Here is a 56,463-nt window from a genome sequence, read left to right as displayed (position 1 = left end):
GGGCGTCACCCTGGCCCGCCTCGGACCAGTCGATGATGCCGGTGACCTCGTCGCCGTCGACGAAGACGTGCGCGATCTGCAGGTCGCCGTGGGTGAACGCCGGAGTCCACGGCCGGAGCGCGGCCTCGGCGACCTGGCGGTTGCGGGTGACCAGGTCGGCGGGCAGGAGGCCGTTGGTCACGAGCGACTCGCACTCGTCGTCGAGTTCCGCCGCCAGCGTGTCGATGCTCCGCCCGGCGCGGCCGGGCCGGGGCGGCAGGGGCGCTTCGTGCAGCTTCCTGACGGCGGCGCCCGCCGCGGCCCACGCCGCCGGTGACCCGGTCGACGGCCCGCCGAGGCGCCCGAGCGTCGTACCTCGGAGTGCGGCGAGCGCGAGCACGGGCGGCTTGCGCCACAGGACCTCCGGGGTCGGGACCGGCGCGAGGGACATCGCCTCGACCTCGACGTCGATCCGCGCCTGATCGGCGTCCACCTTCAGGAACACGTCGCCGACGCGCAGGGTCGCACGCTCGGAATGGGCGACGACCACTTCGACCTCATCCATGGGCAGCCAGTATCCCGGGGATGATCGCCGCCGTCGCCGGGTTTGCCGCGTGCGAATTGCACGACTGACCACGTCCCGCCACCGGCGGCCCCACGCACGACACCGACCCGGTCCCACCACCTTCGTTCTTCGTCGGAGTTCAAGAGTTCAAGAGTCACCGGGCGTCAGGGACGGCTGCACCAAGACCGGTCAACGGTCAGCCCAGAAACCCGCTCACCAACTGGCCGCCACCAGGAAGTAACGCCGCCGTGCCGGATGGACCCGGCATCGCGGAAGCGGTCGAACGGCAGACTACCGCGATGCGGGAGCTGTCCCGCGTCGCGTTCCCCGAGACCGGCGTCATGGTGTCGGACGATCCGCCGACCTCGTTCGACGCCACCCCTGCCGGACGACGCCGCCAGTCCGGGGTGTCCCGTGAGGCCGCGTAGCGCCGAGGGCTCCGTGAATGCCCGCGCCTGGCTCGGGGGCGTCGGCCCGGTCGCGGCGCGCGCCGGTCGAGATCCCTCGCGGCCGACGGATGCCACCACTCTGGAGTAACGGATCGTGACCGATCGCCGAGTATCCGGTTGAGCGGGCATGAACCTCCTCCCCAAGCCGTACCGGCCGGTGGCCGCCGCTGTGCTGCTGGCGGCGCTCGCCGTCCCCGCCGCCTCGTCCGCGATGGCGGAAGCACCCCGTCAGGCTCCGACGGCACGGGCCGCTGACATCATCGATCCGCCCCTGCCCGTGGAAGCGTTCCCGGGACAGGTGAAGGAAGCCTGTGGGATCTGGAAGGAACTCGACTGGCCGCAGGCCACCCGCCCCAAGGACTACCCGGTCGTCAACACGCACCTGGTGATCAGGGGCAGCAACGTCTACGGCAACCGCTCCGGCGACCTGCCCCGGGAAGGCAGCTACCGCGAGTACGACGTCAACCCCCGCACCCCCGGCACCCACCGCGACGCGGAACGCCTCGTCCGCGACCCCGACACCCACACCGTCTGGTACACCGGCGACCACTACAACAACTTCCAGGAGATCGCCTCCGGCTGCCCCTGACCCCCGGCACCGCGAGCCGGGCCCCGCTTCGGACCCGGCCCCGCCGGTCACGAGGACGCGCTGCTGTCGGTGTTCAGCGGGACGCGCAGCCGGTATCGCTCGGCCTCCGAGAGCTCGCCGTCGTCGTGGTGCTCCCACAGGAAGCTGTTCGACTCCAGCCGGGCGAGCCGTACCCACCCGTACTCCGGGCCCAGTTCCCGCAGCGGACCGGCGGTAGCGGGCAGGTGCTTGAGCGGCTCGGCCGACCGGGCGGAGCCGTCGTCGATCTTCATGTCGTCGGCTCCGCCCGAGGGGGAGACATCAGCGATGTGGTCCACCAGCCCCCCCGGCCGGTACGCGCTACATCCGGCCTTCCACAGAGCCGAGGCGGTCGAGCCGCCTGGTGGTCCGCTCATGGCGACGGGGGCAGGGGCGTATTCGGGGAGACGGCGGGGGCGGGGGGCCTTTACGATCACTGGCGGGACGGGGTTCGTAGCGCAGTGGTCGTCGCGCCTTCACGGCATGGAGGAAGACGCCGGTTCGAATCCGGTCGGCCCCGTCCCGCTCCACCACCCGGCGGCCCCGCGTCAGGCCCACGACGATGCTCCGCTCCGCTCCGTGGCAAAACCGGCCACCGCCGCCCCGGACTCCTTTCCCGGACTGAAGGGTGGAGCCCCCGTGAGAGGGTGGGCGCCATGGGCGGGGTGTCTGACGAAGAGTTCTCCTGTGCTTTCCTGGCCGCGCTGCGCGTTGGTGATCTCTGCGAGGGGACCGTGGCGGCGGTGACCCGACAGGGTCTGGCGGTGACCCTGGACGGATTCGCCGCCCGCCCGCTGGGGTTCGTGGGGCCGCTGGACCTCTCCTGGGTCAGGTTCGCCCGCGCGACGGCACGGGTGGGGGAGCGGATCACCGCGCGGGTGATCGGCGTCGACCCGGACCACGGGCGCGTGTGGCTGGCCACGACCGCCACGGAGAACCCCGGACTCTGGGCGTTCCTCGACTCCCTCCGCACCGGGGACCTCCTCTCGGGACGGATCGCGTCGATCGAACGGTTCGGCGTCTTCGTGGCGCTGGACGAAGGCCCGAGCCACCCGGTCTTCCCCGGCGTCGGGTTCATCACCCTGCCCGAGCTGTCCTGGCGGCACTTCGAGGACGCGACGGACGTCGTCCGGGTGGGGGAGCGCGTCACCTGCGCGTTCCTCTCCTTCGACACGACGAACGGAGAGGCCAGACTGTCGCTGCGAGCCACCCGGCCCGACCCGTTCCAGACCTTCGCCGACAAGGCCACGGTGGGCGACGTGCTACGGGGCCGGGTCGTCAGGCTGGTCCCGTTCGGTGTCTTCGTCCACGTGGGCGACGGTACGGAGGGGCTGATCCCGCATCAGCACGGCACCGGGACATCCGGAGGGGCGCCTGGGCCGCCCGCGCGGGTCGGCGACGAGATCGCGGTCGTCGTCACCGAGATCGACCGCGAGCGGCGCAGACTGCTCCTCTCCCGACGACCCGCGTCCCCGGCCCCCGACTGACCCGGGACCGGCCCCCGACCGACCTGGACCGTCCCGTCGGCCCGGTCCCTCGGCGGTGCTCGGCGGTGCGGCGGGCCGCCCGCAGCGGCCGGTCACGCTCCGGCCGTCAGCGGACTCCGGCGTGGTGAGCGGGGGAGCGGAGCCGCCGCGTCCCCGCTCACCACGCCGGTCCGCGAACTCCGCGACAAACGTGTTCGCGCCACTGCATCCTGGCTCCCGACAGAGCGACCGATGGAGGGGACACCGAGATGTGGTCAAGGGTCTCGACAGCGGAACTCCCCGAGCGGGAACGTTTCGACTGGTTCGCCGATCTGATCGCGCGGGAGGTGATGCCCACCGCGCTCAGCAGCGAACGGACGGAGCACTTCGAGGCCGAGGCGTCCGTAATGGATCTCCAGGGCGTCCGTGTCGCACGGTTCGCCTTCTCGCCCCTGCGGTCGCGGCGCACTCCCGCGCTGATCCGGCGCGGCGACCCCGAGCAGTACCAGGTGGGGCTGATCCGGCGCGGTACCACCGTCCTGTCCCAGCACCGCAACGACTGCGCGGTCGGAGTGGGCGACCTCGTGTTCTGGGACACCTCGCGGCCCTCCGACGCGGCCATGCCCGTGGAGTCGGGACCGGTCCAGCTGACCATGCTCCAACTGCCCCGTGACGCGGTGCCGTTGCCGTCCCAGCGGATCGACCGGATGCTCGCCAGCAGGATTCCCGGAACACACGGGGTCGGGGCCGTACTGGCCGCCTTCCTGGATTCCCTCGACCGGCACGCCGACGAGTGCGCGCCCATGGACCTGGCGCGGCTCGGTTCCGTCGTCGTCGACCTCGTGGCCGCCTGCCTCGCCCAGGGCTCCGGAGCGGAGGAGGACCTCCCCGCCGAGGTCCGCGCCCGTGCCCTCTTCCAGCGGGTTCGCGCGTTCGTCGAGGCCCACTTGGACGATCCCGCCCTCACCCCGGCGGCCGTCGCCGCCGGACACCACATCTCCGTACGGACGCTCCACCTGCTCTTCCAGGCCCACGGCGGCGGAGAGACCGTCCGGGGCCATCTGCGCCGTCGGCGCCTGGAGCGCTGCCGCGACGACCTGGCCCGCCCCGAACTCCTCGCCCTGCCCGTGCAGTCCGTCGCCGCACGCTGGGGTTTCAGCGGTCCGGCGGTCTTCAGCCGTGCCTTCCGTGAGGCGTACGGACTCAGCCCCACCGAGTTCCGCGCGCTGAACACCGGTCGGGACGGCCGGGTTCCGTCCCCGGCCCGGCCCGCACGGGATGTCCCATAAGTAGGGCTACGGGCCGCTATGGTCTGCTGACCATGAGGACGAACGCCTTAGCTCTGACCGCCGCGTCGGCCGCGGCCGTACTGCTCGCGCTGCCCGCCCCGGTCCGCGCGGCCTCCCTCCCGGCCCGCGCCGCCACCCCCGCGACGTGCAAGGACGGCCGCAGCGACGCGCGGGGCCGCTCGTCGGTGGACGGCACCGAGATCGCCTGGGACGACGAGACCCGGTTCGACGACGCGCTGAGAACCGCCCACCGGCTCTGGTCGGCGGGTTCGCTCACCCGGGTGAAGATCCGGCCGGACGACGCCACGACATGGGCCGACCTCGTGTGGCGGGACGCCGACAGCACATCGGGCGAGTGGAAGGACGTCTACGGACGGTGGGCCGGGCGGAGCGGCACGGACACGATCGAACTCAACGCCGCCTATCTGGGGGAGGGGAGACCATTGGGCAGGACGGAACACCGGCGGAGGGTCGCCGCGCACGAGATGGGCCATGCCCTCGGCTTCTGCCACAAACCGCTGTCCTACCGGTCCCTGATGTGGTCGGACTACGACGACCTCGCGGCGGACCGGATCGACGCACCGACTTCGCGGGACATCGGCAACTACCACGCGCTCTGGGGCAGGTCACGATGAACAGGACCGTGGGAATGCTCGTCGGCGGACTGACGGCCGCCGTGGTCACGGTGGGCAGTTGGATCGGCCTCCAGGAGTACACCGAGCCCCGGACCCGCCCCGAGGCGCTGCGCGGGTACGACGCGACGGACCCGGCGAGCACGGCTCCGCAGGCGGAGAACGTCTTCACCGGCACCGTGCGGGCGTTCGAGGAACTGCGGGAGATCGAGGGGTGGGAGCAGGGCGTCTACCGGGTCGAGGTCGTCTCGGCGTTGCGCGGGAGCCTGCGGGGCACGGTACGGGTGACGTACGCCCCGGAGGACGCGGGGCCGGAGTGGCTGGAGGCGGGCGGGACGTACGTGTTCGCGACCCACGCGTGGACGGACGTGGCCGGGGACGGGCACGCGCAGCTCTTCAAGGGGGAGATGCGGCCGGTGGACGCCGGGCAACTGGCGGCCTGGGAGGAGGCGGTGGCCCTGCCGCTGGTGGCCGACCGGGAGCCGTCCGGACGGTCGGGCCCCTGCGCGGGCGGGGGCTGCTGAGGGGGAGGGCCGTCCGTCCGACGGACGGTCAGGAGCCGTCTCTCAGGCCGCGGTCACGAATTCCGGGGCGCGCCCGGCGGGGGCCCCTTCGACCGCTTCGGCCCACAGCCCCAGCAGACGCCGGTACTCGGCCGTGCGGCGCTCGCTGCGCGGCTCGTCCATCAGCTCCCTGATCCGGGTGTTGACCCAGGATGCCGCGGGCGCGTGACGGGGGAGACCGACGATGGTGTGCATGGGAACACCGTACGGGTGGGGTCCGACAATCGCCCCGGGATTTCCGGCGCACCGGCCGGGTGCACCGGCCGGGTGCACCGGCCGGGCGCTCCGGGGACGCGCCGCAGGGGCGCTCCTCGGGCGGCCGGTCGGGGTCCTGGGCCGGATGCCGGTGCTGAAGGGAGCGGCTCCAGCGGCCGAGGACCGCTGCCCGGAAGCGCGTTCGGGCGCCGTCGACGGGTGACCGTCGCCACCGGGGCCTGGGCCCGGCCGGGGCGAAGTCATGCCGGAGGGGGGACCCGTTCACCCCGGCGGTGGAGGGCGGACGGGCGCTGCGTCGTCGAGCGGTGCCGTTCGGGCCCGAGCGGGCGGGGCCGAACAGGCCAGGGGCGGGAGCCCGGTGGAGCGCGTACGGGCCGCGGCCGGTCCGCGAGCCCGACGCGACCCCCGGAGCCCCGGCCGGGAACACCCGGAACACCGAGGTCCACCGGACGACCGGCCGGTCGTCCGGTTCCGGGTTCCCGTCCCGGTAGGTGATCCGGCGGGACCGCTCCTCGGCGCAGACCCTGTCCCCGAGGCGGCGCAGCCCTTGTCCCCGAGGCGAGGGGAGCGCTCTCCGAGGGGTTCCGGCAGCGACTTGGCGAATATCGGCGTACGGACCCTCCGCGTGGCCTCCTGGAGGCGGCCCGTGGCCGAGGGCGACCGCATGATCCTTCCGGTTGCCCGGCCGGGGCTACGGCCGCTCCCGTTTCGCGCGGTGGTCGCTCGTCCTTGACCTGAAGCGCGCTTGAGTTCCTAGCGTGTCGTCCCGTTGATCGTCCGACGACGGAAGAAGGCGTCCATGATTCTCGTGACCGGAGCCACCGGCACCACCGGAAGCGCGCTGCTGAAGGAGCTGCACGCGCGGGGTGCCGGGCCGCTGCGGGGGCTGACCAGGCAGGCGGCGCGGGCGGTGTTCCCCGGAGGGGTCGAGGTCGTGGAGGGCGACCTCGGGAGCCCCGCGTCACTGGACCGGGCGCTCGCCGGTGTGCGTTCGCTGTTCCTCCTGTCGGGTCTCGCGCCCGCCGCCGGCGCCCTCGAAGCCGCCCGCCGAGCGGGTGTCGGACATGTGGTGCTGGTGTCCTCCATCACCGTCCAGACGCATCCTCACCTGGGTCCCGCCGCCGGGAACCTGGCGGTCGAGGAACTGCTCAAGGACACCGGCATGGCCTGGACGGTGCTGCGGCCGACCCAGTTCGCCTCGAACACCCTGATGTGGGCGTCGGCCGTCCGTGGGCGCGGGACCGTCGAAGCCCCGTACGCGGAGGTCGCGCTGCCCACGATCCATCCGGCCGACATCGCGTCGGTGGCCAGGGTGGCACTGACCGAGCCCGGCCACCACGGCCGTGTCCACGCCTTGACGGGACCGGAGCGGGTGAGCCCCCGACAGCAGGTCGCGGCCCTCGCGGAGGCGCTCGGCCGGGAGATCCCGTTCGCCGAGATCAGCCGCGAGCGGGCCCGCGCGCGGATGGTCGCGGTCTTCGGGCCCGAAGCCGCGGACGCGGTGCTCGACCTCACGGGCGGGGACGTCAACGACGAGCTGCTGGCCGTGCGCGACACGGTCACCCGGGTCACCGGAGCCCCCGCCCGGACGTTCCGTCAGTGGGCCGAGGAGAACGCCCCCGCGTTCCGCTGACCGCCCAGGCCATGGGGCGCCCCCGTACCGGCGTACGACGGCCCGGTCCGGGTGGCCTTCGGATGGGCGGGGCGTCACCCGAGACGCCCCCGCCGGTCCTCACGCGGTACGGGACCGGCGGCCGGAACCGGCCCGGCGGGGGAGCGGTGCGGCCCGGCCGGTGTCCGAGCGGCACGGCCACCGACCGGCCGCCCGGGGCGGGCTCAGTCCGTGCCGGTCTTGGGCCGGGGAACGACGTCGAGCCCTGCCGGACCGTTGATGATCATCGAGGGGAGACGGGCCGGCCGCCGGTCGGGATCGGCGAGGGAGAGCGCGGGCAACCGGGTGAAGAGCGTGGTCAGGGCCACGTCCGCCTCCAGACGCGCGAGATGCGCCCCGATGCAGAAGTGGGGCCCGAAGCCGAACGCGAGGTGCGCCTTGTCCGTACGGGTGGGATCGAAGGCGTCGGGGTCGTCCGGGTGGACCTCCGGGTCCCGACCGGCCGCGGCGAAACCGATGATGATCGCCTCGCCCTTCTCGATCACGACGCCTTCGCCGAGGTCGATGTCCTCGATCGCGTACCGCAGCGGAAGGTGCATGACCGGGCCCTCGAACCGCAGCGTCTCCTCGACCACCTCGTCCCAGCCAATCGTGCCCTCGCGGACGCGGGCGAGGTGCTCGGGGTGGGTCAGCAGGGCCTGGACGGCACTGGTGATCAGATTGACGGCGGTCTCGTAGCCCGCGCTGATCATCGCGAACAACGTGCCGACCAGCACGGAGTCGGACAGCGGCTCCTGACCCGGCGCGTCGGACAGCAGGAGGTCCGTGGTCAGGTCGGACGCCGGGTGGGCCCGCTTGTAGGCGATGAACTCCGAGACGCGCTCGATGAGTTCGTTCCCCGCGGCCAGCGCGTCCTTCGGGTCGAGGGTGGAGTCGAGCGTGGCGTCCATCACCCGGCCCATCCCCGGCCGCAGATGGGCGGGCACCCCGACCAGATCGCAGATGACCGTCATCGTGAGCGGCAGCGAAAGGGCCTGCCGCAGATCCACGCTCTCGCCCGGCGGCAGCGCGGCGAGCGCCGCCACCAGACGGTCCGCGGTCGCCTGCACCTGAGGACGCATCCGGTCGACCCGCCGGGGCGAGAACGTCGGCGCGATCCGGCTCCGGGACTTGCGGTGGTCCGCCCCGTACAGGTTGAAGAAGCTGTCCTGGAAGGTGAGGGGGGCCAGGGCCCACCCCTCGGGAGCGTCGGCGGCGCCCGGCCAGTGCCTGCGGAAGTCCCGCGACACGCGCGGATCGGTGGTCAGGGCCTGGATGACGCCGCGCCGCGTCACGGACCACGCGAACACGCCCCCCGGAAGCTCGACGCGCACGGCGGGGCCCCGCGCGCGCAGCACGGCTGCCTCCGCGTACAGCGCGCTGCCGGTGGGATCGAGCATCGGGCAACGCGGCCCGGGAACGGATGGAGACGGCATGGCGGTGCTCCCCTCACTGGAGAAACCACGAAGGGCTTCCCGCCGAGGCGACCGGCCTCGTTCTGTCGGGGAAGCCACGCACTGCCACGAATTGTGCGCTCCGACGGGCGCCGTGGGAAGACCGCCCGGCGGACTCGGCCGCCGTCGAAGCCCTCCCGGCCCTGCCGAGGAGCGCCGCGTACGTGTGGGGGAGGGGGCGGGCGTGAGGCGGGGCGCGCGTGGGTCGGGCGCGCCCCCTCGCGCCACCGGGCGCCGTTGGCGCGGGACCGCTCGCGGGCAGGATCGCGGGGCACCCGACAGAAGGGCCGACCATGGCGAGTGACTTCCAGCGCGTCAAGCTGTCCCGCATGTTCCACGCCTTCGACGCCGACGGGAACGGCTATCTGGACCAGCGCGACTTCCGGGCCCTCGCGGAACGCTGGAAGGCGCTGCCGCGCGTACGGCCGGGATCGGAACTGGCCGACCGCGTGGAGCGGGTCATGCTCGGCTGGTGGGACCATCTGGCGGCCCATGTGGACACGGACGGGGACGGCAGGGTCGACTTCGACGAGATCCTCGCCATGGTGGACCTGCTGCCCGCGCTGCGCGAAGTCGTCGCCGTCACCGCCGAGACCGTTTTCGACGCCGTCGACGAGAACGGCGACGGCCGCATCTCCCCGGCCGAACACCAGAGCCTGGTCGACACCTGGCACGGTGAGAGCGTGGACACCGCCGGAGTCTTCGACCGGCTGGACCAGGACGGCGACGGCTATCTCGGCCGCGCGGAGTTCACCGGCCTGTGGACCCAGTTCTGGATCAGCGACGACCCGGCCGAACCGGGCAATCACCTGTGCGGCCCGGTACCGGCGGGCGCCTGACGGCCCCGCCGGTCGGGCCGGGCGGCGGGGCTGCTCCCGCTCGCCGTCCCGCCCCGCCGGGGGCGGCGGCCGGAGCCTGCCGCCGCCCCCGGCGGGGGAGCGGTGGTGCGTCAGGACGCCGGGACGGTGTCCTCGAAGGTGCGGCCCGCCGTGCGGTACGAGAGGACCCGCTCGTTGACCTGGGCCGGGGTCAGGACCTGGTCCTGGACGTGCAGGACGTAGTCCACGGCCTGCTCGTAGCTGCGGGCGGTGGTGGTGTCGGGCTGGCCGGCGAGGCTGGTGAGCCACTGGTTGAAGGCGATCAGCATTCCGCGTTCGGGCAGGTAGGCCGCGCCGTGGGTGGCGAAGAGGCGGCCGTCGACGTAGTAGCGGATGTCGGTGTCGTCGATGGTGAGGACGAGATCGTGCCAGCCCGCGTAACCCGTCCGGTCGGCGGTGTGGGTGTTCACCGGCGGCTGGACCCCGGTGGAGTCGTACGTGTCCCAGGAGGTGGTGAAGAGGGTGTTCCCGGTCTCGCCCCAGCCGCCGTTGGGCAGGTACTCGAAGTCGTACTCGGCGTAGTCGTCCGCCATGGGGGCCTTGAGGTCGTTGATGGCGAAGAAGGTCTGGATGACGTGGTCGCCGTCGGGGCCCTGCACGGGCGCGTCGCTGAACTTGACCCGGGCCGCGTAGGTGCCCTTGCGGAACTTCATCGTCGTGGTGGAGATCTCCGCCTGACGGGTGGTCGCGGCGGTGCCCGTCGTCTCGGTGCGCAGCTTCAGCACCGAGGCGCCGCCGTCGGTGCCGAAGGTGACGTTCCCCGGCGCCCACGTGGCGCCCGGGACACCCGGGCCGCCGCCCCAACTGCGCACCATCCAGCCGTTGGCGCCGAGCCGGGGGTCGTCGTGAGCGGTGTAGACGAAGTCGTCGAAGAGGGCCCGGGTGGGCGGCGGGTCCACGACCGGGCCGCCGGGGGCGGTGCCCCAGACGAGGCCGCCCGCGTGGTGGGCGGTGACCTTGGTCCAGTCCGCGTACGAGGTGCGGTCCGGGCCGAAGGAGTGGTCGTCGCTCTGCCGGAGCTGGCTCCAGTCGGCGCGGTGGAAGCGGAGTTGCAGGTCACCACTGGTCGCGCCGGGCGCGAGGGACCCGGCGGCGGCGGTGAAGCCGATCTCCAGATAGCGGTCGGCGGTGGGCGTGCCGGGGACGAGCGTCCCGAAGGTCCCGGTGACGTTGGCGCAGCCGCGTACGGCCCAGTCGCAGGCGAAGCGGTACGCGGCGCCCGGCGCGTCGGCGCTGAAGTAGTAGCGGAGTTTCACGTCGGCGAGCCGGACCGGGGCGGAGCCGGTGTTGCGGACGGTCAGCCAGGGCGCGGTCTGACCGGCGGTGGCACCGGTGACGCCGGTGCGGTACTGCACGGTGAGCACCGGGGCGGCGCTGTCGGCGGCGGCGTTCGCGGCGGCGGGGAGGGCCGCGAGACCGAGCGCGGCGAGCCCGGTGGCGAGGATTCCGGCGGCGGCGGTGCGCAGCCGCTGGTGGGGGGTTCTTCGCATGGTGCTGTCTCTCCTGAACGGTAGTCCTGTGCGGTGAACGGTGGTACGGGAGCGAGCAGACAACCGATAGGTATAGACCTATGGGTTACGCAGAACCTACTCAAACAGTCGAGGTTTTGACAGATGATGAGATCAACTTGATTGAAATTGCTTCGGGTTGGGGTGGGGGGACGCGCTTCCGGGGCTGTCGACCTCCGCGGGGCACCACTTCCCCGCGGTCCGGCGGAAGACGGGAACGCCGAGGCCCGGCGGGAAGCGGTCCCGCCGGGCCTCGGCGTGTGCGTGTGCGCGGGGCTCAGGGATGGAGCCGGGCCTGCCAGTCCCTCGGAACGCGGTCGGCGGGTCCGGGCGCCGACTGGTCGGCCGGGTGGTCGCCGGGAGCCGCCAGCGCCGGTCCGGAGTCGTACAGGTCGTTCGTGGCGTAGTTCCAGAACCAGGCCTCGCCCGGCTCGAAGGTCTGTACGAGCGGATGTCCGGTGGACTTCCAGTGTCCGGTGGCGTGCTGCCCCGGCGACGAGTCGCAGCAGCCGATGTGGCCGCACTGGGCGCAGCGCCGCAGATGGAACCACCAGCCGCCCCGTTCGTCGCACTCGACGCAGCCGGTGCCGCTCGGCGGGACGCTCGGGTCGATTCCCTCGATCTCGGTCATACGGGCTCCTCGGCCGTGGGGGTGCCGCTGTCGGTGTCGGGCTCCGGTGCGGTCAGCGGCAGCAGCACCTGGAAACGGGTGTCGCCCGGGACGGACTCGACCTGGAGGCTCCCGTGGTGCTTGTCGACGACGATCCGCCAGGAGATGTCGAGACCCAGACCGGTGCCCTCCCCGACCGGCTTGGTCGTGAAGAAGGGGTCGAAGACACGGCCCCGGATCTCCTCCGGGACACCGGGTCCGGTGTCCCGGAACTCCACCAGCAGCCGGTCGCCCTCCCGGGCCGTACGGACCGTCAGGGTCCCGTCCCCGCCGCCGCTGCCGATCGCCGCCACCGCGTTGTCGATGAGGTTCGTCCACACCTGGTTCAGCTCCGCCGGATAGGCGGGCACCTCCGGCAGCGAACGGTCGTACTCCTTGACCACGCGCACGCGTGGACCGATCTTCGCGGACAGCATCAGCAGCGTGCTGTCGAGGAGTTCATGGACGTCGACGTCACGGTGCGGAGCGCGGTCGAGCTGCGCGTACTGCTTCGCCGCGTCCACCAGATGGGAGATGCGGCCGGTGGAGTCGTCGATCTCGTCCATCAGCAGCTCGGTCTCGACCGTGTAGTTCAGCCAGCCGACGGCCCCCGGCAGGATGTCCTCGTCGACCGTCGCCGCGACCTGCTCCAGCCACTCGGTGTCCAGCCCGGCCTGCACGAAGACCGGCGCGATCCGCCAGCCCTCCCGGATGCCGTGGTCGTCGAGCCAGTCGGCCAGCTCGTCCTCCCGGTCGGCGGCCTCCAGCGGCGTCAGCGCCGACGCCTTGGCGACCCGCTCGGCGGTCCGCTCCTGGATCTCGATGAGCCCGGCGAGGGCCTCGCGCGAGTAGGGGCCCTGGGCGATGACCGCCAGCTTGTGCCGCATCTTGCCGACCCGCTCGCGCAGGGCGGCCGTGGCTCGTACGGCAGCCGCGGCCGGATTGTTCAGCTCATGGGTGAGTCCGGCGGCCAGCGAACCGAGCGCGAGCAGACGTTCGCGCTGGCCCACGGCCCGCTGGGTGTTCTTGGAGCCGAAGAACAGCCCCTCCAGGAGGTGCGCCGCCATCGGGAACCACTCCCGCATGACGGCCGCGAACGACTCGGCGGGCAGGACGAAGAACCGCGTCGGCTCCGTCACCCGCATCGAATTGGTGTACGTCTGCGGCACCTGGTCGCCCAGATACGCCTGCATCGCCCCCGCGTACACGCCCCGCTGCGAGGTGCGGCCGACCTCCACGTCGTCGCCGCCGACCCGCCGGGACAGTACGACGGTCCCCTCGATCATCACGTAGAAGCACGTGGCCGGATCGCCCTCGGCGTACACCGGACCCGGCTCGGACCGCTCCACCCGCCCCTCCGCGCACAACCGGTCGAGCTGTTCCGGGGAGAGCTTCTCGAACAGGAACAGCGAGCCGATCTCACAGGGGTCGCAGGGCGTCTCCCGGGCGCTCACGACTGCTCCAGATAACGGTGGACGAGCATCACGGCCATGGCTCCCTCTCCGACCGCCGAGGCCACCCGCTTCGCCGACTGCGAGCGCGCGTCCCCGGCCACGAAAACACCCGGGACACTGGTCTCCAGGTGGTACGGCGGCCGGTCGAGTTCCCACTCGCCCGGCGGTCGCCCGTCCGGCGTCAGATCGGGCCCGGCCAGGATGAACCCGTGCTCGTCGCGGAGCACCGTCCCGTCGAGCCACCCGGTCAGCGGGGCGGCGCCGATGAAGACGAACATCCACTGGGCGTCGACCGTCTCGCTCCCGCCGGACGCCGCGTCCCGCAGCGTCAGCCGCTCCAGGTGCTCCTCGCCGTGCGCCGCCTCCACGACGGTCCGGGGCCGCACGGTGATGTTCGGCGCCTCCTCGATCTGCTGGATCAGGTAGTACGACATCGACGCCGCCAGCGACTCCCCGCGCACGAGGAGCGTCACCGACTTCGCGCCCCGGGACAGGAACACCGCCGCCTGTCCGGCCGAATTTGCCCCGCCGACGACGTACACGTCCTGCCCCTCGCAGGAGGCCGCCTCGGTGAGCGAGGAGCCGTAGTACACGCCCCGTCCGGTCAGGTCCTCGCAGCCCGGCGCCAGCAACTGCCGGTACGACACGCCGGTGGCCAGGATGACGCTGTGCGCGGCGACCTCGGAACCGTCGGAGAACCGCACGATCCGCGCCGCACCGCTCGCGTCGAGACCGGTGACCTCCCGCGCGGTGAGGATCTCCGCACCGAAACGGTTCGCCTGACGGCGGGCACGATCGGTCAGCTGCGCCCCCGATACGCCGTCCGGGAAACCCAGGTAGTTCTCGATCCGGGAACTCTGCCCGGCCTGCCCGCCGGTCGCCGACCGCTCCACCAGCACCGTACGGAGCCCCTCGGACGCCCCGTACACGGCGGCGCCGAGCCCGGCCGGGCCGCCGCCGACCACGACCAGGTCGTAGAACGCGGCGGCCGGAGTCGTCGCGAGCCCCACATGGGCGGCCAGCTCCGGCGCCTCCGGCTCGATCAGGACCGCGCCGTCCGGGGCGAGCACCAGGGGCAGCCGGTGACCGTCGGCCCCGGCGGCCTCCAGAAGCCTTCTGCCCTCCGGCTCGTCGGACGCGTACCAGCGGTACGGCACCTGGTTGCGGGCCAGGAACTCCCGTACCCGCGAGGACTGCGCCGACCAGCGGTGCCCCACCATCTTGGTGGCCGGAACCGGCCGGTAGTCGCTGGAGCGCCAGACGCTGAGCAGGTCGTCGAGGACCGGATAGAGCTTCTCCTCCGGCGGGTCCCACGGTTTGAGCAGATAGTGGTCGAGGTCGACGACGTTGATCGCGTCGATCGCCGCGTCGGTGTCGGCGTACGCCGTCAGGAGCACCCGGCGGGCCCCCGGATAGACGCCGATCGCCCGCTCCAGGAACTCGATGCCGTTCATCCGGGGCATCCGGTAGTCGGCCAGGATCACCGCCACCAGATCACCCCGCAGCTTCAGCTCCCGCAGCGCGTCGAGAGCGGACTCGCCGGACTCCGCGCGCACGATCCGGTAGTCGCCGCCGTAGTGACGCCGCAGGTCACGGGCGATGGAGCGGGAGACTCCCGGGTCGTCGTCCACCGTCAGGATGACGGTACGGGCTGCGTCGGTGGCCTGTGCCATGCGTGCTCCGCCCTGTGCGCTCCGGACGGCCGGCCCGGCGAGCTGCCCACCGGCTCAAGCTCCATCGTAGGTTCGATGGCCCGGACCCGCCCCGACGGAGCGTCGGCCTGGACCCGCCCCGACGGAGCGTCGGCCCGGACCCGCCCCGACGGACGGAGCGCGCGGTGGTGCGGCCACGGTCCGAGGCGCGGCGGTGCGGACGCGCGGGGCACCCGCCAGGCTCCGGGCCGCCCGGCTCCCCTCCGGCGGCGGCTACCGGATCGTGCGCGCGGACCCCGGTGTCCGCCGGGCGAGACCCCTGAATACTTTTTGCAGAGTCTGCATTTTTGCGTACCATGCACGCATGGCAGAGGGGGTGCCCGCTCGCGGCGGGCTCAGAGAACGCAAGAAGAAGGCGACCCGTTCCGCTCTGGTGGAAGCCGCCGTACGCCTGGCGGCCGAGCACGGAGTCGAGAACGTCACCGTCGACGCCGTCAGCGCGGCGGCCGGGGTGTCCACACGGACGTTCTTCAACTACTTCGACTCCCGCGACGAGGTCTTCGTGATGATCGGCGCGGAATCCGGCGTCCGCGTCCGCCGAGCCGTCCTCGCGGCCCCCGCCGAGCTGTCCCCCCTGGAAGCACTGCGCGAGGCCCTGGCCGCCGAGCTGCAGGAGGTCGAACAGCAACAGGAGCTGTGGCGACTGCACGCGGAAGTCCTCGGCAAGAACCCCCCACTGCTCGCACGGACCCTCGGCGCCCACATGAGCGACGAACTCCTCCTCGCCGAGACGCTCGCCGAACGCGTCGGCGCGGGCTCCCCCCTCTTCGACGAGGACCGACCCGCCCACGCCTCCCCGGCGGAACAGGACCGCAGGCGCGCCCTGGCCCTGTACCCCAGGCTCCTGGCCGCCGTCGGCGGCACCGCCGTCCGCGTCGCGGTCGAGCACTGGTGCGTACGCCAGACCGAGGCGGCTTTCGCCGACGTCTTCCGCGAGACGTTCGAACACCTCGCCGCGGGCTTCCCCGAACCCCCGTTCAGAACGTCGGCCCCCGCACCGGACGACCACGTCCGGCCCGCCCGCTGAACGGATCCCCCGGAGCCGCCCGCCCGCCCGCGCGCGGACGGCCCTCCGACCGAACGAAACAACCGAGAAGGAAGCTGTGAACTCAACAGCGGCGCCGGTCCAGGCGTCCCCGACCTCCATGTCGGACCGGCAGATACTCCAGGCCATGTCCGGCCTGATGGCGGGCATGTTCGTGTCCATCCTGGCCGGAACCGTGGTCGCCAACGCCCTGCCCCGGATCATGGCCGACCTCGGCGCCAGCCAGTCCTCGTACACCTGGGTCGTCACCGCCGAACTGCTCGCCATGACCGCGACGGTGCCGCTGTGGGGCAAGCTGGCCGACCTCTACAACCAGAAGCTGCTCCTGCAGATCTCCCTCGGCCTGTTCGTGGTCGGCTCGCTGCTGGCCGGGTTCTCCCACGACGTCGACCTGCTGATCTTCAGCCGTGTCGTCCAGGGCATCGGCGCGGGCGGCCTGACCGCCCTCGCCCAGGTCGTGATGGCGGCGATCATCCCGCCCCGCAGGCTCGGCAAGTACGCCGGAATGTTCGGCGCCGTCTTCGCCGTCGGCACCGTCGCGGGACCGCTCATCGGCGGCGTCCTCGTCGACACCTCCTGGCTCGGCTGGCGCTGGTGCTTCTTCATCGGCGTCCCCTTCGCGCTCTTCGCCATCGCGCTGCTCCAGCGCACCCTGAAGCTGCCCGTGGTCCGCCGCGAGGCGAAGATCGACTACCTGGGCGCCTTCCTCCTCGTCGCCGGTGTCTGCGCGCTCCTCGTCTGGGTCACGCTGGCGGGCAACAGCTTCGACTGGGCCTCCTGGCAGACCGCGGCCCTGACCGGCGGCGGGGCGGTCCTGCTCGCCGCCGCCGTGTTCGTCGAGTCCCGGGTGTCCGAGCCGATCATCCCGCTCGGCATCTTCCGCAACCGCACGGTGACGCTCACCACCGTCGCCAGCTTCTTCGTCGGTCTCGCCATGTTCGGCGGCACCGTCTTCCTCTCCCAGTACTTCCAGATCGCGCTCGGCAAGTCCCCGACGGTCGCGGGCCTGATGAGTCTGCCCATGATCCTCGGACTGCTGGTCTCCTCCACCGTCGCCGGACAGATCATCAGCAGGACCGGCCGCTGGAAGGTCTACCTCGTCACCGGCGGCATCCTGATGACCGCCGGTCTCGGTCTCCTCGCCACGATCGGCGCCGACACCCACTTCGGCCTGCTCAGCTGCTACATGGCGGTCATGGGCGTCGGCGTCGGCATGTTGATGCAGAACCTGGTCCTGGCAGCGCAGAACGACGTGGCCGCCTCCGAACTCGGCGCGGCCACCTCCGTCCTCTCCTTCTTCCGCAGCCTCGGCGGCACCATCGGCACCAGCGTCCTCGGCGCGATCCTCGCCAGCCGGGTGGCCGCGGAGATGAGCGAGGGCCTCCGGGAGGCGGGCGTCCCCGCCGCCCCGGGCGCGGCCGGGCACGGCGCGATGCCGGACATGACGACCCTGCCCGCGCCGATCCGGGAGATCGTCGAGCACGCCTACGGCGTCGCCACCGGCGAACTCTTCCTCGTCGCCACCCCCTTCGCGCTCCTGGCGGTGATCGCGGTCCTGTTCGTCAAGGAGAAGCCGCTGAAGACCACCAGCGGCATGGAACGCCTCGCCGAGGAGTCCGGCGCGGTCGGGCACGCGGACCCGGCCGAGGTGTCCCCGGTGAAGGCGGGAGCCGTGGTCACGCCCACCGAGAAGAGCTGAGAACCCCGGGCGGCACCTGCCCGCCCACGGCCTGCGGCCTCTCCCACAGCACACGTGGGGGAGGCCGTGGTCATGCCCGCACCACCCGGTGCGTCGGGGAGCGCCGCCCTTCGTCCCGGACCGCCGGCCCCGTGGACGGTGACTTCCGGCGAGGGGCCCGCTCGGGCGCCGGGCCCGACGGCCACGCGCCGCGGAGCGGCCGTCGGCGTGCCGGGCTTGCCCGTCAGCAGGGTCAGCAGGGTCAGCAGAGTGGGAACGGTTGGTTCGGGAGGGGGGCCGGACCTGCCGACGCCAGTTCGAGGGCGGCGGGGTCCGAACCGTGCGGGCGGCCCGTCGGGACCGGCACGCTGCCGATCGTGACCTCGGCGGTGAGACAGGTGCCGTGGTCCTGCTCGATGACGGCCTTCAGCACGCCGGGGCGCAGCGGTGTGACGGAGACCCAGGCGGGGGCGTCCAGTTCCACCCAGCCTTCGAAGGACACGGACATGCCCGTCACCATGGTGTCCGTGGTGTCCGTGGTGGGCGAGGCCACGTGGGCGGCCTGGCGCAGGGCTTCCAGGAGAAGCATTCCGGGAGCGTGGTCGACCGGGTGGTCGAACAGGACGGTGTGGTCCAGATCGACGCGCAACTGCCAGCGGTCGGCGCGTCCGGTACCGGCGAGCACCACGTTCTCGGACCGCCAGTGCCCGACGCTGGCGGGCGGCAGGGGAGGCAGCGGCGGCAAGGCCCGGCGGCGCACTTCGGCGAGGTCGTGCTCGCCGCGTAATCGGCGGTAGACGGCGGGGGAGTGGTTGGTGAACCGGGTACGGGCCCGGCCGACCTGACGTCCGTTCAGACGGACGTCCGCGTGCATGGTCATCGAGACCAGGCAGCCCCTCCTGAGCCGGACGTCGTCGCACCTGATGTCCAGGACCACATCGGCCTGGGCCTGCGAGAGCAGCATGGCCTGCGGCTCGACCTCGAAACTGAAGTCGTCCCAGACCAGATGGCTGCCGAAGGGCACGCCGTACGCGGCATGGGACAGCAGCGGGAACGTCTGACGCACCGTCTCGACGAAGAGCAGGGAGTCGAAGCGCTGGTTGCGGGGCCGGTAGAAGGTGTGGCAGCGGGGCCACCGGGCGTGGACCGTGTGCCGGTCGCCCTCGTGCGTGGCCCAACCGGTGAGGAGCACCTCGGTGGACGCGCGCTTGTGGACGAGTTCCTGGGGAACCTTCCCGGCGACCCGCGATCTGTCGTGTCCTGAGCCTTGAACGTTGGACATGCCGGCGCTTTCCCCCTGGATCGATGGCCTGCGTAGCGGCGGTCCGGCTAACATAAAGTACGTTATCTATGTCTGTCGAGGAGTGATGCAGAGTGTCATCTGTCAAGGCGGAGCGGGCCACTCGGACACGGCAGAGGGTCCTGCTGGCGGCGGCCGAGGTCTTCGACGAGGCCGGATACGAGCGGGCGGCGGTGACCCAGATCGTGGAGCGGGCGGGGCTCACGCTCGGCGCGCTCTACTTCCATTTCGGCTCGAAGCAGGGGCTGGCCGAAGCCCTGATGAACGCTCAGCCGACGACGATAGAGCCCCACCTCGAATCGACCGGACTCCAGCGCCTGGTGGACATCACCCTGGTGTGGGCGGACCGCATGAAGCGCGATCCGATCCTGCGCGCGGGAGTCAGGCTGGCCATAGAGCAGGGCAGCCACGGCATGAACGACGCCACCTCCTTCGAGGAGTGGCGGGCACTCATGTGCGGCCATCTCGACGAGGCCCGATGTAACGGCGAACTCCGCGAGGGCACTTGCCCCGAGCGGCTGGCCCGCTTCGTCGTCGGCGCCTGCACCGGGATGCAGGTCTACTCGAACCTCGCCACCAAGCGCGTCGATCTCACCGAGCGGGTCTGCGACATGTGGGATCTGCTGTTGCCCAGCGTCGCTTCCGAGTCGGTGGTGGGCGACATCCACGTCGGCCCCACGCGCATCCCCACGCCGAGATCGTGACAGCGCCCGCGGCCCGGCGCATCGTCCTCACCGGGGCCACGGGTCAGATCGCCTCGCTGGTGGCCCGGCACCTGGCGCCCCGTCACCGGATCGTCCTCACCAGCCGTACGGCGCGACCCGGGGCGCGGCGCCCCGGTGTCACGCACGTCACCTGTGACTACGACGTCTACGAGAGCCTCGTCGACGTGTTCCGGGGCGCCGACGCCCTCTTCGTCGTGACCAACGACCCCACCCGCCCCGAACACGACCGGAACGTGGTGCGAGCCGCCGTCGAGGCATCGGTGGGGCACATCGTCAAGCTCTCCGCGGCGGCGGTGCGCGACAGCGCGGCCCACGACCTGATCACCGAGTGGCAGCGCGGCAACGAGGAGCGCGTCAGGGCGAGCGGCATCCCCTGGACCATGATCCAGCCGCGCTCCTTCATGTCCCACGCCCTGGGCTGGGCGCCGGACATCCGCAGCGGCTCCACCACCCACGCGTTACACCCCCACAGCCGCAACGCGTGCGTCGCGCCCGAGGACATCGCGGAGGTGTCCGCCCTGGTCCTGGGCGACACCGGGCACCACTTCCGGTCGTACCAGCTCACCGGCCCCCAACCGCTCTCGGCCCACGAACAGTCGGCAGTGCTGTCCCAAGTGCTGGGACGCCCCCTCGTCTGCCGGGAACTCACCCCCGAGGAAGCGCACACGCGCTACGCGCGCCGGTACTCACCGGCGATGGCCGACGCCCTGATCGCGAGCGCCGGACGGCAGCTCGCCGGTGCCAAGGCCCGGACCACGGACACCGTCGAGCGACTCACCGGAAGGCCCGCCACCACCTTCGCCCAGTGGGCGGCCGACCACCGGGACCGCTTCGCGTGAGTCGGCGGACACCGGGAACCAGCGGGCCCGCAGGCCCGATTCCGCCCAGGACGGCGATCTTTCGCACTGGTCGTACCGAAGGAGGACGAGACATGACGCACACCTCGGCGAGCCCCCTGTCCACACAGGGCCTGTTGCAGGGCAAGACGGTCATGATCACCGGAGCGAGCAGCGGAATCGGGGCCGCGGCGGCGGAGCTCTTCTCGCGGGAGGGCGCCCGGGTCGTCCTGACGGCCCGTCGTGAGGACCGGTTGCTGGCCGTCGTGGCCAGGATCGAAGAGGCGGGCGGGCGGGCCGTCGCGGTGGTGGCCGACGTGACCCGCGCCGAGGACATGCGCGCCGCGGTACGGACGGCGGTCGAGACCTTCGGCGGTCTCGACGCCGCCTTCAACAACGCGGGATGGACCTCCACGGGTACGCCGATGCACCTGATGGGCGACGACGAGTACGACCGCATCATGGACGTCAACGCCCGGGGCGTGTGGAACGCGATGCGGGCACAGATCGCCGTGATGCTCGAACACGGTGGTGCGATCGTGAACACGTCGAGCGTCGCCGGAGTCCGCGCGACCGGGGCCTCGTCCCCCTACATCGCGGCCAAACACGCCGTCATCGGCTTGAGCAGGGCCGCGGCCGACGAGTACGTACGGCACCGCATCCGCGTCAACGCGCTCGCCGTCGGCAGCACCCGGACCGAGCTGATGGACCAGGTGCTCTCCGACACGCCCGCGCTCTTCGCCCCCTTCACCGAGCGCGCCATCCAACAGCGCCTGGCGGACCCCGTCGAGATCGCGCAGACGGCCGCCTGGCTCTGCTCGGACCGCTCGTCGTTCACCACGGGTGCCGTCGTCCCGGTCGACGGAGGATGGACCGCCCGGTAACCCCACCGCACCAGCGGACTTGCCCAGAACGTTTCGGGTTTCCCTCGTTCTCGTGCTCCTCACCCGATGCTCACCGTATGGTCAGACCGCCCGTCGAGCCGCCGCCGCGGGACCGCGCCGCCCGCGGCCGCGGGCAGTAACACCTGGGGACGGTACGTGAGGGACCTGACTGGCCTCGTCTCGACAAGCGGCAGCCGAGGTGTGGTGGGGGACCGGGGAAGACCCGGCCGGTTCGGCGGGCCCGCCCCCAGGTACGGGGCCGGCGCGGGGCCGAAGGCGGTCGGGCCCGGCGCGCGGTCCGGATTCCCCCGCGACCAGGGGGGACCGCGCGTCGAGGCCGACGTCGGATGCTCTCGTACCCGGCCCGGCCCGTCCTCACCGCCTGGCCCGTTCTCACCGACCGGCCCGTCCTCACCGACCGGGGCGGCCGGAGCGTCCCCGAGGACACGCCATCCGGCCCGGCGGGATCGTCGGCGCACGCGAAGTGACCGTCCGGTGGATCGGCGCCCGCCCTCCGCCACCACACCAGAGTCGCGGCGGCCCCACGGCGGCGCCGGGGCCCCCGCCACCTTGGAGAAGACATTCGGAGAGCGCTTGATGAAGGGCGACGGCCTCTTCTCCGTTGCCCCGGCGGGGTGCGGCCCGCTACCGCCCCTCCGCCTCGCGGGGGAGTCCGGCACCGGTCCGCCGCCCCGCCCCGCGACGCACGGCATCAGACAGCGCTCCCTGATCCGGCCCGGTTACTGAAGGGACCCGATGCGGCCCGAGCGGCCCATCTGGATTCCGTTTCCGGCGGGTCGGCCCGTGCCCTCATTGTCGTCGCGATTCCCGAGGCCCCATCATGAAGAACAGCGAACGAGCCGCGAGCACCCGTGCGAACCTCGTCCTGGCAGCAGCACACCACTTCGACCAGCACGGCTACGACGGTACGACGCTCAACAGCGTCTGCGCGGAGGCGAACGTCACGCTCGGGGCCCTCACCTTCCACTTCCGATGCAAGGCGATACTGGCGTCGGAAGTGGTGGACGAGGGCATGGGCGAACTGCGACGCGTCAGCACCGCCCGCTCCGACACCGCCGGGCCGCTGCCCGAACTCTCCCTCCTCGTACTCCAGGTGGCGACGGCCCTGCGGGACAGCGCCCTCACCCGGGCCGCCGTACGCCTGGTCCAGGAGGGGCAGGTCGCCTCCGGCTGGCTCGCCGTCTTCCGCGCGGACGTCCTGAGACTCCTGGAGAGGGCCTCCGCCACCGGTGCCCTGGCCGCCGAGGTACGGCTGACCACCGCCGCGCGCCTCATCATGTACGTGGTGGAGGGCGCCGCGACGGAAGCCCGGAGGGCCGCCGCCGAAGGGGTCTCGACGGACTCGGACTTCGCCGAGGTCTGGCGCGCCGCCCTCAGCGGTCTGGCCGCGGACCCGCGCTGAGCACCCGGCCTCACCGGACACCGGTCGCGGGTCGGTCGCGCGGCACCCGGGCGGGCGACGAGCCGCCCGAAGCGGCGGCGCCCCCGTGGGACCGGGCGGCCGTGCCGCGAACGACCGGCGTGCTCGTCACTCAGTCACAGAGCCCGTCGCCGTGAGGGGAAGAGCGGTCGCTGAGTCCGTCTCCGTCCGGGACGGGGCGGCCACGGAGCCGGGAGTACGCGAAGGCGGCGGACACCAGTGTGGTGTGGTGGTGCCATCCCGGGTACGACCGGCCCTCGAAGTCCTGGAGCCCGAAGTCTCCGTTCAGGGTGTCGACCACGTTCGCGGCCAGCCCCGGCTGTCGCATCAGGGGCAGCAGGTCGGGCAGCCGCCGGTCGACCATGTTCGTCAGCCACGTCCGTGTCGAGCCGCGCGGCCGACGCCGGACGAGCAACCGCAGCCGGACGTGTCCCGACGAGGAGCCGGGGAGGGACACCGGGAGGGAGAGGATGTGCTGCCGGTCCTCTCCGGCGGCGGTCGGGCCCATGAGGATCTGCCGGACGGTGAGCGTCGGCCAGTTGACGGACGGGACGGCCCCGGGCAGGACGCGCACGGTGTCGGGGACCTCCACCACGAAGGGCTGCTCGCTCCGCGCCAACTGGGCGAGGAAGGCCTCGCGGTCCGGTAACCACGACAGTTCGGCCGTGACGGGGGCATGTGCGCCAGGATGCCACAGGGGCGCTCGTCCCAGGAGTTCCGAGGCCTGCGACCACAGGGGCCCGGTGATGTCGTCCGGCACCCGGGCCTTGGACCGCCGCGCCCTCGTCCACCCGCGTGGGATGTACAGGTTCCAGTCGACGGGCAGCGGCCCGTGCTCGCCCGAGGCCAGTACGACGAGGCCGAGCTGACCGTTCGACAGCCGGCCCAGCAAGGGGTCGAACCTGCGGTGGACTCCGGCGGAGTGGTCGCCGCGCTTCGGGATGAAGGCGGGGGCCAGGGTCCAGGACGTCACCGCCGCACCGGTCCGCGCGACCCGGCGGAGCAGCGCCTGACGCGTCGCCATCCAGTCCCAGGGGCTGGCGTTCACGAACTGGTGCAGTGCCTGCGAGGCCGTCGGGGAGTCGCTGATGGACTCCGCCAGCCGCCTCGGCGACTTCTTCCCCGGTGTCCGCAGCAGCGCCTCGACGTAGAGGTGCGCCCATTTGCGCTGGTCCGCCCGGGGGAGGCAGTCGAAGAGGGTGTCGGTGAAGGGTGGGAGTCGGGTGGTGTGTCGGGGTTGGGTGGGTGTGGTGGGTGTGGTGGGTGTGGTGGGTGTGGGGTCGTGCAGCAGTGTCATCGGGCGTTCCCTCCCATGCGATGTACCGCTGTCCCCGTGTGGTGTGCGGGTGGTTCGGCCTCCGGGGACGGGGATTCCCCGGAGGCCCAGCAGAGCCAAGCATAAAGAGCGCTATTTATGTTCGGCTAGGAGGGGTGGGCTACGGGGCGACTTGGCCAAGTCCGTTCGCGCGCGGTTGGGTTGGGGCGGTGGTGACGGCGTGGGTCCCGGCCTCTGTCGCGTACGGAAAGCGGGTCGGCGTCCCGCGAAGCCCGCGAGTGCGGCACTTCGTGGCCGTGTGCCGGGCCCGGCTCTTGTCGCGCCGGGCCCGGTTGTCGAGGGCGGGTCGGCCTTCGGGTGGAGTGTGGCGGGGCGGGGCTGGGTCGTGTTCTGTTTCCCTGCCCCTGCCCCTGCCCCTGCCCCTGCCCCTGCCCGCGCCGGGAGCCGCCTCGCGTGCGGTGCCGGACGGGCGGAGTCGTCTTGTCCACGGCGCCGGATGGGCGGAGTCGCCCTGTCGTCGCCGGGTGTGCGTAGTCTGGCGCCTTCCGGTCGGGTCGGCGGCCGAAACCGACCCGCTTCCCCTTTCGGCGAGTCGATGTGGGCTGCCGGGGCTGGGGATGCGCGAGGGGCTCGCGTGAGGTGGCGGACGCCTTCGGCGCGCTCGGGGTTCTCCGTCCGTAGCCGCCGGTCCAAGGCCTGTGGCCTTCCGGCGCGATGGCGCGCGTACGCCTGGTCGGCGGTGGTCGGCCGCTCGCGGCGCCGAGGTGGTTCGCGCCGACGAAGTTGGTCAAGTCGTGACACGCCTGTCGCCGCTCCAAGCATAAATAGCGCTCTTTATGCTTGGCTCTGCTGGGCCTCCGGGGAATCCCCCGTCCCCGGAGGCCGAACCACTCGCACACCACACGGGGACAGCGGTACATCGCATGGGAGGGAACGCCCGATGACACTGCTGCACGACCCCACACCCACCACACCCACCCAACCCCGACACACCACCCGACTCCCACCCTTCACCGACACCCTCTTCACCTGTCCGCCCAGGGTGGAGCGGCACGCCGGGGCGAACCCGCACAGCGAAGCGCCGCCACGCGCCGAAGCGCCGCCGCGCACACCGGACGACAGGCCCTGACCGTCTCCTCGCCCCCGCGCCCCGCCTCGTAACCGACGGGCGGAGCCCGCCCGTTCCCCGTGGCGCGGTGGGCGGGAAGCCGCCGTCCTTCCGCGTGCCGGCCGGGCGCGTACGCCGCCGTCCGTGGGTCCCCGATCGCGGACCCGGCCGCCCGGCACGTCCCCGGCCCAGCGCGTCGCACAGTCGGGCCACCGTCCGAAGCGTCCGCCCGGCGATGCCGGACGATGCCGGGCGTGACCTCCCGTCCCTCTTCCGCACCGTGTGGAGGAGGGACGTCATCGCGTCCCCACCCCGGCGTGATCACTTCTCTGCGCCACCTGCACGGCACCCCCCCCCACGAGCCGGAGACCACGTCGACCGGAGCCGTCGGCGCGTCTCCCGGCACCTGTGACCCCAACCTGCGGAAGACCGGACAGAAAGTAGACCTGCGGTGCCTTTAGATCTTGCGGACACCCCACCCCCCACCCGCCTGGCGGACCGGCTGAAGGCGACAGTTCAGGATCTTGAGAACACGAGGGGGGACGAGTGTTCCGGAATCGACCTGGTGGCGCTGTCCTCCCTGGTGGCCGCCGACTCACCACGGCTGGGCGGGACGAGCCCGGATCACGTGGAGGTCCTCGCGCAGGGTGACATCCAGCCGATCCTGGTGCACCGGGACACCCGTCGCGTGGTCGACGGGATGCATCGGCTCCAGGCCGCCAGGCTCCAGGGAGAGGAGACGATCCCGGTCCGCTACCTGGACGGACCGGCCAGCGAGGTGTTCCTGCACTCCGTGGCGGCCAACGTCAGCCACGGTCTGCCCCTGACGCTGGCGGACAGAAGGGCCGCGACCAGGCGCATCCTCACCTCCCACCCGGATCTGTCGGACCGGGCGATCGCCCGCATCACCCGGCTGTCGCCCAAGACCGTGGGCGCCGTCCGGCGGACTTCGACTGAGGAAGTTCCTCAGTCGAAGGTCCGGGTCGGTGAGGACGGCCGCACCCGTCCGCTCGACGCGGCGCAACGCCGGGAGGCCGCACGCGTGTTCCTCGCCGAACATCCCGGCGCCACGCTCCACGAGACCGCCGCCAGCGCGGGAGTGTCGGTCAGCACCGCGTGCGAGGTCCGGCAGCGGATGCGGCGCGACGAGGAGGGCTCGCCGCCACGAACGGCAGCCGGACGAGAGGTCCGGGACCGCGACCCGGCGGGCGGCAGCGGGAATCCGGCGGGCGCCCGGTGCGCGGAGCGCGGTCGCGCGCGGCGGGCCGAGACCCTGGCGAAGGACCCGTCCCTCAGGCTCACCGAGTCCGGGCGCGCGCTGCTGCGCTGGCTGAACGAACGCGCGCCGGACCTCGAAGTGGGGCGGCAGCTGATGGCCGCGGTGCCGCCGCACTGCGCTGTCGCTGTCGCGGACCTGGCCAACTCCTACGCCCTCGAATGGCAGCGGTTCGCCACCGCGCTGGACCGGGCCGTGGGCGACGTGACCGAGTAGGAGGGCGCACGGGAACCGGGACGCCGAAGGCGGTGGCGCGACGGCTCCCGACGGACACGACGGCCCGCCCATGCGCTACCCGCGTCCCGCTCGGGCCCTATCCGCTTCCTGCTCGGGCCCTGCTCGGACCTGAGGCCGCCTCCCGGCGCGACGGCCCGCCCACGCGTCCGCCACGCACCCGCCCGGCCCCGGGAACCGCTTCCCGATTCCGTCCGGCCATCGGTACGGACGGAGTTCCGAGGCCTTTTCTTGACGGCATGGGCGGGCCCCTGAATTATGAAATGGCGCTCGGTGGTGAGCCGAACTGGATCCGGCAGATAAATCACCGAAGGGCTCTTGTGTCGGGCATGAGAATGCCGAACGACAGGAGGAAATGATTTCCGATCGTCAAGAGGATGACCCGGCCGCTTCATCGAGGCAGCCGAGCTGTTCGACCTAACGCCAGAAAGGCCTGGAGTTCAGGATGGACCAAGCGGGAGTTCGAGAGGAGAAGACCGTGGCCGGCACCGGGACGAGCGCGGACGTGGCTGTGGTCGGAGCGGGCCCGGCCGGCCTGTACGCCGCCTACTGCGCGGGCTTCCGAGGGCTTTCCAGCGTGCTGGTCGACGCGCTGCCGGAGCCGGGCGGCCAGATCGCGGCCCTGTACCCGGAGAAGAAGATCTACGACATCGCGGGGCACCCCGCGGTCCGGGGCCGGGACCTGGTGGACGGACTCGTCGCCCAGGTGGCACCGTTCCAGCCCCGCTATCTGCTCGGCCGGACGGCGGTCTCCCTGACGCCGGACCAGGTCAGCGGCTGGACGATCCGGTTGGAGGACGGCACGAGGGTACGGGCGGGGGCCGTCGTGATCGCGGCGGGACTGGGTCGCTCGGTCCCCCGCACCCTGCCCTGCCTGGGGCCCTACCAGGGGCGCGGCGTGGCACATCACGTGCCACGGCTCGACGAGCACCGGGACCGCGACGTGATGATCGTGGGCGGCGGCGACAGCGCGGTCGACTGGGCCCTCGCCCTCGCACCGATCGCACGGTCCGTCACCGTCGTCCACCGGCGCTCGGCCTTCCGCGCCCACGAGCACGGCGTCAAGCAGATGTACGCGACCGGAATTCGGGTCCTGACCGATGCGCGGGTGACCGCCTGCCACGGTGCCGAAAGCCTCGAAGAAGTGCGCGTCCATAACGGTGCGGAGGAATTCACCCTTCCCGCACAGGCCCTTGTCGCGGCCCTGGGATTCATCACCAACCTGGGCCCGATCGCCGATTGGGGACTCCGGATGGAAAATCGCCAGATCATGGTGGACACGGCGATGCGGACGAATCTTCCGGGAGTTTACGCGGTCGGCGACATCTGTTCCTACGAGGGCCGTGTTCCGCTCATCTCGGTGGGCTTCGGAGAAGCGGCGACCGCCGCCAACCACGCGGCGGTCGAACTGCGCCCCGGCTCCCGTCTCGCGCCGGAGCACTCCACCGACACGGACGGCGCACTGCTGTCATGACCATGAAAAAACTGACGATCCTTCCGACGGGCACCGAGATCCTGCTGCCCTCGGGCTCCCTCCTCACCGAAGTCGAGTACGAGACCTCCCAGCGGCTCATCCCGTTCGGATGCCGCTCGGGATCGTGCGGCGCGTGCGTCATCGAGGTGCTGGAGGGCTTCGGCAACCTCGGCGAACCCGACCACGACGAACTCGACTTCCTGGAAGACCTCGGCCGGACCGGCGGCTCCCACCGACTCGCCTGCCAGTGCCGACTGCGGGGCGACGCGACCGTTCGCGTCACCGACGCCCCCTGAGAACCGCTCGCACCGAACGTCCGAGCGTCCCGAAAAGAAAAGAAAGGTTGACCATGCCGAACCGCGTGACCAACGCCGGTTACGGGGACCGCACCCGGTTCCTCAGCTCGACCGCCTCGGCGCAGCTCCGCGCCGAGATCGACGAGCAGCTCGACCAGCAGGTCCTCGAGTGGTACGCCAACGTTCCCGAGGCCGCACACCTCGAAGGCAGGAACGTCGACTCCGAGTACTACAAGCGGAACCTGATCGAGACCGCCTGGCGCATCCGGCTGCTGCGCGTCTCCGAGGCCAAGGCGCTGGTGGAGATAGCCAAGCGCAGCCCCGAGGCGGCGCAGGTCTGGGCCAACTACGAGCAGGAGGAGATGCTCCACGACGAACTGTTCATCACCGACCTGGAGAAGATCGGCGTCACGCGCGAGCAGTTCCTGGCCACCGAGCCCTATCTGTCGACCAAGCTGCTGACCGGCTACTTCTCCTACCTCCTGGACCACGAGGGCCCGCTCGGCGTCGTCGCGTACTCCTACCTCGTCGAGTACGTGAACGTGAAGCTGGAGCCCAGGAAGCTGGAGGCGCTGAAGAAGTCGGTCGGCGAGGACAACATCGGCGGCCAGATCAACCACTCCCACACCGACATCAACGACGACCACCCCGGCGAGGTCTGGGCGGCCGTCCGGCACCTGCTGCGCAGCGACGAGGACATCGCCTCGTTCAAGCGGTACCTCCGCGAGCACCAGACGATCCTGGCGCAGTACTTCGAGGAGCTGTACCTGGACACCGTCGCCAAGGCCGAACAGCAGCCGGCCTGATCCCTGTTCCAGCGGGGGCGCGGCGCGGACCGCGCCGCGCCCCCGCCCGCCGGTGAGGAGGCCGGATTGAATACCGGAAATGCCAGAGGGGTGCTGCTGCTCAGCCACGTCGGGTTCTCGTTCATGGAGGACCTCGTCGGCACGGTCGCGGCACGGGGGCTGGAGTGCTACGTGCTCAGCTCCCTGCCCGAGCCGCAGCACCAGGAGTCCCGGCCGGCGGCGCTGGCCGACCTCGCCGCCGACGTCCATGTGACGGCCGGACACGTCCTGACCCCGCACGACGTCGAGGAGCACCTCGACCGGCTGCGGGCCACGGGCGCCGAAGTGCGCTGCTGCCTCACCGTATGGGAGGGCTACCGGCACTTGATGGCGCTGGCCAACGCCCGCCTGGGAGTGCCGGACCTGGACGAGAAGCAGGTCCTGGAGCTGCGCGACAAACTGACCCTGCGCAACCGCCTCGCCGACGCCGGCCTCAGCCGGGGCCGGGCGTCCGCGCTCACCGCCGAGACGCTCGCCGAACGGAAGCGCGACGGCGGCCGTTACTTCGTGAAGCCGGTCAGCGGCATCGCCTCCTTCGGGACGTTCCCCCTCACCGCCGACACGACCTGGGCCGACCTGGAACGCATCGCCGCCGAAGCCCGGTCCGACACGGTCTACTCCAGCGTCTTCACCACCCGACCGGATCCCGGCGCGACGGATCGGCGCCCGCCGGCCGACCTGGCCACCAGCCCGGAGACGTACCCCGGCCCGGAGACGACGTACCCGGACCAAGACGTCACCCCCGGGGTGGAGTTCCTCGTCGAGGACTACGTACAGGGGCGCGAGTTCAGCTTCGAGGTGGTCGTCGTCGACGGCGAGCCGCACGTGGTGGCCGTGCACGAGAAGTGCGAGGTGACCGAGACGGCGGATACCGTCCTCGAAGACGCCTGCGTCAGCCCGCCCACGAGCCTGTCGCGGGACGAGACCGCCGCCGGGATGCGCTGGGTGGGGGACGTGCTGGACGTCCTCGACCTCGCATGGGGCTGCTTCCACGTCGAGGCGCGGCACTCCCCGTCCGGCTGGGACCTGATCGAGGTCAACCCACGGGTCGGCGGCAGCCTGATCTCGCCCAGCGTGGCGGCGCTGACCGGCGGCCCCGGTCTGCTCGACCTCTGGCTGGACTCCCTGCTCACCGCCCGTCGCCCGGCCGGATTCCGTACGGAACTGAAGCGCCTGTCGTACACGGCGGACGGCTCCCCGCAGGGACGGCACGCGACGTTCTTCCGTGTCTTCTTCGCCGACCCCGGGACCATCCGCGCGGTGGGCCTGAACGACGACCTCCCCCTCCCGCCGGTCCTCTCGCACATCCTGCTCGAGCCCGGCGACGTCGTGCCGCGTTCCGCGCGCGAGGTGTTCCTCGGCCAGGTGCTCTGGAGCATGGAACGAGCCGACCGCGAGGAGATCCTCCCCGGACTCGTGCCCGCCTCCGAGCACGCCATCGAGATCGTGTACGAGAAGGAGCACGGATGACCAGGCCGATCCTCCTCATCGTCGACTACAACCTGAGCCGGATCGACGAGGTCCGCCATCTGCGGGACCACACGCGCGACCACCACGGCGCCACGGTGGTCCTCATCCGCGCCGACCCCACCGAGGCGGACCGCTCCATCGTCGACGAGGTGCTCGACCTCGATCCGCTGCGCGACGACTTCGCCGAGATGGGCGAGAAACTGCTCGGCGACCGGCGCGAGCGGATCAGGGCGGGCATCGTCTTCTCCGACAACGCCGTGCACAGCGGCGCCGAACTGCTGGAGCGGCTGGGAGTCCCGGTCGACTCGCCACGACTGGCCGACGGGGCGTTCTCCAAGTACCGCTACCGGCTCACCGAGGCACGCGTCGCCGACCTCCTCGAAACCCAGCGGATCATGGTGCCCGCGTTCGCCGAGATCGCCTCGCTCGACCAGCTGAGGGCCTTCGCCCGCGAGCACCCCGGCGGCTTCGTCGTCAAGCCCGCGGCGGAGGGCAACAACCGGGGGGTCGTCGTGGTCCGCGCGGGCGACGACCTGACGGCGGTGTTCGCCGAGGTCCTGCCCTATCTGGAGGGCGGGGTGATCTGCGAGGAACTCATTCCGTACCGGCGCGAGTACTCCTTCGACGGCCTCGGCTCCCTGGAGTTCCTCACCGAGAAGATCAGCGCGACCGGCCGCTACCCGGTCGAGGTCGCCCAGGTCCTGCCCGCCCGGCTGGACGAGCACGAGCGGGCGACGCTGGAACGGGCGGGACGGCAGGCCAACGTCCTGGTCGGCCAGTGCGACGGACCGTTCCACAACGAGATCAAGCTGAGCGACGACGGTCTGAGCGCCGCCGTGGTGGAGCCCAACCGCAGGCCGGGCGGCATGAAGATCTGGTCGCTGGCCCGCTGGGTCTACGGGATCGACCTGCACCACCGCTGGATCGACACGGCCTTCGGCACGGCCGCCGGAGTGGAGCGGCTCGTCCCGGGCTGCTCGGCGGCGACGGTGCTCCTCGGCGTCGGCACCGACCGCGCGTTCTCCCCGGCCGACGTCCTGCCCGACGCGTCCCCCTTCCCGGACGCCGTCCGGGCCACTGCCGAACGCTTCGGCCTGGCCGACGGCGAACTGACCGTCACGGAGTTCTCCTGGCTGTCGGCCGAGCGCCGCGATCTGCACGCCGTCGCCCGCGACAACGCGGACTTCGCCGCGCAGGGCTGTGTCGTCCTGCGCGGCGACCGCACCGACATCCGCACCGTCGTGCACGCGCTGCGCGAGGCCTGGCTGGACGCCCTGGACCGCGCCCTCGCCGTCCCCACTCCCGTCAGGAAGGCCCGATGAAGATCCTCATCCTGCACCGCGTGCCCTACTTCAAGATCGAATACCATCGGGGGATCTCCCACGACCGGCACGAGGTCACCTACTTCGGCACCGACCGGGCACTGGACACCCTGCCCCCCGACCTGCGCTGCGAACGGGTGAGCAGGCCGGGCGACCGCCCGGCCTTCGAGGAGGCCAGGGACTGGCTGTCCGACCGGCCCCGCGACTTCGACCGGGTCATCTCGGTGTCGGAGTACGAACTCCTCGACGCCGCCCTGCTCCGCGAGCACCTCGGCGTCCCCGGCGCACCCGCCGCCCAGGTCGCGCTCGCCCGGGACAAGGTCCTGATGAAGCGGGCGGTCGAGGAGGCCGGACTGCGGGTGCCCCGCTTCCTCGCCCTGCCGGAGTTCCTCGCGCTGGACGGCAAGGCCCCCTGGCACGACAGGACCGTCCTCAAACCGCATCGCGGCGCGTCCAGCGAGGACGTGCTCGTCTTCGACACCCCGGGCCGGGCCGCCGAGGCGATCGGTGCGGGCCGCACCGGCGTCACCCGGCTCGACGCGGGCCGCGACCTGGCGGACTTCGAGGTCGAGGAGTTCGTCTCCGGGCCGATCCGGCACTTCGACGGCCTGGTGCAGGGCGGCGAGGTCCTGCTCCTCAGCGCGAGCGAGTACGTGGGCACCTGCCTGGAGTACGCCGAGGGCCGCCCGCTCGGATCGTTCCAGACCGGGTTCTCCGAGGAGACGCGCACCTGGGTGTCCCGCGCCCTGGCCGCGGTGCGGATCGAGGACGGCAGCTTCCACCTGGAGGCGATCGTCCAGGACGGAGAGCTGGTCTTCCTCGAGGTCGGCAACCGGGTGGGCGGCGCCGACGTGGTGGCGACCGTCGAACTGGCCACCGGCGTCCACCTGCCCTCGTACGAGCTGCGCGCCCTGCTCGGCGAGCCCGTCGCCGGGACGCTCCCCGAGCCGCCCGCCGCGCCGCGCCGCTACGGCTGGTTCGTCTGCCCCGGCCACCACCTGGCCGGACGGGAGTTCCGGGGCCTCGACGGAGTGGCCGGCTTCCGGGACACCCCGTCGGTGGTCGCCTGGAACGAGCTCCCGCCCGGCGCCCCGCTGCCCGACCACATCACCTACCAGGCGGGAGAGACCGTCCTCGCGGGCATCGTGGCGGCCGACACCCCCGAGGACAGCCGGGACTGGATCGCCGGCCTGTTCGACTCCCTCGCGGTCCGCACCCGTCCGGCCGCCCCGACGACACCGGAACAGGTCCTGGTATGAAGAACCGTCCCCTCCCTCCCACGGCGGCCCCGCCCGCGAACCGGCCCCGGTCATGACGGCGCTGAACGACCTCGCCGACCGGTACGTGGACGAGTCGGCCGTACTGGATCCGTGCCTGGCCTCCGCGATGGGGGTAGCCGGACAGGAGGAGCGGCTGACCGACTTCGGCCCACGGGCGGCGTGGGAGCGGGCGGAACTGGCCCGCCGCACACTGAAGACGGTCGCCGACACACCGGTCTCGGGAGACGCGGAGCGCGTCGCGGCGGCCGTCCTCAGCGAGCGGCTGGCCACCGAGGTGGCGCTCGCCGACGCCGACGCGTACGGCACGCTCCTCGACACCCTCGACGGGCCGGTCCAGCGCGTACGGCAGGCCGTGGGGCTGCTCGACCAGGGCCGCGACACCGCCTGGGACGCGCTCCTGGCACGGCTGCGAGCGGTGCCGGGCGCACTGACCAGCCTGTACGAGGGTCTGGAGGCCGCCCGGCGCGGCGGCAGGGTCGCACCGTACCGTCAAGTCGTCCGCAACGCCCGGGAGTGCCGGGACATGCGGCCCTATCTGGCGGGCCTGCCCACCGGCCACGGCGACGGCGCCCTGCGGGGCGCCCTGGACCGGGCCGCGGCCACCGCGAACGAGGCGCTGACACGGTTCGCGGAGTATCTGACGGAGGAACTCGCGCCGGACGCGCCCGAGACGGACGCGGTGGGCGAGGACCGCTACCGGCTGGGAGTGAGGGAGTTCCTCGGCACCCGCCTGGACCTGCGGGACACCTACGCCTGGGGCTGGGACGAACTGGGCCGGATACAGCGGGAGATGGCCGAGACCGCCGCACGGATCGCGCCGGGCGAGCCGGTCCCGGCCGTCCTCGCGGCGCTCGACAGGGACCCGCGCCACCAGATCAGGGGTGCGGCGGCGTTCCGCGACTGGCTCCAGGAGCTCGCCGACGGCGCCATCGCCGATCTCGACGGGACGCACTTCACGGTCCCCGAGCCCCTGCGGCGGATCGACTGCCGGATCGCCCTCAGCGACGGGCCCGCCGTCTATCTGGCCCCCAGCGAGGACCTGTCCCGCCCCGGAACGATCTGGTGGACGCGCACCGACCCGGACGGGCCGGTCCCGACGTGGACGGTGCCGGGCACGATGTTCCACGAGGGGGTCCCGGGCCACCATCTGCAACTGGGTATGACCACCCTCAACACCACCACCCTCAACCGCTTCCAGCGCCTGTCGTGCGAACTGCACCCGGGGCACTGCGAGGGATGGGGTCTGTACGCCGAACGGCTGATGGAAGAGCTGGGCTACTTCGCCGACCCGGCCCACCGGCTGGGCCTGCTGGCCACCGGGCAACTGCTGCGCGCCGCACGGGTCGTCCTGGACATCGGGCTGCACCTGCGGCTCCGCGTCCCGGCCGGAACCGGCTTCCACGAGGGGGAGCGGTGGACGCCGAGCCTCGCCCGCGCGTTCCTCACCGAGCACTGCGGTCTCGGCCCGGCGGGTTTCGTCGCGTTCGAGATCGACCGGTACCTGGGACGCCCCGGCCAGGCCCTCGCCTACAAGCTGGGGGAGAAGGTGTGGCTGGATTCCCGGGAAGCGGCCCGCCGCCGCGACGGCGCCGGCTTCGACCTCAAGCGGTTCCACCAACACGCCCTGAACCTGGGGCCGATGGGCCTGGACCTGCTGCGCGCCGAGTTGACGCGTACGGACCGTGCGGGGTGACCGCGCGGCCGGTGGACCGGACGGACACGGCCCGAGCGCACCACGGGCCGGGGAGGCGAGCGAACCGATGATCACGGCAGTGGGACACGCCGACCTGACGGCGGACACCTGGGAGCTGGTACGGGCCGAGCTGCGGAAGTCCCTGGAGGGGCTGCCGGACGACGCGACGGGACTCGTACGCGCCGGCGCCGGACTGCCCCTGCTGTTCGGACGGACGGTCCGGGAGGCGGGACGGCGTCTGGTGGTGCTGCTCCCGGAGCGTTCCGGGGTCTTCGCGGGGGTTCCGCCCCGCGACCGGGCGGCCCACCGGGAGCTGCTGGCCCTGGCCGAGGGGATACGGATGCTGCCCTTCGACCCGCTGGACCGGGACGCCTGTGTGAGCGCGGACGAACAGCTCGTCGGCGGCTGCGGCAGGCTGCTGGCCGTCTGGGACGGCTCGCCGTCCAGCGGCCGGGACGCCACCGCCCACATGGTGGCGTACGCCCGCGCCCGGGGCATCCCGGTGGAGGTCGTCTGGCCCACGGGCGCGGCCCGCGAGCCCGCCGGTCCCGCCCTGTCGCTCAGCGCGCGGGCCCCCGGACGCTGACGGTCACCCCGGCGACCCCCTCACCGCTCGCCGCCGGTCTTGCGCACATGGGTGGTGTCGGCGGTGAGCGGGGCGCCGTCGGCGCCGGTCGGCGCGATGTCCGGCACGCGGACGCCCTGCTCGTCGACCAGGGTGGAGTGGGGCTCGCCGGGATCGAAGGCGTGGTGCTCCCCCCACTGGCGCAGGGCGAGCAGCACCGGGAAGAGGTCGCGCCCGCTGTCGGTGAGGACGTACTCCAGGCGGCGGCCCGTGGCGGCGGTCCGCTGGGCGAGGAGCCCGTGGGCGCCGAGCTTGCGGAGACGGTCGCTGAGGATGTTGCGGGCGATGCCGGTGCGCCGCTGGAACTCGGTGAAGGAGCGTGCCCCGTCCATCGCGTCCCGGATGACCAGGAGGCTCCACCGGTCGCCGACGAGATCGAGGGTGCGGGCGACGGGGCAGTCGGGATCGGTCCAGGCGGGGCTCGGGGCGCCCGGGGAGGAGCGCGGCATGACACCTCCTGTGATGAGTTGCGAATTGAGACCATCATGCCCTACGGTCGAATTAGTTTCACTTTGCTACTCATTTTTGATGGGAGTGCGATGGACGTCTGGCGACGGTTACTGCTGGCGATCGTGTGTGGTGTGGCGGTGGCGAGCGTCTACGCCGCACAGCCGGTGCTGGCCCCGATGGGGGAGAGCCTCGGCCTGTCGGCGGGACACCTGGGGTGGATCGTCTCGATCGGGCAGTTCGGCTATCTGGCGGGCCTGGTGCTGCTGGTGCCGCTCGGCGACGTGGTCGCCAACAGGCGGCGGCTCATCGCGGTGCACCTGGTGATCACCGCGGCGGGCCTGGTGCTCACGGCCGCCGCGTCGGCCGCCTGGATGGCCTTCGCGGGGCTCGCGCTGGCCGGGATGTTCGCGGTCGTGGTGCAGACCACGGTCGCCTACGCCGCCTCGGTCTCGCCGCCCGCCGAGCGGGGGCGGAACATCGGGGTGGTGACCTCGGGCGTGGTGGTGGGCATCCTCGGCGCGCGGGTCGTCACCGGGGTGCTGGCCGAGCAGTGGGGCTGGCGCAGCATCTACGTCGTGCTCGGCGTGCTGGCGCTCGTGCTCGCGGCCGTCGTCCTGCGCGTCCTGCCGTCCGACGAGCGTCCCCACCGGCCCGCGGGATACCGGCAGGCCGTCGTCGCGTTCGGCGGACTGTTCGGGGACCGGCTCTTCCTGACGCGCGGCCTCATCGCGTTCTTCCTGTTCGCGTCGTTCGGCACCCTGTGGAGCGGCCTGTCCCTGCCGCTGACGGACGGACCGTGGCATCTGAGCGAGAGCCAGATCGGACTGTTCGGCGTCGCCGGGCTCGCCGGGGCGCTGGGCGCGGCCCGTGCGGGACGGTGGGCGGACGCGGGACGGGCGGTGCCGATCGCGGGCTTCGGGCTCGCCCTGCTCATCGTCTCCTGGGCCGCGATCGCCCAACTGCCCTGGTCCCTGTGGCTGCTCATCGTCGGCATCGTGGTGCTCGACTTCGCGGTCCAGGTCGTGCACGTGAGCAACCAGCACATGCTCACCAGCGCGCACACGGAGCGGACCAGCAGCGTCATCGGCGGCTACATGGTCTTCTACTCGCTCGGCTCCGCCCTCGGCGCCGCCGCCACCACCTCCGTCTTCACCTCCTACGGATGGGGCGCTTCGAGCCTGCTCGGGGCCGGATTCGCGGCCTGCGCGCTGATCGTCTGGGCGGTCGACGGCGGCCGGGGCTCCAGGTCCCCGGGCTCCCGCTCCGAAGCGGCCGGCGCCCGCCGTGGCCAGGGGGAGCGGCAGAAGGCGGAGACCGTCTAGACCGGTCGTACGGCGAACGGTCCGGGAGTTCCCCGCGAACTCCCGGACCCGGTCGACCCGCGCGTTCCGGAGAGCCCGAAAGGGCTTTTCGGCGCACCCGGAAAAAGGGCGGAATGAAGTCGGCCAATTCAATTCCGGTTCCGAATGAAAGCCTTGACGCTCGAACGGGTGCGACCTAATCTCACTGAGGAGCCGAGAGGGTCTTCAGCGCAAGTAATCGAAAAAGCAACCGAAGAAACAAAAGCGGGAAACAGCAGAAGAGCTTTCTCGCGGCTCCACCCAATAAAAAAGGCAATTCCAGACCGCGCATCCGAGGAGCAACTGTGTCTCTTTCGTACCCCGCAGGCCCGGCCGACTCCGGCGTCGAGGACTCCTCGTCCGCCGCGCGGCAGACCGCGCCCCAGCCGTTCGACCCGCAGGACTGGAAGTCCGTCCGCGCACAGTTCCTCCTCTCGCCGGATCTCGCCCATCTCTCCAATTTCTATCTGGCCTCGAACCCGACCCCTGTCCGTGACGCCATCACGAACTACCGGCGGGCGTTCGACGAGAATCCGCACAGCTTCCTCGACGACAACATGTTCGGCCGTGACGAGGACAAACTGTGGCGTGCGGTGTGCGCCGAAGCCGCCGAATACGTCGGCGGACAGCCCCACGAGATCGCCCTCACCAGCAGCACCACCATGGGTCTCGCACTGACCTACAACGGCCTGCGGCTGAAGCCGGGGCAGGAGGTGCTGACCACCACGCACGAGTTCTATCCGCACCACGAGTCGATCCGCCTCGCCACGGAGAAGTGGGGCGCGTCGATGCGCGCCATCTCGCTCTACGAGTCCTCGCGCGACTTCTCCACCGACGAGGCCATCGCCCGCATCCGCGCCGCCGTGCGCCCCCACACCCGGGTGTTCGGCGTCGCCTGGGTCCACTCCAACACCGGTGTGCGGCTGCCGATGGCCAGGGTCGCGGACGCCATCGCGGACCTGAACCGGGACCGCGCCGAGGAGGACCGCATCCTGCTGGTGGTCGACGGCGTGCACGGCTTCGGCGTCGCGGACGAGGACGTCGCGGGCATGGGCGTCGACTTCTTCTCCGCGGGCACCCACAAGTGGATCCTCGGACCGCGCGGTACGGGAATCATGTGGGCGAAGGCGGAGAACTGGGCGCTCCTCCAGCCGACGATCCCCAGCCTGATGAGCAAGGAGACGTCCGCCGCCTGGCGGCAGGACCGCCGTCCGTCCGGCCCCACCGAGGCCGCATGGGTCAGTCCGGGCGGATTCTTCTCGTACGAGCACCAGTGGGCCGCCGCCGAGGCGTTCCGTTTCGTCCGGCAGATCGGGCGCAAGCGCATCCAGGACCGGATCGCGGAGCTGAACAGCCAGATCAAGGAAGGTCTGGAGGAGATGGGTCACGTCACGCTGCACACGCCCCTCGACCCCGAGGTGTCCGCGGGCATCGTCACCTTCGACGTGGAGGGCTACGAGCCGCAGGACGTGGCGAGGATCCTCCGCGACAACCGGGTCATCGCCAACAGCACGCCGTACGGAGTTCCCCATGTGCGGCTGTCGGCGGGCATCGTCAACTCCCCGGAGGACATCGAGCTGGCCCTGAGGGTCATCCGGTCCCTGAAGGGCTCCGGGGCCGCGGCCTGAGAGCGGTGCCGGAAACGGGGTGAGAGGTCCCGCACCCCTTCGAGCCGTGCTCGACACCTCGGGAGAGGCCGCCGAGCACGGCTCGCCCGCGTCGGCCGGAGCCTTCCGCCACGGAAGCCGCTCGCCACGGAAGCCGGTCACACCGAAGACCCCGGCCCCGAGCCGCGGACACGGGCTCAGCACGGTCTCCCGGCCCGCCCCCGTTCCCTGTTCTGCGAGCATGGCGCCATGGCAGTCGCATCACCTGATCAGCGTCCGGACGAGGCCGCTCTGGAGTTCCTGCGATCGGCGTTCGCGCCCGAATGGCGGGAACCGGTCCTCGGTTACGACGCCGTCTCGGCGTGGGAAGCCGAGAACGGCGTCGTGCTCCCGGAGCCGTACCGGAGCCTGGTCACGGAGATCACCGACGGGTCCTCGCTCGGGCCGCCGGAGGACGGTGGTCTGCTGCCCCTGGGCCGACCGGCGCCGGGCTGGTCCCACCGGGCCGACCGGAGCCCCGCGAAGCCGTTCCCGCTCCGGGAGACATGGGCCTGGGAAGGCGGTCCCCTCGCCGAGGACCACGACGAGCGCGTCGCCGATGTCTTCGGGCACGGTTCCGTCGTGCTGGGCACGGACGACGGACTCGCCTACTGGGTGCTCGTCGTCACCGGTCCCCAGCGGGGCGGGATCTGGCTCGTCGGTGAGACGGGCGCCTACGCGTATCCGGGTCCGGAGGCGTTCGGCTTCCTGGAGTGGGTCCGGCGCTGGCGACTCGGCGACGGCTGGTGGGACTGACAGCGGCCGGACCGGCGAGATGCCACGGCCGGACCTGACCGCACCGACTGAACGGCCCCTCACGGACGAGCGGTTCGAGGAGTTCGGCTCCTCCCGCCGAGGAAGGGGACCCGGAACCGCCCCGGTGGCCGGGTCGGACGGCCACCGAGGCGACGGGCCGGGAGGGGACTCCGGCCCCGTTCAGACGGGAGGGGAGAGGACTCGGCCCCGTTCAGACGGGAGGGGAGAGGACTCGGCCCCGTTCAGACGAGAGGGGAGAGGACTCCGGCCCCGTTCAGATCCGCCGGGGCGTCACTCGGCGCAGGAACACGGCGGGCACAGGGTGACGCGGACGTCGTCGATGACGGGGCCCATGGCGCCGGGAACCGTGCTGGCGAACCCCAGGGTCGTCGTCGCCGCGTTGGCCACGAACGTCAGCTGCCGCCGTACGTACCCCATGGCGGCGGGCGTCCTGCCGGTGGAGTCGAAGGAGAAGTCCTGGAAGTTCTGCCCGTCGACCAGGACCTTCCCGGTCTTCACCGTGGGCCCGCCCGCCGTGTTGGAGGCCAGCGCGTACGTCACCGTGTACGTCTGCCCCGCGACCGTGGAGAAGGTCTGTGACACCGCGCCCGTCTGGGCGCCGTTGAGGTCCACGGACTGGTCGCCCTCGGCCGCCTGCCAGAACCCGGCGCCGATCAGGTCCACCGACCCGGAGACGACCTTCCACGGGCCGATCGACTGCCCCGCGACGACATTGGTGAACGAGTTCGCCGGAGCCGTGGGGTACTCGAAACTGCCGTCGTCGAAGCGGCTCACGGCAGCCGCCGACGGGGTGGCCGTGACCACGACCGAACCGGCCGCGAGGAGCGCCGTGGTGACCGCGGCGACGAGCGAGGAACGAGAGACTGCCATGACTGCCTCCAGGAGAGGGTGGGTTCTCGTACGACACGGCCAGCGTCACGGCAGACACGGAGCGAGGGGGAGGGCTGGTGCCCAGGCGTGCGGAAGTGCGGGGCGGGGTGCGGGATCATGAACGCGCCGGACGGACTTCCGCGAGCGGGTGCGACGCACGGCATCGAGGACACCGACCGGCGCGGCGACCACGATTCCGACGGTTTCCGGCCACGGCACCCGTACGGTCGGCCTCGGCCGGGCCCGCCACCGGGGCCCGGTTCCGCACGGTCCGGCGCCCGCCCGACACGTACTCAGCAGTCGAACACCGACCAGCAGATGTCGTTCCGCAGCCGCTGGTCGTCGAGGACCAGCTCGCGGATCCCGTCCGGGAGCCGGTCCCGCTGCCACCGGCACTCGGCACGTCCCGCGGCCTCGCTCCCGTCCGCCGGAGCGGCAGCGCGCACGGCCTTGATCGCGTAGGCGGCGGCGCCGAGTTCGTGCGCTGCGACATGCGCGACGACCCCGGCCTGACCTGCGGCGTAAGCCGCGTGCCGGGCCGCGCCCCGCAGATCACGGGCCGCGCCCATGGCGTGGCCGCCCGCCGCGCGGGCCTCCATCATCCTGACCTCGCCACGTGCCCAGGCGCGGGCGCCTTCGATCGCCTGGCGCGGGCGCGGGTCCTCGGGCCGGACCGTCTCGAAGAGATCGAGCACATGCTCCGCGCAAGCCGCCGCCCAGAGCGCGAGGAGGTGGTGCTCCGGATCGGTGAGGGTCCCGCCACGGCGGATCGTCACGAATCGAGGGTCCCTGACCTTCGGAAGGATCATGGCCGGTCTTCCTTTCCGCCGCATCGGCGTGTCGTACGGGCGGCAGCCCGCCCGGCGCGGTGTCGGCCACCGCGCCCGGATCCGCCCGCATCGGTGATCCGGGAGGCTCGGGACCCCTACACCAGGCGTCTCAGCGCGTCCTTGTGCGCCACGTCGAGCGCCAGATCCGCCGTCGTGACGAGGTCCGGCACGACACCGACCCCCTCCCAATTGGTCCCGGTGACGGTGCTGATCGTCCGGGCGGTCGGCACGGTGACGGTGATGTGTTCCGTCACCGGGTGCCGGGCGGTCGGGTGGGCGCCGCCACGGGTCGTCTCGCCGACGAGAACGGCACGGCCGTGCGCCTGGAGCGTGTACGCCACGTCCTCGCCGCCCGAGAAGGTGCGGGCACTGGTCAGTACGTACACCGGGCGGTCGAGATAGCGCGGCGCGGGCAGGTGCGAAGCGGTCCAGTACTGGCGGGTGGCCCCGGTGGAGCGCTCGTAGATGTCGTTGAGGTGCACCTGGTCGTCGGGGAAGAAGTAGCTGCACCACATGGCGGCGCCCTCGGGCGAGCCGCCCCGGCACTCCCGGAGATCGAGGACGAGCGCACGGGTGTGGGCGACCAGTTCCATGGCCGCGCCGATCGCGCGGGCGCCCTCGCCCGCGTCGGCGATCCGCCGGACGTCGAGAAGGCCGACGTTGCCCTCGAGGTGCTCGAAGCGGTGGACGCCCTGGTTCTCGGCCCGCAGGGTGGCGAGGAAGGCCGCCCGGCCCCCGTCCTCGTCCACCGGGTCCGTGGACTGCGGCTCGTCCCGCCAGAGCAGGCGCAGATGCTTGTCCGGGCAGACCTCCTGGAGGTGTCCGGTCACGGCTTCGCAGAGCGCGGGCCCGCTCAGCGCGTCGTACGCCCCGGTGGCGAGGCGATCACGGATCGCGCCGTCGATCTCCGTCGCGCGCCGGGGGAAGACGTATCCGGCCGTGATCCGGTCCAGGGCGAGGCTGACTGTCTCTGCGTTGGTGGGCATGGTCGGTGAGCGTAGGCTCCCGGCGGCGACGGGCGCTCGGATTAATCCATGGACCGCTTAATCCATGGACCGCCCGGTTCATGGACCGTTCGACACCTTTGACGACCCTCTGTCGTCACGGGTCCGTGTGAGCGGCGGGGACGACCCCGCGCGGGGAGGGGGCGAAGACGCGACCGGTGAGGGCGAGGACGACGATCGGTCGAAGAGGCCGAGGACCGCTCGCCGTCCGGTCTGCCCGGTGTGGCGCGGCCCGCGCTGACCGGAGGAAAGCCGCCCCCCGGAGCGCGCTGCGGATGCTGCCCGTGGGCAGTACGGCGTCGGCGCGCAGATCACCCGCCGAGGTGCGCACGGCCAGGGCTTCCCGCGCGTCGCCCACACCGGTCACCGACACGCCCAGGCGCAGGGCGTCGACCGGAAGCGAGGACGCGAGGGCGCCGACGGGGGAAAGGCGCGGCGCGCGGCAGAACCGTAGCGGACGGACAGCCTGCCACTGCCACCGCCGGTCCTGCTCGGCTCGGCTCGGCCAGGCACCGCCGGGCGGGCGCAGCCCGATGAGGCCAGGCAGGTGTCACCCGCCCCCGGCCCGGGCCTCGGGCCGATCGGATCCGGTCCGGCGCGCGCAACGCGTTCGGAGCGAGCGCGATGCCTGCGCCGACACCCGTGGGCGCGGGGCCCGTCCGTGGACGGTGACGCACCGTCCAAGGCCAGCGCGGCCCAGGACGCCCTCTTGCCAGCCGCACAGGATGTTTCGACAATGAGCATGACAAAAAGAGGATCTCTCGTCGCGTCTTCGGCAGAGAGAACAAGAGGGGACCCCCCACATGAAGAAGCCTTTCGTCGGCATCCTGCTCGGACTGTCCCTGGCGGGAATGTCCGCCGCCCCGGCCCTGGCCTCCGCACCCCAGGACGCGCCCGCCAAGGCGATGGCGCCCACCGCCGTCGACTTCGCCGGCACGGTCGCGCTCAGCAACTGTTCGGGATCCGTCGTCCGCGCGCCCAGCTCCCTGCCGACCGACCCCGCGCTCGTCCTCTCCAACGGGCACTGCCTGGAGACCGGTATGCCCACCGCCGGACAGGTCATCAAGGACCGGGCGTCCAGCCGTACCTTCTCCCTGCTCAACTCGGCCGCCACGAAGGTCGGCACGCTCCAGGCCAACCGGATCGCGTACGCCACGATGACCGACACCGACATATCGATCTACCGGCTGACCAAGACGTACCAGCAGATCCAGAGCCAGTACGGGATCAGCGCGCTCACCCTCGACGACGTCCGCCCGACACAGGGTTCGGCGATCACGGTGGTCTCCGGATACTGGAAGCGCACCTACAGCTGCAACGTCGACGGGTTCGCCTACCGCCTCAAGGAGGGCGAGTGGACCTGGAAGGACTCGGTCCGCTACACCTCGTCCTGCAACACCATCGGCGGCACCTCCGGCTCGCCGGTGATCGACACCACCACCGGCAAGGTGGTCGCCGTGAACAACACCGGGAACGAGAGCGGCGGAAGCTGCACCTTGAACAACCCGTGCGAGGTCGACCAGAACGGTGCCGTCACGGTCCGTCAGGGCATCAACTACGCCCAGCACACCTACACGATCGTCCCGTGCATCGCCCCCGGGAACGTCATCGACCTGAACCGCGCGGGCTGCGCACTGCCCAAGCCGTAACCTCCACCCGGCCGCCGCGTCCGGTCGGGGTCCTCCAGGGACCCCGGCCGTGCCGTCCGCCGGACCCCGTGCGCACCACCGCCCCGCGCGAGACGCGGCCCGGCCGGACCGGGACGCGACCGTGAGGCCGCGCACCCGCCGCGACAGCGGCAAGGGGTCCGGCGGAACGGGCTCAGCGCAGAGGGGCCAGCAGGCGGGGCAGTTCGGCGGTCTGGTTCTGGGAGCCCGGCCGCAGCCCCGAGGTGGAGTTCGCCCACCGCATCGTGACCACCGGCGCGGAACCCTCTCCGACCTCGACGCGTGCTCCGGCGAACCGTTTCCCGGCGGCCGTCTCGGGCCGCAGAGCGGCGGCGACCGCACGGGCCGCCTCGGCCGACCGGGTCACGGCGCACAGCCGTTCCGTCGAGGTGCCGTCGGCCCCCGCGCGGGCACCGATGGCGAAGAGCGTCAGCCCGGACAACTGCCCCCGGCGGTCCTTGCCGTAGAACGTCGCGTGGTAGGCGTCCTCACCGATGCAGTCCGCGACCGCCCGGTAGGCCGGGTCCGTCGCGACCGACGCCCCGGGGCCGGTCAGCGGCGGCAGCGCGGTGTTCCGGGCGGAGGACGAGGAACGGACCGACGAGGACACGGAGACCCGAGCGCCGTCCTGGGTGAGCAGCGGCGCCCCGTCGCTCTTCGTCTCGGTCCAGCCCCGCTGCCTCATCGCCCCCGTGACGGCGGCGACGTCGAAACGGCCGGTCAGGCGGGCGGCGTCCGATCCGATCTGCACGGAGGTGTCGACCGTCGTCTCGTCGAAGCCGAGCGCGACGCGCGCCGGTTCCTCCTCGTAGCGGGCCTGCGCCACCTCGGGGATGCCGAACCCGGACAGCGCCCCGTACAACTGCTCGTCCTGCCGGGTCAGGCGCATCACCTCGGGGACGTTCCAGTACGTGAGGGTCTGACCGCCCTGGTCCTGTGGGATGCCGCCGAGCCCGATGGAGAGCCCGCTGCCGCCCTTCGCGTCGGAGTCGCCCCCACAGGCCCCCGCGACCGCCACCAGAGCCGCCACCACCACAGCCGCCGAGACCGTGCGCCCTGCCCGGCGCCTGTTCGTGCTCATTCTGATCCCCTCCCGAACGCTGGGGTGTCCCAGCCGTGCTCCGGACAGTCTTCCAGCCCGTCCGGCCGACCGGCCAGCAAGGCCCCGGATCCGGCACCTCCGCCCGCCTTCGCGGTCATCCGCGCGCCGTGCGGGGCCCGCCTCATGCCCTGCGCCATGGCCGGTGTCGCATGGAGGTCCCACTGGTTCCGCACGATCAGCGTGTTGACGTCGCTTCACCTGCGGTGGCGGGTTCTCTCCGCGTGGACTTCCAGAACGCACCGCTGGATGGTGGCCCCAGGTCACCGGCGGCGGATACGCGGCCCGGCCCCGGATCGCGTCCCGGATCGAGTCCGGGCGGCACCGCTCGGGGCGGCGCGGCCAGCCACGGGCGCCGCCGCAGAGTCTTCCCCGCGTCGGCGGGCCCGTCCGGGGTCGCGGGCCGGGCATCTGGGCGGCGTCGGTCTCTTCCTCACCGAGCCAGGCGAGGCTGAACCGCTTGCCCCGCAGTCGAAAGATCCCCCTGACCAGTCGTCGCGCTCCAGGACAGGTCGGCCTGGAGCGCAGAAGGCCTGATCACGCCATGTCCGTGTCCCACCCGATGGCCTTGAGGCGGTTCTTCAGCCGGTAGCTGGGCCGTCGGCGGAGACCACTTCGCCGTGCAGGACCACCGCCGACCACCTTCCGCCGCCTCGCACCGACCGTCGCCCACGCCGACGCGGGCATCCAGGAGACACAGGTGCTCACGGCCACCTCGTACGAGCAGAGCGTCGGCAAGGCCACCCGGGAGGCGGGGAACACCGCCCGGCGGCGCGCGCTGATCAGCGGACACACCAACGAACAGTGCGGGGTGCCCTACGCCCGCTCCTCCCGCGCCGGATACGGCGGGTGGAACGGCTACGCCGCGCTCAGGTGCACCCGCTGACGAGCTGACCCACCGACACCGTCCGTTCCGGGTTCCGCACGGTCACGGTGACAGGACCCCGCCCCGTCGTCCCGGACCGGGCGGGGTCCCGTCACCTCCGGCCCGAGACGGGCACGACCGCCCTCAGCCGAAGAGCCGCTCGCCGAGCGTTCCGCTCTCCGGCGCCCCGGGCAGGACGTACGCGACGGCCGACGCCCGGTGTTCGAGGAAGGGGTTCAGGGCGTCGCGCGCGGTCAGCCGTTCCTGGACGCGGGTGAACTGGTGCGGATCGCGCATGAAGGCACAGAAGAGCAGCCCGCGATCGGTCGGACCGTCGTCGTAGCTGTAGCTCCGGCGGAACATGCGCGCGCCGCCGTCGAAGCGGGGGCTGGCGAGACGCACATGGGCGGTGGCGGGGATGACGTAGGAACCGTTCGGATTCTTGGCGTAGATGTCGGGCTCCTCGTGTTCCGCCGTGCCGCCGAGCGGGGCTCCGTCACGCGTACGGCGTCCCATCGCCCGGTCGCGGTCACCCTCGGGAAGGGCCGCGAAGCCCGCGACGTCCATGTGGATCCTGCGGTAGACGAGGACGGTGCCGTTCCGATGGGGTCCGGGCGGGCCCCAGACCCAGCGGTCGGCCGCCGCCCGGTCGGGGTTGGCGGTGCCGTCCTTGGAACCGAACAGGTTCCGGGGGGTGCTGCCCGGCGCCGTGCGGGGCAGGAAGCCGGACTGCGTCCACCGGGTCGTGGCACCGGCGGAGTTCGCGGCGGCGCCGACGAGTTCCGCCGCGACGGTCAGGCTCCAGCGGTCGGCCGCGCACAACTGCACCAGGACGTCGCCGTCACCGCGGCGCGGGTCGAGACGGTCGTCGGGGAAGGGCGGCAGCGCGGCCAGCGGCGGGGGGACACGGAGGCGCAGGCGCGCGGCGAGCGCCGGGCCGATCCCGACCAGGGAACTCAGCCGGGTCGTGCCGCCGTCCTGGAGCCGGGCGTCCGGCGGGGCGGCGGACGCCGTCGCGGCGAGGGAGCGGGTCAGCGCACCGAGGACGCCACGCAGGGTGTCGCGGTCCGCGACGGCGGAGGTCCGGGGAAGGTCGAAGGCGACGAACTGCGTGGCCGGCTGCTGAGGCGCCGTGACGCCCGCCTGCCGAGCGCCGTGGAAGGGGATCGGAGCGGCGGGCGCGTCGTCGGAAGCCCGGACGTCCGCACCGGCACTTCCCACCAGTTCGCCGGTGGCCGCGCCGAGCCCGGCGGCGAGGACCGCCCCACCGGCGAGCAACGCCCTGCGCCGTCCCACCCCGCCCCCCGAGGCATGGGCCGAATTCTGCTCTAATCCCTGTTCGGTGGGCATACGCCTATTGGAGACGATAGAACAACGTCCATGCAAATCCTGTCCTCACAAGGTCTGTTGACGCGTTCGAACGGTTCGGTGGCGAGGTCGCGGGCGGTGCGGAGACTGTGGGCACCGGCCGTCGCGATCGCGCTGGCGGTCACCGCCTGCTCGGGCCCGGGGACCCCGGCCCCGGACGCGCGACACCCCGCGGGGAGCGTGCTGCGCGTGCCACGGGACTACCCCACCGTGCAGGAGGCGGCCGACGCCGCTCGTGAGGGCGAGACGGTGCTGATCGCCCCGGGCACCTACCGGGAGAGCGTGCGCGTCACCCGGCCCCGGGTGGTGCTGCGCGGGACGGACCGCGACAAGGTGGTCCTCGACGGCGGCGTACGGCTGGCCAACGGCATCACCGTGACGGGCGCGGGCTCCGTCGTCGAGAACCTCACCGTGCGCCGCTACCTCGCCAACGGCGTACTGTTCACGGGCGTCACGGACGAGCGGCTGCAACAGCGTGGCGCGGGCGGGTCCGCGTACGACCCGCTGGACACCGAGCGCTTCCCCCCGCTGCGGGGCTTCCGCGCGACCGCGGTGACGGCCTACAACAACGGCCTCTACGGCATCTACGCCTTCGACGCGCGGGACGGCGTGATCGAGGACTCGTACGCCTCCGGGCACGCCGACTCCGGCATCTACGTGGGCCAGTGCAAGCCCTGCCACACCGTCGTCCGGGGCAACACGGTGGAACGCAACGCCGTCGGAGTCGAACTGACCAACGCCTCCGACCGGCTGTTCGTGCTGGGCAACCGTGTCGTCCGCAACCGGGTCGGCATCACGGTCAACTCCAATGACCTGGAGGCACTCGCCCCACAGCGCGGTGCCGTGATCGCGGGCAACGCGGTCGTGGACAACAACGCGGCCGACACGCCCGAACAAGCGGACGGGGGGTTCGGGATCGGCATCGGCATCGGCGGTGGCACCGGGAACCGGGTCCAGCGCAATCTGGTCTCGGGCAACCGGGCGGCCGGACTGCTGGTGACCGATCCGCCGGGGCACCCCGCACGCGGAAACCGGATCGAGGGCAACCGGGCCACCGGCAACGGCACCGACCTCGTCCTGGCATCGGCCGACCCCGGGAACTGCTTCGCGGGCAACCGGCCCGGCACCCAGAGCCCGGACGGCCTGGAGTCGCTCGCGGGCTGCGCCACCCGCCGCCACGGGGCACCGCCCGCGGGCCGTACGACTTCCGTGCAGGCACCGCCCGGCATCCCCTTCAGCCAGGTACCGGCCCCGCCCGCCCAGCGGTCCCTGCCCGACTCGGCTGCCCCGGGCCGTCCCGCGACCGGTCTGCCCGGGACCGTCATCCCGGCCGACTACCCGCTCCCGGAGAACGCCGAAGCCGTACCGCGCCCCCGCTGAGCAACCACCCTGGCCGGTCTCCGCCCAAGGCCTTCTCCAGCCGCTCTCCCCAGCCCCTCCCTGGCCGCCCGCACCCGTCGTCGGCGCGGGCCCGCTTGCGCCGATCCCGCCCGGCGGTTCCGATGGCCCCCTCCGGCCCGGAGAAGCCACCGGGCCGGAAGAGCGGACCAGCCTTCCGGCCCGGGAGGAGCAGGCGGGCCGGGGGAGCGGATCAGCGGGTGGCCCAAGGGGCCTCGGGGAGCCTGGCGCGACCGTCATGCCCCAGGAAATCCAGGGTGGTCGGGACGCCGAGCCCCGGCATCCGCATCGTCACCCGCCGCAGACCGCCGTCGCCGTCGACCCAGTACGTCAGCGGCGACCGTCCGCCCTCGGGCCCCCGGCCCGGCTCGGCACCCCGGGCGCGCGGCCCCGCGAACCGGTCGTAGTCACGGCCGTCGACCCGGTCGCGCGCCAGCCAGCGCGCCCCGGACTGCGCCAGCAGCAGCGGGTTGTCGGGGCGGTCCGCGCCGAGACCGATCAGCAACTGGAGCCCGGCGTCCAGGGGATCGGACGTGTAGGAGCGCGAGGACCAGCCGGAGCGCGGGATGCGCTCGGCCTGCTCCCAGAAGGGGCTGCCGTCGTCCTGGTGCGCGGGGGCCAGACCCAGGCCACCCGCGTCCCAGACGATCAGCCCCTGGTCGAGCCGCTCCGGAGACGGCCCATGGACCCCCGGTCGCGGAGAGGCCCCCGAGGCGCCGCCGACCTGGTACAGGCCCACGGCCCTGTGATTGCGGTAGTCCACGACCCCCCGCACCCGCACCACGACGTCTCCGCCCTCGGCGGCCGTCAGCCGCACGGCCACGGGACTGGCCTGGTAGAGCCCCAGCCGCGACAGCGCCAGCCTGGACGCCTCCTCCGTCGTCACCGGCCGGTCCGTGACCGTGTCGGCGGAGAAGGCGCGCCAGGCCACCAGTCCGCCGATCACGACACCACAGGCCGTGAGCCCGATGAGCGTCCTCAGCCAGAAGCCGCGACGCGGCGCACGGCCCCCGGTCCGTCTCTTCCCTCTCTCCACTCGCTCGCTTCCTCTCCTCGGTCGCACGGTCCATCGCGACAGGCGACAGGAGGGCGGGTGCACGGACCAGAGGACCGTGCACCCGCCCGGACCGGACCGGATTCACCGGTTCCGGCAGACCCGCCAAGGGGTCAGGTCCGCTCGTCCCCGCGCCTGCGGCGCATCGTCAGGACCAGCGCCGCGCCGAGCGCGACGAGCGCGCCACAGCCCGCCGCCAGCGGCCCCGCCAGACCGGTGCCGGTGGCCGCGAGACCACCCGGACCGGACGTGTGGCCCGGCGAACCCGGCGCTCCCGGCTCTCCGGGTTCGCCAGGGGCACCCGGAGCCCCGGGGGTTCCCGGCGCCGGCGCGGTCGGCTTCGACGTCGGTGTCGGCTTGGGCGTCGGCTTGTGGGCCCGCTTGTTGACCGCCGTCACCGAGACCCCGTCGTCGAGGTTCTCGGAGGTGAGCACCAGCGGACCGAACACCGGGTTCTGCGGAAGGGCGTACCCGTCCGGCGCCTTGACCTCCTGCCAGTAGTACGTGCCCGGCGTGCCGCTCCCGGCGCAGCGCCCGTTGCTCCGGGTCACACAGGGGTCACCGACCCGGGTGTCCGGCGTCGCCCCGGACATCTGAAGGCCCTCCGTCCCGTTGGTGTCCTTCCACAGCTGGAACGTGGCCTTGGCCAGGGGCTTGCCACCTTGGTCGTGCTTGACCAGGCGCAGCGCGCCTTCTTGCTGCCGGAAGCCGAAGTCGTACGTGTGGTCGTTCTGCCCCGGCCCACCGGTCGTCAGTGCCCGTTCGGGGTAGGTGCCCCCGCGCGGGACGACGCCCTTGGAGTCGATGAAGCGGTTGTCGCCGACGTCCGCCTTGGTGGGCACCCATTGATACAGCGGCCCGCCCTTGGCGTAGTCGGCCGGGTTGCCGAGGCGGATGGTGTACTTGGTCTTCGGCTGGAGACCACCGGTGACATTGGAGTCGTCGAAGTAGTACTCGCCGCGCGCCGTCGTCACCGCCGTCCCCACGAGCTTGCCCGTCCCGTCGTACAGGTTGACGGTCGCGCCCGCGACCGGGCGCTGCCCCGGTTTCTGGAGGCCCGACCGCTCGGGGTCGTACCAGACCCGGTTGCCGATCTGGAGCGGTGCCCGGTCGCAGAGCACCTCCAGATCGCCCATCGAGGCGCCCTTGCCGAACGGGGCCGGGGTCCCGGCCGGGTTCAGGCGCAGCCCGGACTTGGGGTCCTGGCTGCCGTCCCGCTTGTTGAAGGTGGTGCCGTACCCGAAGGCCGTGCTGTTGGGGTCGAAGCCCGAGGTGGCGATGGTGTCCTCGACCCGGGAGAACGCCAGCCCCGCGAAGGAGGCGTTGTGGTGGGCACCCATCCGGCTGGTGTCGAAGAAGCGGGTGCCCCGGGGGGACCGGCCACAGCCGTTGTTGGTGTCCAGCACGTACGTGCCGTCCGCCAGGCACGCCTTGTTCAGGTCGCCTCCGGACAGGACGGTGCCGACCGAGCCCGGCGTCGGGCCTGCGGGAGCCCGGTCGCCGAAGCGGTCGCGGAAGGCCACCAGCATCGAGCCGTCCGTCTCGAAGTCGACCTCGCCCACCTGGGGTTCGGGCTGCGCGATGTAGGTCGCGCAGGCCTGGCCGTTCTGGGAGGTCGGGAACGTGTTCGTCCAGGGGAACCAGCCCGCCCCGTCGCACGGGGGAGCGCCGACCGTGGACTGACGCGGATAGTCCAGCGGCTGGTCCAGGACCGGCCGCTGGAACGCGCCGGTGCCGAGGTCGAACGGAAGGACCACGGCCCGCAGGTCCGAGGCCTTCCCGGTGGACTCGCCGGAGCACACCCCGCCGACGTAGCCGACACCATCGTGCAGACCGAGGCCGAACGGCCGCCAGTCCGCCGCCGAGGGGCAGCCCGGATCGGGGATGGGCGTGGCGGTCTCGGGCGCCGAAGCGGTCGCCGCCGTGGCGTCGTACCGGTAGAGCTTGCGGTCGTTGAGGTTGACGACGAACAGGTACCGGCCGTCGTCGGTGATCTTGAGTCCGCCCAGGCTCTCCTTCCCCGGCACGCCGAGGAAGGCGTCGTCGGTGTCCGGGCCGTGCGCGGTCGTCCCCGCGTCGGGCACGACGGCGAACAGCGCGGTCTTCTTCGACGCCAGGTCGGTCACGTAGATTCCCCCGGCGCCGCCCGGACCGTAGTCCGTGGTGCGTTTGGCGACGGCCGAGGAGAACACCCGCTTGTCCGCCTTGTTCCACGCGATGCCGTAGAGGGTCCCCGTCTCGGCGTTGGTGGCGACGTTCGTGACGTTGACGTCGACGCCGTCCTGTCCGCGGGCCGAGTAGGGGAAGGAGACCAGGGTGCGCTGTGTCGCGCCCTCGCGGGTCGCCGGCTGGCAGGTCGTCACCAGGGGCGCGTTCTTCTGGCAGTAGTCGCCGGGGTTCCACAGCCCGGTGGTGTACGCCGCGTTCTTGCCGCCGGAGAGGTCGACGAACTCCTCGTTGCTGCTCAGCTGGGTCGGCGCGCCGTCCAGCCCTTGACGGGAGGCGAAGGCCGGGTGCAGCACACCCGGTTTCGGGTTGATCACCTGGACGCGGTACTTGCCGTCGGTGCTCCCGCCCTGTGCGGGAGTCAGGGTCACGGTGCCGTCGGCCGCCGTGACCCCCTCGACACCCGCTCCGGTGTCCCCTGTGAGGGTGACCCGGACACCGGCCATGCCCGGCTCCAGGGCTGGTGTCCACGTTCCGCTGTCGTCCACGGCCCGGACCACCCGGACCGTCACCGAACCTGTCTCCGCCTGCGAGTACGCGGCGGGCGCCATGGCTAACGAACTACTGCCGATTCCCAAGGCGAGCACGCCCAGACAGCCGACGATACGGCGGCCCAGTGGACCCGACGGCATGTCGTGCGGGTCGGGTGTGGCTCTCTTGGCGGCGTCATGTGTGAAGGTCATCCCCTGCTCTCAGCGTTGGAAGGGGCTTTCGCCCGGCTCGTGAGGGAGTACACAGAGATGCGGAGAACCGCTCGCTGAAAAGCTTAGAGGGCCTTTATGTGAAGTGGCCATGGAATGGCGAAGTCTTTCTGCGGAGCCCGTTCATGGATCATTGTTTTCCCAGGTCAAGGCCAGAAAAGCGATTTCGGAGAGAGGGCCCTTCAAGTGATCGACCTCGCGTCAATATAAAACTAGGCCACCCCCGATAGGGTGATATCAAGATGTTTTCCTTGTGTCTCTCGATAATTGTGCTAGAGGTGAGGCGTGTGGGTTTCTTGGCTTTTGGCGTGAAAAAGGCGACGACCGCGACCGCGGTGTCGCCCGCCGGACACCGCGGTCGCGGTCGTCGCCTCACCGCTCGGATGTGTTCCCCCTCCGGAGTCGATGGCCGCACTCGGGGATGTGATGCCCCCTCGACCCGCTCCCGTGGCGGACGTACGCCGTCCCGGCCCACTGGCCTTCCAGGGCGAGGAACACCTCGCTGAGTCACCTGTGCGCGGGTCCCGCCGATGTGGCCTCCCCGGGGCCTTGGAGGCGTGCGACCGAGTCGTACGTGTCCGCCAACGAGCTCCACGCGTGTGTGGCACGGGCAAGGACCCGGATGACGTCCCGTGCCTCGAAGGGTCCACGGAAGCGGGTGCCGGGGCCCGGCCCGGCGGGGGCGGATGGACGTCGGCGCAGCCGCCGTCGACGGATGGTGTCGGCGCAGTCCGCGCCGGACCGGCGCGGCCTCCGCCGGCCCCGGTCCGCCGCGCCGCCGCCTCTGCCGGCCAGATCCGCCGCGACATCTCCGGTGACCGTCAACACAGTTGCGCATAGCGGGAGTTGGCTCCAAGTCGTGTGGATGCGAACAATGAGCAACCGACATTTCTCCCGACCGAGGGGACGACCAGTGCCGCACATCCGGATCTCCAACGACCTGCCCGGCATCAGGGGCCTGATGACCCACCGCCCCGACACGGCCGTCCCGCTCAACGCCCTCGCCGACGCCCTGCTGCGCGGCGACTCGCCCCTGTCCAGGGGCGAACGCGAACTGATCGCCGCGTATGTGTCGGAGCTGAACGCCACTCCTTTCTGCGCCGACACCCACGGCGCGGCGGCTGCGGCCCAACTCGACGGCGGAGCGGACCTGGTCAAGGCCGTCCAGCACGACGCCGAGACCGCCCGGGTCACCCCGCTACTGGGTTCTCTCCTCCGGATCGCCGCCGAGGTCCAGGTGGCGGCCACGCCCGTACGCGAGGAGACGGTCGCCGCCGCCCGCGCCGAGGGCGCCACCGACACCCACATCCACGACACCGTCCTCATCGCCGCCGCCTTCTCCATGTACAACCGTTACGTCAGTGGCCTGGCCACCGCACTGCCCGCCGAGCCCGCCTACTACGAGGAGGCGGGCCGACGGATCACCGCCCACGGCTACACCGCCTCCTTATGAAGGGGAGACGGCCACCATGCCCGCGCACTCCCCGAAGAAGGCCCACCGAAGAGCGGTCACCGCCACTGTCGTCGGCAACTTCATCGAGTCCTTCGACTGGCTCGCCTACGGACTCTTCGCGCCCCTGTTCGCCGCCCAGTTCTTCCCCTCCCACGATCCCCTCACCTCGCTCCTCGGCGTCCTCGCCGTACTGGGCGCAGGCGTCCTCATGCGCCCCCTCGGCGGCATCCTCCTGGGCCGCTACGCCGACCGGCGCGGGCGCCGTCCCGCCCTCCTGCTGGCCGTCTCCCTCATGGCGGGCGGCTCCCTGCTGATCGGTGCGACCCCCGGCCACGCGCAGATCGGGCTGTTCGCTCCGGTCCTCCTGCTGCTGGCGCGCATGGCCCAGGGCCTCTCCCACGGCGGTGAATGGCCCACCGCGACCACCTATCTGATGGAGGTCGCCCCCGAGAAGCGCAAAGCCACCTACGGCAGCCTGTTCTCCCTGACCACCTGCGCCGGCGCCTTCACCGCCTCGCTCCTCGGCGGCGGTCTGACCGCCCTTCTCGGCCCGGCCGCGATGAACGCCTGGGGCTGGCGCGTACCGTTCCTGATCGGAGGCGTCCTCGGCCTGGCCCTGCTGGTCCTGCGCACCCGCCTGGCCGAGACCGAGGTCTTCCAGCGGGAGGTCCGCGCCCGCCGTGACCGAGGCTCCCTGCGACAGATCCTCGGCGCCCACCGGCGCGGTGTCCTGCTGGCCGTCCTGTTCGTCGCGGGCAGCGCGGCGGTCGGCGGCACCTGGACCTCCGTCGTTCCCGCCCTGGGAAGCCGACTCGCCCCGCCTGGCACGATGTTCTGGGCGGTGATGACGGCCACCGCCACCATGCTGCTGCTCAACGTCCCGATCGGCCTGCTCGCCGACCGGATCGGCGCCGTCCGCCTGCTGCTCGCGGCCGGGGCCCTCTTCGCCGTCACGGGATCCGTCTCGTACCTGACCATGACCGGTACGTTCGCCAGCCTGCTGTTCACCTACGGCTCTGGCGTCGTCTACCTCGTGTGCGTCACGACCGTCCTGCCCGGACTGCTCACGGACCTCTTCCCACCGGAGGTCCGCGCCCTGGGCGTGGGCCTGCCCCACGCGGTCACCGGGGCCGCCCTGGGCGGCGCGGGCCCCGCCCTCGCCGCCTACGCCGCCGAGCACGACGCCGACGGCTGGTTCGTCACGGGTGTGATGACCGCGGTCCTCCTGAGCTACCCCGCCGCCCTCCTCGCCGCGCGATCCCCCCACCCCACCACAACGTCACCAGCCCACCCCACCCTCACCTCCGTCCACTGACGTCCCCGGAAGCGTACGAACCCACGGCACCGGACCAGCAGGCGCCTCCATGAGGTCCTGGCAAAGGTGTTGGACGTGTCGGTGGGTGATCGGGGCAGGTGGCGAGGCCCCAGGAAGGCTTCGTGGATGTCATCACGTCGCTCCCACCGGACGCGGAGACGCCGAAAGCCATGAAACCAGGAGATCGTCCGCTCGACCGGTGGACACCGAGGCCGGAGCTGTGCGGGACGCCGCGTCGGGCGATCACCGGTTCGATGCCCTGGGCCCGGACGAGGCGGCGGTACTTGTCGTGGTCGTGGTCGTGGTCGCAGTCGCGGTCGGCCAGCAGCGCGTCCGGTCGTCGCCGTGGTCGGCAGACCAGACCCGCGACGGACGGAATCTTCGCGAGGAGGGGCATCAGCTGGGTGACGTCGTTACGGTTCCCGCTAGGGCCTGTGTGATGTTGTGATCAGTCGGCGACCTTCAGGAGGTCGTCGATCCAGATCATCGCGGCGCGGAGGTGGAGGCCGGCGAGGTAGCT

General features: G+C 72.1%; 49 protein-coding genes, 1 tRNA gene and 2 pseudogenes (1 of these 52 only partly in view). 33 read left to right on the top strand and 19 right to left on the bottom strand.

Annotation, left to right across the window (positions count from 1 at the left end):
• Window positions 1-544, bottom strand: a pseudogene (locus ACFXGN_RS29975) (phosphotransferase family protein); its annotated part reaches 197 nt to the left of the window's first position; the annotation flags it as partial.
• Window positions 545-792: 248 nt separating this feature from the next.
• Between ACFXGN_RS29975 and ACFXGN_RS29970 the strand changes: the two are divergent.
• Complete coding sequence (locus ACFXGN_RS29970) at window positions 793-972, top strand: hypothetical protein (protein ID WP_384865124.1); 180 nt, start codon at window positions 793-795, stop codon at window positions 970-972.
• 148 nt (window positions 973-1,120) lie between these two features.
• Window positions 1,121-1,582 carry a ribonuclease domain-containing protein gene (locus ACFXGN_RS29965; RefSeq protein ID WP_384865122.1) on the top strand — a complete coding sequence of 154 codons (462 nt, stop codon included), beginning with the start codon at window positions 1,121-1,123 and terminating at the stop codon, window positions 1,580-1,582.
• 47 nt (window positions 1,583-1,629) lie between these two features.
• On the opposite strand, the gene ACFXGN_RS29960 is transcribed toward ACFXGN_RS29965, so the two are convergent.
• Window positions 1,630-1,977 carry a hypothetical protein gene (locus ACFXGN_RS29960; RefSeq protein WP_384865120.1) on the bottom strand — a complete coding sequence of 116 codons (348 nt, stop codon included), beginning with the start codon at window positions 1,975-1,977 and terminating at the stop codon, window positions 1,630-1,632.
• A gap of 70 nt (window positions 1,978-2,047) precedes the next feature.
• Here ACFXGN_RS29960 and ACFXGN_RS29955 point away from each other — a divergent pair.
• The 5 genes from ACFXGN_RS29955 to ACFXGN_RS29935 all read left to right on the top strand — a co-directional run bounded on the left by ACFXGN_RS29955 (window position 2,048) and on the right by ACFXGN_RS29935 (window position 5,511).
• A tRNA-Ala gene (locus tag ACFXGN_RS29955) sits at window positions 2,048-2,120 on the top strand.
• Between the two features lie 136 nt (window positions 2,121-2,256).
• Entirely contained in the window at window positions 2,257-3,087 is an 831-nt protein-coding gene (locus ACFXGN_RS29950; RefSeq protein WP_384865118.1) for a S1 RNA-binding domain-containing protein, read from the top strand.
• 248 nt (window positions 3,088-3,335) lie between these two features.
• Window positions 3,336-4,355, top strand: coding sequence for a helix-turn-helix domain-containing protein (locus ACFXGN_RS29945; RefSeq protein WP_384865116.1), 1,020 nt, complete (start codon window positions 3,336-3,338; stop codon window positions 4,353-4,355).
• A 32-nt stretch (window positions 4,356-4,387) separates the two neighbouring features.
• Window positions 4,388-4,990: a matrixin family metalloprotease gene (locus ACFXGN_RS29940; protein WP_384865114.1), complete on the top strand. Its 603-nt coding sequence runs from the start codon at window positions 4,388-4,390 to the stop codon at window positions 4,988-4,990.
• Entirely contained in the window at window positions 4,987-5,511 is a 525-nt protein-coding gene (locus ACFXGN_RS29935) for a hypothetical protein (protein WP_384865112.1), read from the top strand. The genes ACFXGN_RS29940 and ACFXGN_RS29935 overlap by 4 nt, the downstream gene beginning before the upstream one ends.
• A gap of 42 nt (window positions 5,512-5,553) precedes the next feature.
• Here ACFXGN_RS29935 and ACFXGN_RS29930 read toward each other — a convergent pair whose 3' ends face one another.
• Window positions 5,554-5,745 (bottom strand): hypothetical protein, encoded by a 192-nt coding sequence (locus ACFXGN_RS29930; protein ID WP_384865111.1) that lies wholly within the window; start codon window positions 5,743-5,745, stop codon window positions 5,554-5,556.
• Between the two features lie 820 nt (window positions 5,746-6,565).
• On the opposite strand from ACFXGN_RS29930, the gene ACFXGN_RS29925 reads away from it, so the two are divergent.
• Window positions 6,566-7,399: an NAD(P)H-binding protein gene (locus tag ACFXGN_RS29925; protein WP_384865109.1), complete on the top strand. Its 834-nt coding sequence runs from the start codon at window positions 6,566-6,568 to the stop codon at window positions 7,397-7,399.
• Window positions 7,400-7,602: 203 nt separating this feature from the next.
• Here the strand turns inward: ACFXGN_RS29925 and ACFXGN_RS29920 are convergent, their stop codons facing one another.
• On the bottom strand, window positions 7,603-8,817 hold the full coding sequence (locus tag ACFXGN_RS29920; protein WP_384865108.1) for a cytochrome P450: 1,215 nt from the start codon (window positions 8,815-8,817) through the stop codon (window positions 7,603-7,605).
• A gap of 347 nt (window positions 8,818-9,164) precedes the next feature.
• On the opposite strand from ACFXGN_RS29920, the gene ACFXGN_RS29915 reads away from it, so the two are divergent.
• Window positions 9,165-9,710, top strand: coding sequence for an EF-hand domain-containing protein (locus tag ACFXGN_RS29915; protein WP_384865106.1), 546 nt, complete (start codon window positions 9,165-9,167; stop codon window positions 9,708-9,710).
• 110 nt (window positions 9,711-9,820) lie between these two features.
• Here ACFXGN_RS29915 and ACFXGN_RS29910 read toward each other — a convergent pair whose 3' ends face one another.
• The 4 genes from ACFXGN_RS29910 to ACFXGN_RS29895 all read right to left on the bottom strand — a co-directional run bounded on the left by ACFXGN_RS29910 (window position 9,821) and on the right by ACFXGN_RS29895 (window position 15,033).
• A complete protein-coding gene (locus ACFXGN_RS29910) occupies window positions 9,821-11,239 on the bottom strand; it encodes a cellulose binding domain-containing protein (RefSeq protein WP_384865105.1) in 1,419 nt (472 codons plus the stop codon).
• A 295-nt stretch (window positions 11,240-11,534) separates the two neighbouring features.
• Window positions 11,535-11,888: a UBP-type zinc finger domain-containing protein gene (locus ACFXGN_RS29905; protein ID WP_384865103.1), complete on the bottom strand. Its 354-nt coding sequence runs from the start codon at window positions 11,886-11,888 to the stop codon at window positions 11,535-11,537.
• Window positions 11,885-13,360 (bottom strand): ATP-binding protein, encoded by a 1,476-nt coding sequence (locus tag ACFXGN_RS29900; RefSeq protein WP_384865101.1) that lies wholly within the window; start codon window positions 13,358-13,360, stop codon window positions 11,885-11,887. The genes ACFXGN_RS29905 and ACFXGN_RS29900 overlap by 4 nt, the downstream gene beginning before the upstream one ends.
• Entirely contained in the window at window positions 13,357-15,033 is a 1,677-nt protein-coding gene (locus tag ACFXGN_RS29895; RefSeq protein WP_384865099.1) for an FAD-dependent oxidoreductase, read from the bottom strand. The genes ACFXGN_RS29900 and ACFXGN_RS29895 overlap by 4 nt, the downstream gene beginning before the upstream one ends.
• 343 nt (window positions 15,034-15,376) lie before the next feature.
• On the opposite strand from ACFXGN_RS29895, the gene ACFXGN_RS29890 reads away from it, so the two are divergent.
• Window positions 15,377-16,099, top strand: coding sequence for a TetR family transcriptional regulator (locus ACFXGN_RS29890; protein ID WP_384865097.1), 723 nt, complete (start codon window positions 15,377-15,379; stop codon window positions 16,097-16,099).
• A gap of 118 nt (window positions 16,100-16,217) precedes the next feature.
• Window positions 16,218-17,816, top strand: coding sequence for an MDR family MFS transporter (locus ACFXGN_RS29885; RefSeq protein ID WP_384865153.1), 1,599 nt, complete (start codon window positions 16,218-16,220; stop codon window positions 17,814-17,816).
• Window positions 17,817-18,057: 241 nt separating this feature from the next.
• Here the strand turns inward: ACFXGN_RS29885 and ACFXGN_RS29880 are convergent, their stop codons facing one another.
• Window positions 18,058-19,077 (bottom strand): ScbA/BarX family gamma-butyrolactone biosynthesis protein, encoded by a 1,020-nt coding sequence (locus tag ACFXGN_RS29880; protein ID WP_384865095.1) that lies wholly within the window; start codon window positions 19,075-19,077, stop codon window positions 18,058-18,060.
• A gap of 92 nt (window positions 19,078-19,169) precedes the next feature.
• Between ACFXGN_RS29880 and ACFXGN_RS29875 the strand changes: the two genes are divergently transcribed.
• From ACFXGN_RS29875 to ACFXGN_RS29855, 5 genes are all read left to right on the top strand, one after another.
• A complete protein-coding gene (locus tag ACFXGN_RS29875) occupies window positions 19,170-19,799 on the top strand; it encodes a ScbR family autoregulator-binding transcription factor (RefSeq protein ID WP_384865093.1) in 630 nt (209 codons plus the stop codon).
• Window positions 19,796-20,659, top strand: a complete 864-nt coding sequence (locus tag ACFXGN_RS29870) for an NAD(P)H-binding protein (protein ID WP_384865091.1) — start codon at window positions 19,796-19,798, stop codon at window positions 20,657-20,659. Before ACFXGN_RS29875 ends, ACFXGN_RS29870 begins: the two co-directional genes overlap by 4 nt.
• A 92-nt stretch (window positions 20,660-20,751) precedes the next feature.
• Window positions 20,752-21,540 (top strand): SDR family NAD(P)-dependent oxidoreductase, encoded by a 789-nt coding sequence (locus ACFXGN_RS29865; protein WP_384865090.1) that lies wholly within the window; start codon window positions 20,752-20,754, stop codon window positions 21,538-21,540.
• Window positions 21,541-21,887: 347 nt separating this feature from the next.
• Entirely contained in the window at window positions 21,888-22,028 is a 141-nt protein-coding gene (locus tag ACFXGN_RS29860; RefSeq protein ID WP_384865089.1) for a hypothetical protein, read from the top strand.
• Window positions 22,029-22,381: 353 nt separating this feature from the next.
• Window positions 22,382-22,963, top strand: a complete 582-nt coding sequence (locus tag ACFXGN_RS29855) for a TetR family transcriptional regulator (protein ID WP_384865087.1) — start codon at window positions 22,382-22,384, stop codon at window positions 22,961-22,963.
• Window positions 22,964-23,093: 130 nt separating this feature from the next.
• Here the strand turns inward: ACFXGN_RS29855 and ACFXGN_RS29850 are convergent, their stop codons facing one another.
• A complete protein-coding gene (locus ACFXGN_RS29850) occupies window positions 23,094-24,278 on the bottom strand; it encodes a transposase (protein ID WP_384865085.1) in 1,185 nt (394 codons plus the stop codon).
• 1,652 nt (window positions 24,279-25,930) lie between these two features.
• Between ACFXGN_RS29850 and ACFXGN_RS29845 the strand changes: the two genes are divergently transcribed.
• From ACFXGN_RS29845 to ACFXGN_RS29805, 9 genes are all read left to right on the top strand, one after another.
• Window positions 25,931-26,857 (top strand): ParB N-terminal domain-containing protein, encoded by a 927-nt coding sequence (locus tag ACFXGN_RS29845; RefSeq protein WP_384865083.1) that lies wholly within the window; start codon window positions 25,931-25,933, stop codon window positions 26,855-26,857.
• Between the two features lie 496 nt (window positions 26,858-27,353).
• Window positions 27,354-28,349 carry an NAD(P)/FAD-dependent oxidoreductase gene (locus ACFXGN_RS29840; protein ID WP_384865081.1) on the top strand — a complete coding sequence of 332 codons (996 nt, stop codon included), beginning with the start codon at window positions 27,354-27,356 and terminating at the stop codon, window positions 28,347-28,349.
• Complete coding sequence (locus ACFXGN_RS29835) at window positions 28,346-28,645, top strand: 2Fe-2S iron-sulfur cluster-binding protein (protein ID WP_384865080.1); 300 nt, start codon at window positions 28,346-28,348, stop codon at window positions 28,643-28,645. Before ACFXGN_RS29840 ends, ACFXGN_RS29835 begins: the two co-directional genes overlap by 4 nt.
• A gap of 53 nt (window positions 28,646-28,698) precedes the next feature.
• Window positions 28,699-29,451: a hypothetical protein gene (locus ACFXGN_RS29830; RefSeq protein WP_384865078.1), complete on the top strand. Its 753-nt coding sequence runs from the start codon at window positions 28,699-28,701 to the stop codon at window positions 29,449-29,451.
• 66 nt (window positions 29,452-29,517) lie between these two features.
• Complete coding sequence (locus tag ACFXGN_RS29825; protein ID WP_384865077.1) at window positions 29,518-30,960, top strand: ATP-grasp domain-containing protein; 1,443 nt, start codon at window positions 29,518-29,520, stop codon at window positions 30,958-30,960.
• Window positions 30,957-32,282: an acetyl-CoA carboxylase biotin carboxylase subunit family protein gene (locus tag ACFXGN_RS29820; protein ID WP_384865075.1), complete on the top strand. Its 1,326-nt coding sequence runs from the start codon at window positions 30,957-30,959 to the stop codon at window positions 32,280-32,282. The genes ACFXGN_RS29825 and ACFXGN_RS29820 overlap by 4 nt, the downstream gene beginning before the upstream one ends.
• The gene (locus ACFXGN_RS29815) at window positions 32,279-33,541 is read left to right on the top strand and encodes an acetyl-CoA carboxylase biotin carboxylase subunit family protein (RefSeq protein ID WP_384865073.1); all 1,263 of its coding nucleotides are present in this window, start codon (window positions 32,279-32,281) and stop codon (window positions 33,539-33,541) included. Before ACFXGN_RS29820 ends, ACFXGN_RS29815 begins: the two co-directional genes overlap by 4 nt.
• A gap of 52 nt (window positions 33,542-33,593) precedes the next feature.
• On the top strand, window positions 33,594-35,255 hold the full coding sequence (locus tag ACFXGN_RS29810; protein WP_384865071.1) for a DUF885 domain-containing protein: 1,662 nt from the start codon (window positions 33,594-33,596) through the stop codon (window positions 35,253-35,255).
• Window positions 35,256-35,322: 67 nt separating this feature from the next.
• Entirely contained in the window at window positions 35,323-35,841 is a 519-nt protein-coding gene (locus tag ACFXGN_RS29805; RefSeq protein WP_384865069.1) for a hypothetical protein, read from the top strand.
• Between the two features lie 20 nt (window positions 35,842-35,861).
• Here the strand turns inward: ACFXGN_RS29805 and ACFXGN_RS29800 are convergent, their stop codons facing one another.
• A complete protein-coding gene (locus ACFXGN_RS29800) occupies window positions 35,862-36,329 on the bottom strand; it encodes a winged helix-turn-helix transcriptional regulator (RefSeq protein WP_384865067.1) in 468 nt (155 codons plus the stop codon).
• 90 nt (window positions 36,330-36,419) lie between these two features.
• Between ACFXGN_RS29800 and ACFXGN_RS29795 the strand changes: the two genes are divergently transcribed.
• From ACFXGN_RS29795 to ACFXGN_RS29785, 3 genes are all read left to right on the top strand, one after another.
• A complete protein-coding gene (locus tag ACFXGN_RS29795) occupies window positions 36,420-37,652 on the top strand; it encodes an MFS transporter (protein ID WP_384865065.1) in 1,233 nt (410 codons plus the stop codon).
• Between the two features lie 323 nt (window positions 37,653-37,975).
• Window positions 37,976-39,298 carry an aminotransferase class V-fold PLP-dependent enzyme gene (locus ACFXGN_RS29790; protein WP_384865063.1) on the top strand — a complete coding sequence of 441 codons (1,323 nt, stop codon included), beginning with the start codon at window positions 37,976-37,978 and terminating at the stop codon, window positions 39,296-39,298.
• Between the two features lie 228 nt (window positions 39,299-39,526).
• A complete protein-coding gene (locus ACFXGN_RS29785; RefSeq protein WP_384865062.1) occupies window positions 39,527-40,072 on the top strand; it encodes an SMI1/KNR4 family protein in 546 nt (181 codons plus the stop codon).
• A gap of 291 nt (window positions 40,073-40,363) precedes the next feature.
• On the opposite strand, the gene ACFXGN_RS29780 is transcribed toward ACFXGN_RS29785, so the two are convergent.
• The 3 genes from ACFXGN_RS29780 to ACFXGN_RS29770 form a co-directional block, all read right to left on the bottom strand.
• Window positions 40,364-40,963, bottom strand: a complete 600-nt coding sequence (locus ACFXGN_RS29780) for a choice-of-anchor C family protein (RefSeq protein WP_384865060.1) — start codon at window positions 40,961-40,963, stop codon at window positions 40,364-40,366.
• A gap of 293 nt (window positions 40,964-41,256) precedes the next feature.
• Entirely contained in the window at window positions 41,257-41,772 is a 516-nt protein-coding gene (locus ACFXGN_RS29775) for a putative immunity protein (protein ID WP_384865058.1), read from the bottom strand.
• 116 nt (window positions 41,773-41,888) lie between these two features.
• Window positions 41,889-42,779 carry a S41 family peptidase gene (locus ACFXGN_RS29770; protein ID WP_384865056.1) on the bottom strand — a complete coding sequence of 297 codons (891 nt, stop codon included), beginning with the start codon at window positions 42,777-42,779 and terminating at the stop codon, window positions 41,889-41,891.
• Window positions 42,780-43,600: 821 nt separating this feature from the next.
• Here ACFXGN_RS29770 and ACFXGN_RS29765 point away from each other — a divergent pair.
• The gene (locus tag ACFXGN_RS29765) at window positions 43,601-44,446 is read left to right on the top strand and encodes a serine protease (RefSeq protein ID WP_384865054.1); all 846 of its coding nucleotides are present in this window, start codon (window positions 43,601-43,603) and stop codon (window positions 44,444-44,446) included.
• 172 nt (window positions 44,447-44,618) lie between these two features.
• Here the strand turns inward: ACFXGN_RS29765 and ACFXGN_RS29760 are convergent, their stop codons facing one another.
• Window positions 44,619-45,545 carry a hypothetical protein gene (locus ACFXGN_RS29760; protein ID WP_384865052.1) on the bottom strand — a complete coding sequence of 309 codons (927 nt, stop codon included), beginning with the start codon at window positions 45,543-45,545 and terminating at the stop codon, window positions 44,619-44,621.
• Window positions 45,546-46,263: 718 nt separating this feature from the next.
• On the opposite strand from ACFXGN_RS29760, the gene ACFXGN_RS29755 reads away from it, so the two are divergent.
• Complete coding sequence (locus ACFXGN_RS29755; RefSeq protein WP_384865050.1) at window positions 46,264-46,449, top strand: hypothetical protein; 186 nt, start codon at window positions 46,264-46,266, stop codon at window positions 46,447-46,449.
• A gap of 123 nt (window positions 46,450-46,572) precedes the next feature.
• Here ACFXGN_RS29755 and ACFXGN_RS29750 read toward each other — a convergent pair whose 3' ends face one another.
• The gene (locus tag ACFXGN_RS29750; RefSeq protein ID WP_384865049.1) at window positions 46,573-47,724 is read right to left on the bottom strand and encodes a Dyp-type peroxidase; all 1,152 of its coding nucleotides are present in this window, start codon (window positions 47,722-47,724) and stop codon (window positions 46,573-46,575) included.
• A gap of 261 nt (window positions 47,725-47,985) precedes the next feature.
• Between ACFXGN_RS29750 and ACFXGN_RS29745 the strand changes: the two genes are divergently transcribed.
• Entirely contained in the window at window positions 47,986-49,176 is a 1,191-nt protein-coding gene (locus ACFXGN_RS29745) for a right-handed parallel beta-helix repeat-containing protein (protein WP_384865047.1), read from the top strand.
• 211 nt (window positions 49,177-49,387) lie between these two features.
• Here ACFXGN_RS29745 and ACFXGN_RS29740 read toward each other — a convergent pair whose 3' ends face one another.
• Window positions 49,388-50,230: a hypothetical protein gene (locus ACFXGN_RS29740; RefSeq protein ID WP_384865045.1), complete on the bottom strand. Its 843-nt coding sequence runs from the start codon at window positions 50,228-50,230 to the stop codon at window positions 49,388-49,390.
• A 131-nt stretch (window positions 50,231-50,361) separates the two neighbouring features.
• Window positions 50,362-53,157 (bottom strand): SdrD B-like domain-containing protein, encoded by a 2,796-nt coding sequence (locus ACFXGN_RS29735; protein ID WP_384865044.1) that lies wholly within the window; start codon window positions 53,155-53,157, stop codon window positions 50,362-50,364.
• A 931-nt stretch (window positions 53,158-54,088) separates the two neighbouring features.
• On the opposite strand from ACFXGN_RS29735, the gene ACFXGN_RS29730 reads away from it, so the two are divergent.
• Window positions 54,089-54,628, top strand: coding sequence for a carboxymuconolactone decarboxylase family protein (locus ACFXGN_RS29730; protein ID WP_384865041.1), 540 nt, complete (start codon window positions 54,089-54,091; stop codon window positions 54,626-54,628).
• A 16-nt stretch (window positions 54,629-54,644) separates the two neighbouring features.
• Window positions 54,645-55,943, top strand: coding sequence for an MFS transporter (locus tag ACFXGN_RS29725; RefSeq protein WP_384865040.1), 1,299 nt, complete (start codon window positions 54,645-54,647; stop codon window positions 55,941-55,943).
• 122 nt (window positions 55,944-56,065) lie between these two features.
• Here the strand turns inward: ACFXGN_RS29725 and ACFXGN_RS29720 are convergent.
• Window positions 56,066-56,367: pseudogene (locus ACFXGN_RS29720) on the bottom strand (IS5/IS1182 family transposase); the annotation flags it as partial.
• Between the last annotated feature and the right edge of the window lie 96 nt (window positions 56,368-56,463).

Source organism: Streptomyces sp. NPDC059247 (genome assembly GCF_042754005.1).
Lineage (GTDB): Bacteria > Actinomycetota > Actinomycetes > Streptomycetales > Streptomycetaceae > Streptomyces.
Note: the sequence above shows the minus strand (reverse complement) of the source record. Positions and strands in the feature narration are given on the sequence as shown.

Bases quoted from the DNA above. Each gene is read 5' to 3' on its own strand.
- ACFXGN_RS29940 (WP_384865114.1), top strand. From the start codon at position 4,388: ATGAGGACGAACGCCTTAGCTCTGACCGCCGCGTCGGCCGCGGCCGTA.
- ACFXGN_RS29885 (WP_384865153.1), top strand. From the start codon at position 16,218: ATGTCGGACCGGCAGATACTCCAGGCCATGTCCGGCCTGATGGCGGGC.
- ACFXGN_RS29925 (WP_384865109.1), top strand. From the start codon at position 6,566: ATGATTCTCGTGACCGGAGCCACCGGCACCACCGGAAGCGCGCTGCTG.
- ACFXGN_RS29880 (WP_384865095.1), bottom strand. From the start codon at position 19,077: ATGTCCAACGTTCAAGGCTCAGGACACGACAGATCGCGGGTCGCCGGG.
- ACFXGN_RS29960 (WP_384865120.1), bottom strand. From the start codon at position 1,977: ATGAGCGGACCACCAGGCGGCTCGACCGCCTCGGCTCTGTGGAAGGCC.
- ACFXGN_RS29930 (WP_384865111.1), bottom strand. From the start codon at position 5,745: ATGCACACCATCGTCGGTCTCCCCCGTCACGCGCCCGCGGCATCCTGG.
- ACFXGN_RS29835 (WP_384865080.1), top strand. From the start codon at position 28,346: ATGACCATGAAAAAACTGACGATCCTTCCGACGGGCACCGAGATCCTG.
- ACFXGN_RS29855 (WP_384865087.1), top strand. From the start codon at position 22,382: ATGAAGAACAGCGAACGAGCCGCGAGCACCCGTGCGAACCTCGTCCTG.
- ACFXGN_RS29830 (WP_384865078.1), top strand. From the start codon at position 28,699: ATGCCGAACCGCGTGACCAACGCCGGTTACGGGGACCGCACCCGGTTC.
- ACFXGN_RS29725 (WP_384865040.1), top strand. From the start codon at position 54,645: ATGCCCGCGCACTCCCCGAAGAAGGCCCACCGAAGAGCGGTCACCGCC.
- ACFXGN_RS29805 (WP_384865069.1), top strand. From the start codon at position 35,323: ATGATCACGGCAGTGGGACACGCCGACCTGACGGCGGACACCTGGGAG.
- ACFXGN_RS29800 (WP_384865067.1), bottom strand. From the start codon at position 36,329: ATGCCGCGCTCCTCCCCGGGCGCCCCGAGCCCCGCCTGGACCGATCCC.
- ACFXGN_RS29795 (WP_384865065.1), top strand. From the start codon at position 36,420: ATGGACGTCTGGCGACGGTTACTGCTGGCGATCGTGTGTGGTGTGGCG.
- ACFXGN_RS29775 (WP_384865058.1), bottom strand. From the start codon at position 41,772: ATGATCCTTCCGAAGGTCAGGGACCCTCGATTCGTGACGATCCGCCGT.
- ACFXGN_RS29905 (WP_384865103.1), bottom strand. From the start codon at position 11,888: ATGACCGAGATCGAGGGAATCGACCCGAGCGTCCCGCCGAGCGGCACC.
- ACFXGN_RS29935 (WP_384865112.1), top strand. From the start codon at position 4,987: ATGAACAGGACCGTGGGAATGCTCGTCGGCGGACTGACGGCCGCCGTG.
- ACFXGN_RS29945 (WP_384865116.1), top strand. From the start codon at position 3,336: ATGTGGTCAAGGGTCTCGACAGCGGAACTCCCCGAGCGGGAACGTTTC.
- ACFXGN_RS29920 (WP_384865108.1), bottom strand. From the start codon at position 8,817: ATGCTCGATCCCACCGGCAGCGCGCTGTACGCGGAGGCAGCCGTGCTG.
- ACFXGN_RS29865 (WP_384865090.1), top strand. From the start codon at position 20,752: ATGACGCACACCTCGGCGAGCCCCCTGTCCACACAGGGCCTGTTGCAG.
- ACFXGN_RS29850 (WP_384865085.1), bottom strand. From the start codon at position 24,278: ATGACACTGCTGCACGACCCCACACCCACCACACCCACCACACCCACC.
- ACFXGN_RS29810 (WP_384865071.1), top strand. From the start codon at position 33,594: ATGACGGCGCTGAACGACCTCGCCGACCGGTACGTGGACGAGTCGGCC.
- ACFXGN_RS29815 (WP_384865073.1), top strand. From the start codon at position 32,279: ATGAAGATCCTCATCCTGCACCGCGTGCCCTACTTCAAGATCGAATAC.
- ACFXGN_RS29895 (WP_384865099.1), bottom strand. From the start codon at position 15,033: ATGGCACAGGCCACCGACGCAGCCCGTACCGTCATCCTGACGGTGGAC.
- ACFXGN_RS29780 (WP_384865060.1), bottom strand. From the start codon at position 40,963: ATGGCAGTCTCTCGTTCCTCGCTCGTCGCCGCGGTCACCACGGCGCTC.
- ACFXGN_RS29770 (WP_384865056.1), bottom strand. From the start codon at position 42,779: ATGCCCACCAACGCAGAGACAGTCAGCCTCGCCCTGGACCGGATCACG.
- ACFXGN_RS29950 (WP_384865118.1), top strand. From the start codon at position 2,257: ATGGGCGGGGTGTCTGACGAAGAGTTCTCCTGTGCTTTCCTGGCCGCG.
- ACFXGN_RS29785 (WP_384865062.1), top strand. From the start codon at position 39,527: ATGGCAGTCGCATCACCTGATCAGCGTCCGGACGAGGCCGCTCTGGAG.
- ACFXGN_RS29860 (WP_384865089.1), top strand. From the start codon at position 21,888: ATGCTCTCGTACCCGGCCCGGCCCGTCCTCACCGCCTGGCCCGTTCTC.
- ACFXGN_RS29965 (WP_384865122.1), top strand. From the start codon at position 1,121: ATGAACCTCCTCCCCAAGCCGTACCGGCCGGTGGCCGCCGCTGTGCTG.
- ACFXGN_RS29760 (WP_384865052.1), bottom strand. From the start codon at position 45,545: ATGAGCACGAACAGGCGCCGGGCAGGGCGCACGGTCTCGGCGGCTGTG.
- ACFXGN_RS29765 (WP_384865054.1), top strand. From the start codon at position 43,601: ATGAAGAAGCCTTTCGTCGGCATCCTGCTCGGACTGTCCCTGGCGGGA.
- ACFXGN_RS29735 (WP_384865044.1), bottom strand. From the start codon at position 53,157: ATGACCTTCACACATGACGCCGCCAAGAGAGCCACACCCGACCCGCAC.
- ACFXGN_RS29910 (WP_384865105.1), bottom strand. From the start codon at position 11,239: ATGCGAAGAACCCCCCACCAGCGGCTGCGCACCGCCGCCGCCGGAATC.
- ACFXGN_RS29820 (WP_384865075.1), top strand. From the start codon at position 30,957: ATGACCAGGCCGATCCTCCTCATCGTCGACTACAACCTGAGCCGGATC.
- ACFXGN_RS29890 (WP_384865097.1), top strand. From the start codon at position 15,377: ATGGCAGAGGGGGTGCCCGCTCGCGGCGGGCTCAGAGAACGCAAGAAG.
- ACFXGN_RS29915 (WP_384865106.1), top strand. From the start codon at position 9,165: ATGGCGAGTGACTTCCAGCGCGTCAAGCTGTCCCGCATGTTCCACGCC.